The following is a 57671-nucleotide window of genomic DNA, read 5'->3' on the forward strand; positions in this document are numbered from 1 at the left end:
GATACTGGCGCTGGCGGGCCAGCCAGCGTTGGGGCGCGGCGTAGACAGCGGCGACGACTCGCTGCGGGCGCTACCGGCGGCGCAGGCGCTGGCGCAGCAGTGCGGTGCGATCGTGGCGGTAACCGGGGCGGTGGATTACATCACCGATGGCCGCCAGACGTGGGCGGTGGCGGGGGGCGATGCGCTGTTGACGCGAGTGGTGGGCACCGGCTGTGCGCTGTCGGCGCTGGTGGCGGGCTTTACTGCACTGGAGGGGCGGCGGTTGGATCATGTCGCGGCCGCCTGTGCGCTGATGGCGCGCGCCGGGGAGCGGGCGGCCGCGCAGGCCGCCGGGCCGGGTACGCTACTGCCGCACCTGCTGGATGCGCTGTGGCAACAGGTTGGGGAGGCGCGCCCATGACCCGCATTAACGCCCTGACCATCGCAGGCACCGACCCAAGCGGCGGCGCGGGCATCCAGGCTGACCTGAAAGCCTTCTCCGCGCTGGGTGCCTATGGCACCAGCGTCATCACCGCGCTGGTGGCGCAGAATACCCACGGCGTGCAGTCGGTCTACCGTATCGAACCTGGTTTTGTGGCGGCGCAGCTCGACTCGGTGCTCAGCGACGTGCGCATCGACAGCGCGAAAATCGGTATGCTGGCTAACAGTGACATCGTGGAGGCGGTGGCGGAGCGGCTGGCGCACTACCAGGTGCCGCACGTGGTGCTGGATACGGTGATGCTGGCGAAGAGCGGTGATCCCTTGCTGGCGCCGGAGGCGGTGGAGGCGATCCGCCGCTGCCTGTTGCCGCAGGTCTCGTTAATCACGCCGAACCTGCCGGAGGCGGCGGCGCTGCTGGCCTGCGATCAGGCTCGCAATGAGCAGGAGATGCGCCAGCAGGGGCGCGGGTTGCTGGAACTGGGCTGTCAGGCGGTGCTGATGAAGGGCGGCCACTTGAGCGAGCAGGAGAGCCCAGACTGGCTGTTCACCCGCGACGGCGAGTGGCGCTTCAGCGCGCCGCGGGTAGCGACGCGCCATACCCACGGCACCGGCTGCACCCTGTCGGCGGCGCTGGCGGCGTTGCGCCCGCGCCATACCGGCTGGGTGGATACTGTCCCGCTGGCAAAGGCCTACCTGCAACGGGCGCTGGAACAGGCCGACAGCCTGGAGGTGGGCAGCGGCATCGGCCCGGTGCACCACTTCCACCACTGGTGGTAAGCGCGGCCTGACTGCGCATCAGGCCGGTGTTCAGCCGATACCGGCCTGATGCAGGTCATGCAGGTTCAGCGCGCCCACCAGCGTGCCGTTGACGTCCACCACCGGGGCAGCGCTCAGGTGGTTGGCGTGCAGCGCCTCCAGCGCCTCACCGGCGCGCCACTGCGCGGGCAGCAGGAAGCCGGGACGGGTGACCGCGGGCCACAGCGGATCTTGCAGCGCATGGCCAGCCACCAGCCAGCGACGCAAATCGCCATCGGTAAACACCCCCAGCACCCGGTGCGCGGCGTCACACACCGCCACCAGCCCCAGCCCGGTGCGGCTCAGCTCCAGCATCGCGTCCATCACCGTCGCCCCCTCGCTCACCTGCGGAATGCGCTCATCGGTACGCATCAGGTGGTGCACCCGGTTGAGCAGGCGCGCGCCCAGACTGCCGCCGGGGTGGGAGCGGGCGAAATCCTCCGCGCCGAAACCGCGCTGGCGCATCAGGGCCATCGCCAGCGCGTCGCCCATCATCAGGGTATTGACCGCGCTGGAGGTGGGCGCCAGCCCCATTGGGCAGGCCTCACGCTCCACGCTGATGTCCAGCACGCACGCCGCCTGTTGCGCCAGCGGCGAGGCCAACCCGCCGGTAATGGCAATCACCGGGATGCGGCTCTCGGCCAGCAGCGGCAGGATCAGATCCAGCTCCTTGGCGCGGCCGGAGTAGGAGATAAAGATCATCACATCCTCCTCGCCAATCATGCCGAGATCGCCATGCAGCGCCTCCGCCGGGTGGACGAAAAAGGCCGGCGTGCCGGTGCTGGCGAGCGAGGCGGCGATCTTCTTGCCAATGTGGCCGGACTTGCCGATGCCGGAGACCACCGCCTTGCCGCGGCAGGCGAGCAGCAGTTCACAGGCTTGGACGAACTGGCCATCCAGCCGCGCCAGCAGGCGCTGCGCCTCGGCCAGCTCTATCTCCAACGTCTCACGGGCAAAATCCAGCAACGGGTGGGGGGAGGGGTATGACATTGCAACGGTTCCTGTCGGCTAAAAAGGGCCTTATCCTGGGCGATGGCGGCCAGATAAACTGTGATCGGGGTTAGATTTTACGCCCGGCGGCCTGCGCCGGGCAGGGCATCAGCTCGCCTCGAACCAGTCGCTGTTCTGTTCGGCAATCGGCGTGATGGAGTAGATCAACTCCTGGAGGTGCAAACGGATGGCGGCCTCGGCGCGGTCGGCGTCGCGTGCCTTCAGGGCGTCGGCGATCTGCTGGTGCTGGGCCAGCAGGCTCTCCGGCGGCGAGACCTCACTCAGGCTCAGGAAGCGCACCCGGTCCATCGTCGCCTTGATCGACTCGATGGTCTCCCACGCCAGCTCACAGTTGGCGATGCGCGTCAGCAGCTGGTGGAACTGGTCATCCAGCGCCAAAAACTCGCGCGTCTGCTGGCTGGCGGCGGCCAGCTTCTGCCGCTCCAGATTGTGCTCCAACTGCCGGATCTGCTCATCGGTCACCATCGCGGCGGCGCGGCGTACCACGGCGCACTCCAGCGCCTGACGGATGAAGCGCGCGTCCGCCACCTGCTTGGCGGAGATTTTCATCACAAAGGTGCCGCGCTGCGGCAGGATCTGCACCAGCCCGGCCTCGGCCAGCTTGATAAAGGCCTCCCGCACCGGCTGGCGTGACACGCTAAAGCGCAGCGAGATCTCCTTCTCCGACAGCAGGGTGCCGGGGGCAATGGTGCAGTCAACGATCTCCCGGCGCAACAGGCGGTAGATCTGCTGGTTGACCGGGACATTATGTAACAGTTCTGAAGGCATAGGGCAGGGCAGCTCACCAAAAGACGATGGCCGCCAGTGTAGCATGAGTGGGCGGCGCGGTTAACGACGGCGGCCCGGCGGGCCGACGGCGGCTTACCCCAGCAGGGTGCAGTTGGGCGGCAGGCGGCAGCTCAGGGCCGCTGGCAGCAGCTCAATACGGAAGTGGGTATCGCTCAGCGGCTCGCCATCCAGGTTGAAGGTCATCTCATTCGGGGCCTGAATCTCCAGCCACGGCAGCGCCGCGGAGATCACATTCGGGTTCTCCTCGCCGCTGACGATGCTGCGCAGGAACGCTGGCACCAGCTCTTCGGAGGTGAACAGCCGCAGTTGCAGCAGGCCGTCATTGATCAGCGCTTCTGGGCAGAGCGCCTGCCCGCCACCGGCCTGCTTGCCGTTGCCGATGCCAATCACCAGCGCGTCGCCCTCCCACTGGAAGTCCGGGCCAGTGATGGCGCAACGATCCGCTTTCAGCGTATCCATGCGCATCAGGCCGTGTAGCAGATAAGAGACGCCGCCGAGCGCCGATTTCAGCCGCTCCGGCGTCTCGGTGGTGATGCGGGTGCCGAAGCCGCCGGTCGCCATATTGATGAAGTAGCGCTCACGGTTCACCCGCGCCAGATCGATGGGGTAGGCGTGGCCCTTGATCGCCAGTTGCAGCGCCAGCTCCAGATTGTCAGGGATATTGCAGGCAGTGGCGAAGTCATTGGCGGTGCCGAGCGGCACGATGCCGAGCGCTGGCCGCTGGTCGTCGGGGGCCAGACAGAGCGCGGTGGCCACCTCGTTGATGGTGCCGTCGCCGCCGCCAGCAATCACCGTCGCGGCGCGCAGCGCCACCGCCTCCTCGACGTAACGCCCGGCATCGCCGTGCTCCCAGGTGACGCGTACGTGCAGGGTCACGCCATCCTGGCGCAGGGCCGTGACCGCCTGGCGGAGATCCTCATTTCCCGCCCCTTTTCCATTAAGGATCAGTACATGGACTGATGATTCAAACATTGCATACTCCCGGCAATAAGCGTACAGCGGGCAGGGTCGCCCAACATTGAGTATAAGATAAACCAAAACGCCCTGGCGCCGGTACTGGCAATGGGCGGCCGCAGGCAATGCAGATAAATCTTAGCGCAGCGGCAGAAAAAGGAGGGCAGATAAAAAGGGCGGAAAATCAGGCCGCTTATTTTCCCTGCCAGCAAACGTGTGGAAATAATAAACGCCGGTGGGCAATGAAAGGGAATGGTTTTGCCATTATTTACAAAAACTGAAATTTCTCATCCAATTATTTGCGTAATAAATGATTTTTATTTATCTGATTGATAAGAAAGAAAAAGCCGACCCAAGGGAGATTGGGTCGGCTAAGGAGGTGGTTCCTGAAGAACATCAACGCTATTTTTGATTGTTAATTTTCGCCCCAGATAGTACGCACCAAAAAATAATATTGATGTGATCCGATTCTAAAAATGATGAAAAAATCTCACAATTTCCAGGGCTATTTTTTTACGCTTCCTGACTTTCGGGCAAATTACGCAGCAGCAGGGCGAAACGGGTATCCAGCGTCTCCGGCAGCGGCAGATAGACGGTGTGGCCATCGCCCGGCGCCACCTCCACCTCCTCGCCGCGCGCGTTGCGCATCGCCGACAGCGTGAAGTGCACGTTGCCAGCAGGCGTCATCAACTCCACGCTGTCACCGCGCAGGAAACGGTTTTTCACCCGCACCTCCGCCCAGCCGTCGCGCCGTTCGCCGGTCAGCTCGCCGACAAACAGCTGGCGCTCAGACATTGAGTGGCCGTAGTCATAGTTCTGCTTCTCCTCGTGCACATGGCGGCGCAGGAAGCCCTCGGTGTAGCCGCGGTGCGCCAGCCCCTCCAGTGTGGTCAGCAGCGTCGGGTCGAAGGGCTTGCCAGCGGCGGCGTCATCGATCGCCCGGCGGTAGACCTGGGCGGTGCGCGCGCAGTAGTAGAAGGATTTGGTGCGCCCCTCAATCTTCAGCGAGTGCACGCCGATGCGCGTCAGCTGCTCGACATGCTGGATGGCGCGCAGATCCTTGGAGTTCATGATGTAGGTGCCGTGCTCATCCTCAAAGGCGGGCATCGGCTCGTCCGGCCGCTGCGCCTCCGCCAGCATGAACACCCGATCAGTGGTCGCGCCGATGCCCAGCGTCGGCTCCACCTGCGTGACCGGGATTGGCGTGTGCTGGTGGACGATGTTGCCCACCTGATCCTCCTGCCCCTCCTGCACCCGGTACTCCCAGCGGCAGGCGTTGGTGCAGGTGCCTTGGTTCGGGTCGCGCTTGTTGATGTAGCCGGAGAGCAGGCAACGGCCGGAGTAGGCCATGCAGAGCGCGCCGTGGACGAACACCTCCAGCTCCATGCCCGGCACCTGCTGGCGGATCTCGGCGATCTCCTCCAGCGCCAGCTCACGCGACAGGATCACCCGCGACAGCCCCATCTGCTGCCAGAACTTCACCGTCGCCCAGTTCACCGCGTTGGCCTGCACCGACAGGTGGATCGGCATCTGCGGGAACGCCTCGCGTACCAGCATGATCAGCCCGGGATCGGACATGATCAACGCATCCGGCTGCATCTCCACCACCGGTTGCAGATCGCGCAGGAAGGTTTTCAGCTTGGCGTTGTGCGGGGCGATGTTCACCACCACGTAGAATTTTTTGCCCAGCGCGTGGGCCTCGCGGATACCGAGCGCCAGGTTCTCGTGGGTGAACTCATTGTTGCGCACGCGCAGGCTGTAGCGCGGCTGGCCAGCGTAGACGGCATCCGCGCCATAGGCGAAGGCGTAGCGCATGTTTTTCAGGGTGCCGGCGGGGGAGAGCAGCTCCGGGGTAAAGGTGTTGGACATGGTTTGGCTCATTCTGATGACAGGTCAGGGCGGGCGTGGTGCCGCCGCGGGTGTAATACCCGCACGATAATTAAGGTCAGGGATTGTAGGCCGATGCGCCGCCGGGTGCAATGCTGCACGCGGGCAGGCCGCGTGCAGGAGGGGGTCAGTGGGTTAAATCGCGAATGTCGGTGCTGGTGCCATGTCGCGTGACGGCCAAAATACCGTGGCGCGCCGCGCTAACCGAGCTGTAAAGCTCGCTGATGCCGATCACCTGATAGTTGCGGGCTTTCAGCACAAAGTAGGGTTGGTTGGTGCTGCTCTGTTTTATTTCGTACTGGGTCTCTTCCGGGGCGTTGTGCTGCACCGAACTGATGCCATTCTCCGCCGAGGCTTTGGTGGCATACAGCTCACTGGTCAGGATGATCTCCCCGTTGCTGGCCTTCAACTCAAAGTGATAGCGTCCGTTTCTGGCTTTTTTAATCTCAAAATGCCCGATTGCCATGGTCGAAATCTCCTCTGGTTAGGAATGTTCCGAGAGAGTGTACTCAAGACAAAAAGGGGGAGGAAAGGCGAAAAAAGCATCAGCGGCGCGCAATGTGAAGAGTTGTGATCCTGTTCGAATTTTGCCTGCAACCGGCGTGGATAGCCGGTTGCTGCATATAAATAGCCACCCTGTGCATAAGCTACTCCAGGTGGCAGGCGTCCGCCTCCCAGCGGTAACCGACGCCGTAGACGGCGCGGATAAAGGGTTTTTCGCCATCGATCGCCTCCAGCTTGCGCCGAAGGTTCTTGATGTGGCTGTCGATGGTGCGGTCAGTGACCACCCGGTAGTCATCATAGAGGTGGTTGAGCAGCTGCTCGCGTGAGAAGACGTGGCCGGGCTGCATCGCCAGCGTCTTCAGCAGGCGGAACTCCGCTGGCGTCAGATCCAACGTCACGCCAAGGTAGCTGGCCTGAAAGCGCGCCTCGTCAATGCGCAGCGCATAGGCCTCTGGTGGGGCCTCGTGGCGTTGCAGGCAGCGGCGCAGGATGGTCTTCACCCGGGCCACCACCTCGCGCGGACTGTAGGGCTTGCAGATGTAGTCATCCGCGCCAATCTCCAGCCCCAGCAGGCGGTCAATCTCCTCAATCTTGGCGGTCACCATCATAATCGGCACCTCGGAGAAGCGGCGGATCTCGCGGCAGATGGTCAGGCCATCGGTGCCCGGCAGCATCAGGTCGAGCAGGATCATCGCGGGCATCTCCGCCTGTACCGCCGCCACCACCGCGTTGCCGTCGGTCAGCCAGCGGGTGTGGTAGCCCGCCGCCTCCAGATAGTCCACCAGCAGTTGGCCGAGTTTCGGCTCATCTTCAACAATCATGATTTGCAGCGGCATCTCGCTGTGTGTCTCCATGGGAATCCTTACGCGGGGGTGAGTAGTGGCAGGCGCACCAAGAGGCGGATGCCCCCCAGTGGCGAGTGTTCAGCGCCGATGGCGCCGCCGTGCGCCTCGACAATATTCTGGCAGATGGCCAGCCCCAGCCCGGAGCCGCCGCTGGCGCGGTTGCGCGAGCCTTCGGTGCGGTAGAAGCGCTCAAAGATGCGCCCTAGTTGCTCATCGCTCAGGCCCGGCGCGCTGTCCTCAAAGTATAGCAACAGCTGTTTATCCTGTTTCTTGCCATGAATCAACAGCTTGCCACCGGCATCGGTGTAGCGCAGGCTGTTCTCCAGCAAATTGTTGAACAGTTGCGTCAGGCGATCCGGATCGCCGAAAATCAGCGCCTGCGGTGGCAGTTCGCTGCTGATGGTCAGCTGTTTGCCGTGGAAGCGTTCACGGAACACCGCCTCCGCCAACTGCACCAGGTGGATGGCGTCGATGCGCTCCTTGCGGTAGGCCAGCGCGCCAGCATCCGAGAGGGAGAGCTGGTGCAGGTCATCCACCAGCTTGGTGAGGGTCGCCACCTCCGCCTGCAAGGAGAGCAGCGCCTCCGGGCTGAGGCGGCGCACGCCATCCTGCATCGCCTCCATTTCGCCGCGCAGCACCGCCAACGGGGTGCGCAGCTCGTGGGAGATGTCGGCCATAAAGGCGCGGCGCATCTGCTCATTCTTCTCCAGCGTGGTCGCCAGCTGGTTGAAGTCCTGCGCCAGCTTGCCCAGTTCATCCTGGCTGTCCACCTCGACGCGGGTGGCGAAATCCCCGGCCGCCAGCCGATGGGTGGCGCTCACCAGCCGCTTGACCGGTGCCAGCATCCCGCGGGAGAGCAGCCAGGTGGCAGCGGCGGCCAGCAGGGCGGAGAGGGCAACGATCATCCAGCTGGTGCGGCGCTGCTGGCGGTCGAAGCTGATATCAGTGTTGCGCGTCAGGCGCTCCACCGGCGAAGAGACCAGCGTGCCGACCCGCGTGCCATTGACCACAATTGGCCGGTGCGTCCCCTCCGGCGGCACCGGCACGCGCGGCCCCACCAGCGGGCGGTTGTGCTCATCCAGCACCCAGAACTGGGTACGCCAGCCATGCGGCGGCAGGCGCGGGTTGTCATCATTGGTTTCGAAGGTGTGCAGCAGCTGGTAGATGATCTTGTTGTCCTTGCGCAGGAAGGCCCAGCTGCCGTGCTCCTGATACTGATCCTCCAGCGCGTCGCCGATCATCTCGATGCGCTGCTCGTTGCCGTGGCGGATATAGTCGATAAAGCCGTGCTCAAAGCTCATCCTGACGCCCCAGTGCATGGTGATCAACACCAGCATACAGGTGGCGAAAATGGCGAGGAACAGCTTGCCGGTGATGCCAATTCTCATGAGTGCCTCGTGGTGCGTGCGCGCTTCTCACCGTGGCCAGCCGGCTGCGGCGCGGCGGCGTCCGGGACGCGGTTAAAGATCAGCGCCGGCAGGGCGATGATCACCGCCAGGCTGAGGTAGGTGCCGATAAAGGCGGGCTGGGCGGCGCTGGCGGTGGTCGCCGTGCCCTCCTGCATAAACAGGCCGAGCAGGATGCCCGCCGCGCTGACCCCGAGGCTCATCGACAGCTGCATCACCATCGACAGCAGGCTGTTGCCGCTGCTCGCCAGCCGGTTCGGCAGGTCTTTCAGCGTCAGGGTATTCATGCTGGAGAAGCGCAGCGAGTTGACCATCCCCTGGAAGAACAGCACCACCGGGATTGCCCACCGCCAGCCGAGGTAGGCCACCAGCGGCACGCCGAGGCTGACCAGCGCCAGCAGCAGCGTGGAGGCCACCAGCGCCCGGCGGTAGCCGAAGTAGTTGACCACCCGCACCACGATCCGTTTCATCCCCATGCTGCCCAGCACCATCGGGATCATCATCAGCCCGGCGTGGAACGGTGAGAAGCCCAGCCCCACTTGCAGGAACACCGGCGTCAGGAATGGCAGCATCCCACTGCCGATGCGCCCGAGCAGGCTGCCGGTCAGGCCGATGCGGTAGGTAGGGGTGCGGAACAGCCGCATCGGGAACAGCGCCGCCGGGTTGAGGTGCGCATACTGCCAGTAGGCGACCAGCGCTGCCGATCCGGCGAACACCAGCCAGCCGAGGTCAGCGGCGGTCAGCCCCAGCGCGCGCTGGCCGTCGAGTGCCAGCGTCAGGGTCGCCATCGCCACCGCCAGCAGCAGGAAACCGCGCACGTCAAAGCGGCGGGTCTTCAGCGTGTGGTTCGGCATCAGTTTCAGCGTCGCCACCGCGCCAGCGATGCCGACCGGCAGGTTAATCAGGAAGATCCAGTGCCAGCTGGCGTACTCCACCAGAAAGCCGCCCAGCGCTGGCCCCAGCAGCGGGCCAACCTGTCCCGGCAGGGTGACGAAGGTCATCGCCGCCATATACTGCTCGCGCGGCACAATTTTCAGCACCGTCAACCGGCCAACCGGCACCATCATCGCCCCGCCGATGCCCTGCAACACCCGCGCCAGCACCAGCTGGTTGAGGGTGTCGGAGAGCGCGCAGAACAGCGAGCCAAGGGTGAACAGCACGATGGCGGCGAAGAACACCCATTTGACGCCGATGCGATCCGCCAGCCAGCCGCTGGCTGGCAGCATCACCGCCACCGTCATCACATAGGCGACGATCACCGTATGCATGTGCAGCGGGCTTTCACCCAGACTGGCCGCCATTGAGGGCAGGGCGGTGATCACAATCGTGGTGTCCAGCGATTGCATGAAAAAACCAAAGGCAACGATCCAGAGTTGCCAGCGCACGGCAGCGGGAAGGGTGGGCATAGGGGTGAGAGATCTCCTCCGGTAAAGGGCGGGCGCGTGGCCCGCCGGGTTAGGGTTCGAGCGGCAGCGGCGCGCGGCGATGGTCGGCGCGCTGGCGCAGGCGGTCAAAGAACAGGTAGACCACCGGCGTGGTGTAGAGCGTCAACAGCTGGCTCACCAGCAGGCCGCCGACGATGGTGATCCCCAGCGGCTGGCGCAGCTCCGCGCCATCGCCCTGCGTCAGCACCAGCGGCAGCGCGCCAAACAGCGCCGCCAGCGTGGTCATCATGATGGGGCGAAAGCGCAATAGGCAGGCTTGGAAGATCGCCTCGCGCGCCGTCAACTGGCCGCGCCGCTGGGCGTCGAGCGCAAAATCGACCATCATGATGGCGTTCTTCTTCACGATGCCCATCAGCAGCAGCACCCCCACCAGCGCCACCAGACTGAAGGGGGCGTCGAACGCCTCCAGCGCCAGCAGCGCCCCCAGCCCGGCCGAGGGCAGGGTGGAGAGGATGGTCAGCGGGTGCACGTAACTCTCATACAGCACGCCCAATACAATATAGATCGTGGCGATGGCCGCCAGAATCAACAGCACCTGCGAGCGCTGCGTCTCCTGAAACACCTGCGCGGTACCGGCGAACTGGCCGCGCACCGTCGGCGGCACGCCAATCTGCGTCATGGCACGGGCGATGGCGGCGGTGGCGTCAGAGAGGCTGGCGCCGTCCGCCAAATTGAAGGAGATCGTAGCGGCCGCCGCCAGCCCTTGGTGGTTGACCGCCAGTGGCGTGTTGGCCGGTTGCCAACGGGCGAAGTAGGCCAGCGGCACCGGCTGACCGGCGCTGTTGGTGACGAACATTTTCTCCAGCGCGCTGGCGTCCTGACGGTTGGCCGGATCCACCTCCATCACCACCTTATACTGGTTCAGCGGCTGGTAGATGGTGGAGATCTGCCGCTGGCCGAAGGCGTTGTTCAGCAGCGCGTTGGCGTCAGAGACGCTGACGCCCAGCCGCGCCAGCGTGTCGCGGTCATAGATCAGCCCCAGTTCCGCGCCGCTGTCCTCTTGATCCGAGCTGACATCCACCAGCTGCGGCAGCCGGGTGAAGGCCTCCTTGACCTTCGGCGCCCAGAGGCGCAGGGCGCTGAGGTCATCGGCCAGCAGCGAGAACTGGTAACCAGCATTCGACTCGCGCGCGCCGACGCGCACATCCTGCACCGGCACCAAAAACAGGTTGGCGCCCGGCTCCTTCGCCAGCTTAACGCGCAGGCGATCCACCACCTGCCGGGCGCTCTCATGGCGCTCACTGAGCGGCTTGAGGGAGATGTACATCGAGCCGACGTTGACGCGGGTGCCGGTAAAGCCGGTGACGTTCTCCACCGCCGGGTCGGCGCTGACAATCGCGCTGAACGCCGTGAGCTTGCGTTGCATCCCCTGGAACGAGATGCTCTGGTCAGCCTGGATGTAGCCGAGCAGCCGACCGGTGTCCTGCTCCGGGAAGAAGCTTTTCGGGATGGAGAGGTAGAGCCACACCGTCAGGCCGAGGGTGCCGAGCAGCAGCAGCCCCACCAGCCGCGCATGGTTAAGCACCCGGTTCAGCGAGCGGCCATAGAGTTGCTGGAGCGCCAGCAGCGCGCGCTCCAGCCGACCCGGCGTGGCGGGGGCCGCTGGCCAGCCCGGCTGCGCCCGCAGGATGCGCGCGCACATCATCGGCGTCAGGGTCAGCGAGATAAGCAGCGACAGGCCAATCGCCACCGACAGCGTGACGGCAAACTCATGGAACAGCCGCCCCGGCAGCCCCTCCATCAGCAGCAGCGGGATGAATACCGCCACCAGCGACACGCTCATCGACAGCACGGTAAAGCCCACCTCCCGCGTGCCCTGCAAGGCGGCGGCCAGCGGCTTCATGCCCGACTCGATGTGGCGGGTGATGTTCTCCAGCACCACAATGGCGTCATCCACCACAAAGCCGGTGGCGATGGTCAACGCCATCAGTGACAAATTGTTGAGGCTAAAGCCGCACAGATACATGGCGGCGAAGGTGCCGACCAGCGACACCGGCACCGCCACCGCGGGGATCAGCGTGGCGCGGCCGGAGCGCAGGAACAGGAACACCACCAGAATCACCAGCGCCACCGCCAGCGACAGTGAGCGCTCCACCTCATGCAGCGAGGCACGGATGGTGGGCGAGCGATCCTGCGCCACCGCCAGATCGACGGTGGCGGGCAGCGCCTGCCGCAGCGCTGGCAGTGTGGCGCGCACGCGATCGACGGTGGCGATGATGTTGGCGTCCGGCGCGCGGCGCACCAGAATCAGCACCGCTGGCTTGGCCTTCGCCAGCCCGGCGGTGCGCTCGTTCTGCGCGCCGTCGCGCACCTGCGCCACATCCTGCAAACGCACCGCCGCGCCATTGTGGTAGTGCACCACCAGCGGCCGGTAGTCACGCGCCTGCGTCAGGCCATCATTGGCCTCCAACTGCCAGCGCTGCTCGCTGGACTCCAGCGCCCCCTGCGGGCGGCGCACGTTGGCCCCGGCAATCGCCTGACGCACCTCGTCCAGCGACACCCCTTGGTTAAACAGCGCGGTGGGGTTGAGCGTTACCCGCACCGCGGGCAGCGAACTGCCGCCGAGGGTGACGTCGCCGACCCCCTCGAGCTGGGCGATTTTCTGCGCCAGCTGGGTACTGGCGAGGTCATAGAGCTGCACCGGGCTGTAGGTGTCAGAGGTGAGCGCCAGAATCATGATCGGCGCGTCCGAGGGGTTGGCCTTGCGGTAGGTGGGGCGGTTGGGCATCCCGCTTGGCAGCAGGCTCTGGGCGGCGTTCAGCGCCGCCTGCACGTCGCGCGCCGCGCCGTTGATGTCCCGGCCAAGATCAAATTGCAGCACGATGGTAGTGTTGCCGAGGTTGCTGCGCGAGGTCATCTCGTTGACACCCGCGATGCGCCCCAGCGCCCGCTCCAGCGGGGTGGCGACCGAGGCGGCCATCGTCTCCGGCGACGCGCCCGGCAGCGAGGCGCTCACCTGGATCACCGGGTAGTCCACCTCCGGCAGCGGCGCGACCGGCAGGCGCACAAAGCCGAGCAGCCCGGCCAGCACGATGGCGGCGCTCAGCAGCGTGGTGGCGACCGGGCGCTGGATAAACAGGGCGAAGAGGTTCACTTGACGAGCGGCTCCGGCGGCAGTGGGCGCAGGCGGCGCGCCAGACGGTCAAACAGCAGGTAGATGACCGGCGTGGTAAACAGCGTCAGCACCTGACTCACCAGCAGCCCGCCCACCATGCAGATGCCAAGCGGGCGGCGCAGCTCCGCCCCGACGCCGCTGGCCAGCATCAGCGGCAGCGCGCCGAGCAGCGCCGCCAGCGTGGTCATCAGGATCGGCCGGAAGCGCAGCAAACAGGCCTGATAGATGGCCTCATAGGGCGTCATGCCCTGCTCGCGCTCCGCCGCCAGCGCAAAGTCGATCATCATGATGGCGTTCTTCTTGACGATGCCAATCAGCAGGATGATGCCGATGATGGCGATCACGTCCAGCGCGCTACCGGCCAACATCAGCGCCAGCAGCGCGCCGACGCCAGCGGTCGGCAGCGTCGAGAGGATGGTGATGGGGTGGATGAAGCTCTCATAGAGCACGCCGAGCACGATATACATGGCGACCACTGCCGCCAGAATCAGCCACAGCGTACTGCCGAGCGCCGCCTGAAACGCCAGCGTCGCCCCCTGGAAGCGGGTGGTGATATCCGCTGGCAGCGCCAGCGCCTGCTCGGCCGCGGTCACCGCCTGCACCGCATCGCCCAGCGCATAGCCGGGCGTGACGTTGAAGGAGACGGTGGCGGCTGGCAGTTGATCAAGGTGGTTGACCGAGAGCAGGCCGAAGCGCTGCTCAATGCGGGCGATGCTGGTGAGCGGCACGCGGTTGCCGTCACTGCCGTTAAGCCACACCCGGTCAAGGGCCGCCAGCCCCGGCGTGTCGCGGGTGTCCTGCCCCAGCACCACCCGGTACTGGTTGGCTTGGGTGTAGATGGTAGAGACCAGCCGCTGGCCGAAGGCGTTGTAGAGCGCGTTGTCGATGTCCGCCATCGAGATGCCGAGGCGGCTGGCGCTGTCGCGGTCAACGTTGACGTAGGCCACCAGCCCGCGATCCTGCCAGTCGCTGCTCACATCCTGCAACGCCGGTGACTGGCGCAGCCGCTCCAGCAGCGGCGGCAGCCACTCGCCCAACGCCTCTGCTGACATCGCCTGAAGGGTGAACTGGTACTGGGTGCGGGTCAGTTGCGTATCGATGGTCAGATCCTGCACCGGTTGCAGGTAGAGGCGCACCCCCGGCATATCCGCCACCGCCTGTTGCAGGCGCGGGATGATCTCCGCCACCCGGTCACTGCGCTCCGCCAGCGGCTTGAGGGTGATCTGCATCCGCCCGGTGTTGAGGGTGGCGTTCGCGCCATCGACGCCGACAAAGGAGGTCAGCCCGGCCACCGCCGGGTCACGCAGCAGCCGCGCCGCCACCTGTTGCTGGCGCTCGGCCATGTTGCTAAAGGAGACGGCTTGCGGCGCCTCCAGCGTGCCCTGAATCAGGCCATTGTCCTGCACCGGGAAAAAGCCCTTGGGGATCAGTAAATAGAGCAGGGCGGTCAGCAGCAGGGTGCTCACCGCCACCCCGAGCGTCAGCCACGGGTGGCCGAGCACGCGGGTCAGCAGGCGGCCATAGCCCGCGATCACCCGCTCAAACAGGCGCTCGCTGGCGCGCGAGAAGCGGTTCTGTTGGCGCAGCGCGGCGTGGCTCAGCATCCGCGCGCACATCATCGGCGTCAGGGTCAACGACACCACCGCCGAGATCAAAATCGCCACCGCCAGCGTGACGGCGAACTCGCGGAACAGCCGCCCCACGATGTCACCCATAAACAGCAGCGGGATCAGCACCGCAATCAGCGAGAAGGTGAGCGAGATGATGGTGAAGCCAATCTCGCCCGCGCCCTTCAACGCCGCCGTCAGCGGCGGGTCGCCCTGCTCGATGTAGCGCGAGATGTTCTCAATCACCACGATGGCGTCATCGACCACAAAGCCGGTGGCGATGGTCAGCGCCATCAGCGTCAGGTTGTTGACCGAGAAGCCAAGGAAGTAGAGCACCGCGAAGGTGCCGATCAGCGACAGCGGCACCGCGATGCTCGGGATCAGAGTGGCCGCCAGGTTGCGCAGGAACAGGTAGATCACCATCACCACCAGCGCGATGGAGAGCAGCAGCTCGGTCTGCACGTCGCTGACCGAGGCGCGGATGGCGGTGGTGCGGTCATTGACCAGCGTCAGCGTCACCGACGCCGGCAGGCTCTCCTGCAACGCTGGCAGCAGGGCGCGAATGCCGTCGGCGGTGGTCAGCACGTTGGCCCCCGGCTGGCGCTGCACGTTGAGCACAATCGCCGGTTGCCGCCCTGACCATGCGGCCAGCCGGTTGTTCTCTGCTCCCTGTTCCACCCGCGCCACCTCACCGAGCCGCACTGGCGCGCCGTTCTGGTAGGCGACGATCAGCTGACGGTAATCCTCCGGCGAGCGCATCTGGTCATTGGCCGCCAGCGTCACCGAGCGCATCGGGCCATCGAGGCTCCCCTTGGCGGAGTTGACGTTGGCGTTGCTGATGGCGGTGCGAATCACCTCGCTGTCCAGCCCGCGCGCCGCCACCGCCGCCGAATCCATCTCAATGCGTACCGCCGGGCGCTGGCCACCGGCCAGCGTCACCAGCCCGACGCCGCCCACCTGCGACATCTTCTGCGCGACGCGCGTCTCCGCCAGATCCTCCACCGCGGTCATCGGCAGGGCGTCGGAGGTGAGCGCCAGCGTCATGATCGGCGGGTCTGCCGGGTTGACCTTGCTGTAGACCGGCGGCGTCGGCAGGTCATCCGGCAGCAGGCTGGTGGCCGCGTTGATCGCCGCCTGTACCTCCTGCTCAGCGACATCCAGCGGCAGCGTCAGTTGGAACTGGAGCGTCACCACCGACGCGCCGCCAGCGCTCTGCGAGGACATGCTTTTCAGGCCGGACATCTGGCCGAACTGGTGCTCGAGCGGTGCGGTGACCGCCGAGGTCATCACGTCCGGGCCAGCGCCGGGGTAGAGCGTCACCACCTGCATGGTGGGGTAGTCCACCTGTGGCAGCGCCGCCACCGGCAGCGCGCGGTAGCCGATGATGCCAGCCAGCAAAATTGCCACCATCAGCAGCGTGGTGGCAACCGGGCGCAGGATAAACTGGCGTGACGGCCCGCCGCGGTGATCCGGGGTCATCGCCTGCATCAGTGCGCCCCCGCCCGTGCCGCGCGCGGCTGGGCATGGGTGGCGGGCGCGTTGGCTGGCGTGTCGCCGGTCACCACCTCCACCTGTGCCCCCTCTTTCAGGCGATCCAGACCATCGGTCACCACCCGCGTCCCGGCGGTCAGGCCGCTGGCGATCACCACCTGTTGCCCCGCCTCCACGCCGGGGGTCACCAGCCGCTTGCTGACGCGGTTGTCCGCCTCCAGCACCCAGACAAAGTGGTTGTTGTCACCCATCTGCACCGCCGCAGCCGGTACTACCACCGCGTCCTGCTGCGTGTCCACCTTCACCCGCGCGTTGACGAACTGGTTAGGGAACAGCGCGTCATCCAGGTTGCTGAAGCGCGCCTTGATTTTGATGGTGCCGGTGGTGGCGTCAATCTGGTTGTCGAGGCTGAGCAGTGCGCCCTCCGCCAGCTTGACGCGGTTGGTGCGATCCCATGCCTCGACCGGCACCGGCTGGCCGCCGCGCTGCGCCCGCAGTAGGGTGGCGATGTTGTCCTCCGGCAGGGTGAACACCACATCAATCGGGTGGGTCTGGGTCAGCACCACGATGCCGGTGTCACTGCCAGCGGTGATGTAGTTGCCGACGTCCACCTGCCGCAGCCCGACGCGGCCAGCCATCGGCGCGGTGATTTTGCTGTAGGTCAGCTGGAGCTGGGCGCTGGCGACCGCCCCCTGATCGGCCTTCAGGCTCCCCTCGGTCTCGCGCACCAGCGACTGCTGGGCGTCCAGCTCCTGTTGGGAGATCAGGTTACGGTTGCCGAGCTGCTGGTAGCGCGCCAGATTCTGCCGGGCGTTGGCCAGCGTTGCCTGATCCTTCGCCAGTTGCCCCTGCGCCTGCGTCAGCGCCACCTGGAACGGGCGCGGGTCAATCTCCGCCAGCAGGTCACCGGCCTGCACCTGTTGCCCCTCCTGGAAGTGCAGCGCCACCAGTTCGCCCTCCACCCGGCTCTTGAGGGTGACGGTATTGGCGGCGGTGACGGTGCCAAGGCCGGTCAAATAGTGTGGCACGCTGCGGGTGCTGGCCGTCGCGGCCTGCACCGGTGCCGGTGTGGTGGCGTGGCGGCCGCCGCGCCGTGCGTTCCCCTGAGTGGCCTCCCCCTCGGTGGGCGGGGACGCAATGAAAAAGTGCCAGACAGCAAAAGCCGCCAGCAGCAGCGCCAGCCAAACCAGCAGGCGGCGCACCGGCGAAGATCGTTTCAGGGATGCATTCATAGGACGAACATATTCTCCGTTATACCGCGTCCGGGGGAACCAGATGTGTGGAACAATCCAAGGTGATAGCGCGAGCAGAGTACCAGTGTAACGACTCCTCCCGTCAGAAAAAATGAAGTAAATATGAAGTCAGCGCCGCGCCGGGGCAGGTCGCGCAAAGACGCCCACTGGGATAACTCAGAATATATTGAGCGGGCAGCTTTCGTTAGCTGTGCAATAATTTTGTGGGTAACAATAAACCAAGGAGATCAGGATGAAACAACGCGAACTGGGCCGCTCTGGCATTCACGTACCGCCGTTGACCTTTGGCGGCAATGTTTTCGGCTGGACCATCGATCAGGCCACCTCATTCAGCATTCTGGATGCGCTGCTCGACCACCGGCTCAACTTTATCGACACCGCGGATGTCTACTCCCACTGGGCGCCGGGCAACCACGGCGGCGAGTCGGAGACCATCATCGGCCACTGGCTGAAAAAGAGCGGCAAGCGCGACCAGATCGTGCTGGCGACCAAGGTGGGCAAGTCGATGGGCGAGGGCAAGGTGGGGCTGTCGCCACGCTACATCCGCGAGGCAATTGACGCCTCCCTGACGCGCCTGCAAACCGATTATGTCGATCTCTACCAGTCCCATGATGATGACCAAGACACGCCGCTGTCAGAGACGCTGGCGACCTTTGACGCGCTGATTAAAGAGGGGAAGGTGCGGGCCATCGGCGCATCCAACTACAGCGCGGCGCGGCTGGAGGAGGCGCTGAAGGTGAGCGAGGCGCAGGGCATCGCGCGCTATGAGACGCTGCAACCTGAGTACAACCTCTATGACCGTGCGGGCTATGAGCAGGGGCTGGAGCAGGTGGTGGAGGCGCACCAGCTGGGGGTGATTGGTTACTACTCGCTGGCGAGCGGCTTCCTCTCCGGCAAGTACCGCAGCGCGGCGGATGCCGGCAAGAGCGCGCGCGGCGAGGGAGTGGTGAAGCAGTACCTCAACCCGCGCGGCCACCAGATCCTGCAGGCGCTGGACGAACTGGCGGAGAAGCACCGCGTCAGCCCGACGCAGATCGCCCTGGCGTGGCTGATTGCCCGCCCGAGCGTCACCGCGCCGATCGTCAGCGCCACCTCGCTGGCACAGCTGGACGATCTGGCGCAGGCCGCGACGCTGACGCTCGAGGAGCAGGACATCACCCGCCTGAACGAGGCCAGCGCCTACTGACGCGCCACCGGGCGGCAACCGCCGCCCGGCTCTCCGTTAGCGGTAGAGCACCTCGGCCCAGCGCGCCAGCCCGGCGGTGACGGAGCCAAAGTCATTGCCGCCGACCAGCGGGATGCCCGGCAACTGCGCCTGTAACGCGGCACGCAGCAGCGGTGAGCGCGCGCTGCCGCCGGTCAGGTAGATCACGTCCGGCGTCACGGCGCTGCCCTGCAATGCCTCGGTCACCTGCTCCTGAATGCGCGCCAGCGGCTGGCTGATCGCCTCGCCCAGTTGCTGCTGGGTGATGCGCTCCTCCAGTGCGGTCTCGACGAACCCCAGCGCGGTGCGGATCTCCGGCTCGTGGGAGAGGGCGATTTTGCTCTCCTCGGCGGCGCGCACCAGCCGGTAGCTCAGGCGCTGCTGGTAGACCTTCAGCAGGCGCTGCACGCTGGCCGGATCGGCGGCATCGCGGATCAGGTCACGCAGCAGGCGGCCGTTGGCGACGCTGTAGAAGTCGCTCTGCGCTGGCACATCGTTGGTGGCGACCGCGTTCCAGAACGGCAGTGCCGGGATCGCCAGCCCCTTGGTGGTCTGGCTGCCCATGCCGCACAGCGGCATCAGCTGGCGGAAGGCGAGCATGATGTCGAGGTCGTTACCGCCGACGCGGCAACCACTGTGCCCCAGCAGGCTCTGCTGGCGGTCAGCCTGGCCGTGCCACTGTGGCCCCATCAGCAGCACCGAGCAGTCGGTCGTACCGCCGCCGATGTCCACCACCAGCACCGTCTTCTCCTCCTGCAAGGTCGCCTCGAAATCCAGCCCCGCCGCCACCGGCTCGAACTGGAAGGCGATGTCGCGGAAGCCCGCGCGCTCAGCCGCACGCTGCAAAATGCCCTGCGCCTGCTGGTTGGCCTCGTCGCCGCCGGTGCCCTGGAAGTTGACCGGGCGGCCAATCACCGTCTGGGTGATGCTCTGTTGCAGCTCGCCCTCGGCCTGGCGCTTGATGTGGAACATCATGGCGCACACCAGATCCTCAAACAGCGCGATCTGCTGCGGCTTCAGGCCGTTGGCGCCGAGGAAGGATTTCGGCGACTTGACGAAGTAGACCTCTTCCGGGTCTTCGGCATAGTGCGCCAGCGCCGACAGGCCAAACAGCACGCTGTCGCCGTTGACCGAAATGTCCTCTTCCCGGTTGAAGCTGACGGCGCGGCGCAGCAACTGCTGGTTCTCGTCACTGCCGGTGGGCACCTGCCAGTGGCGATGTAAGCATTCACTTACTGCCTCGCGCGTCGGCGCGGCCAGCATGGAGGGCAGGTAGGGCGAGGTGCCCTCCAGCGTCAGCAACTCCGCGTTGCCGCCGCGCATCACGGCCACCGAACAGTTGGCGGTGCCATAGTCAAAACCGATAAACATTTCTTCTCCCCATGCCAATAAAGGGGCGCGACTTTACCGGAGAGCGGCGCAACGGGCAAGCCAAACCCGCCGCCCGCCCACCGCGCCGGGAAAATAGCCCCGCCCGGATGCCCATCACCTCCTATACTGCTGATACCTTCCCCCTTTCTGCTGGGAAAGCCACGCCAACGATGTGGCCAGGGGGCGGGCAACGCACCGGAGTTCTGCCCGCGCGGCCATGCAGGAAAACGTCAGAGGTTTGAAGGCGTTAACCCCCGGTTTACCCTGCGCAGCCGATAATGCCTCCGGCCTTTCCCCCTTTTTTGGCGCGATGACCTGTCATGAAAAAAACACCGTACACACTACGCTCCGCCTGCTCGCTGGTGATCCCGGCGCTGCTGCCTTGGGCGGCGCAAGCCGCCGAGGGCGATGCCCCTGAACAGACGATGGTGGTCACCGCCACCCCGGCCCCGGCGGGCCTGTCGGAGCTGGACACCCCGGCAGCGGTCAGCGTGGTGGACGGCGCGTCGTTCCGTCAGGCGCGGCCGGAGATCAACTTGTCCGAGGGGCTGGGCGGCGTGCCGGGCTTGCAGGTGCAGAACCGCCAGAACTACGCGCAGGATCTGCAATTGTCGGTGCGCGGCTTTGGCGCGCGGTCGATGTATGGCGTGCGCGGCGTGCGCATCAACGTGGACGGCATCCCGGCCACCATGCCGGACGGGCAGGGCTACACCTCCAACATCGACCTGAACTCGGTCGAGCGGGTGGAGGTGCTGCGCGGCCCCTTCTCGGCGCTCTACGGCAACGCCTCTGGCGGGGTGGTGAACATCACCAGCCTCACCGGCCAGCAGCCCGACACGCTGGAGGCGGGCCTCTACTATGGCAGCTACGGCAGCTGGCGCTACGGCGTGAAGGCCAGCGGCGCGACCGGGGATGGCAGCCAGGCCGGCGACGTCAACTATCTGGTCTCCGCCACCCGTTTCACCACCCACGGTTACCGCGATCACAGCGCCGCGCAGAAGAACCTCGGCAACGCCAAGCTCGGCGTGCGCATCAATGACGTCAGCACCCTGACCCTCATTTTCAACAGCGTGGACATTGATGCCGACGATCCCGGCGGCCTGACGCGCGCGCAGTGGCAGGAGAACCCACGGCAGGCAACGCGCGCCGAGCAGTTCAACACCCGCAAAACCACCAAACAGACGCAGGGCGGGCTGCGCTACCAGCGCGAGATGAGCGAACGCGACGATCTCAGCATCATGGCCTACGCGGGCGAGCGCGAGACGGTGCAGTACCAGTCGATCCCGGTGGCGACGCAGGCCAACCCGCTGCACGCCGGTGGGGTGATTGACCTGACGCGCCACTATCAGGGCATCGACACCCGCTGGACGCACCGCGACGAGTGGCTGGTGCCGGTGACGCTGACCGGCGGGCTGGACTATGAGACGGTGACCGAGCAGCGCAAGGGGTATGAGAACTACACCGTGCAGGATGGCGTGACCGAGCTGGGCACGCGCGGCAACCTGCGGCGCGACGAGCGCAACCTGATGTGGAACCTCGATCCCTACCTGCAAACCTCCTGGCAACTGACGCCGAAGTGGACGCTGGATGCCGGGGTGCGCTACACCACGGTGCGGTTTGACTCGAATGACCACTACGTCACGGCGCAGAACGGCGATGACAGCGGCGACGCCCGTTACCACAAGTGGCTGCCGGCCGGTTCGATCAAGTACGCGGTGAACGAGGGCTGGAATCTCTACGCCTCCGCCGGGCGCGGCATGGAGACGCCGACCATCAATGAGCTTTCTTACCGCAGCAGCACCGCCAGCGGCGAGAGCCAGGCCGGGCTGAACGTCGGCCTGCAACCCGCCACCAGCAACAGCGTGGAGCTGGGCAGCAAGGCGCGCATCGGCTATGGGCTGTTCACCGCCGCGCTGTTTGAGACCCACACCCAGAATGAGATTGTGGTGGATGAGAGCAGCAACGGCCGCACCAGCTACACCAACGCTGGCAAGACCCGCCGCCGCGGCGCGGAGCTGGCGCTCGACCAGCAGTTTGGCGAGGCGTGGAAGCTGAACCTGGCCTGGACGCTGCTGGACGCCACCTACCGCGACGACGCCTGTAACGACAGCGGCTGTACCGCCACCGCCGGCCACCGCCTGCCGGGCATCGCCCGCAACATGGGCTACGCCTCCCTCGCCTGGGCGCCGGAGGAGGGGTGGTACGCCGGGGCGGAGATCCGCTACATGGGCGACATTGAGGTCAATGACGAGAACAGCGAGCAGGCCCCCTCCTATGCGGTCACCGCGCTCAATACCGGCTACAAGTTCCGCCACGGCAACTGGCTACTGGACGTCTTCGGCCGCGTCGATAACCTGTTTGACCGCGACTACGTTGGCTCGGTGATCGTCAACGAGGGCAACGGCCGCTACTACGAGCCTGCCCCCGGCCGCAACTGGGGCGGCGGCCTGACGCTGGCCTACAGCTTCGAATAACCCAAGCGCCGCAAGGCGCTTTTTTTTGGCGGTGATCAAAGAAACCACGCACCGGACACCGCACCGATTGAGTGTTTCGTTTATTTCGAATAATCTGAGGGGAACAGAGAGAGGAAACCATGATGAGTACACCCCCCTTGTCGGCCCTCAGCCTGCCGGAAGTGCATGAGAGCCAGTTGGCAGAGAAAGGTTACCGCGAGCTTTCGGCCATTTTGGCGACCCGGCTGGAGTCGCGGCAATTTACGTTGGTCAACGCCGAGAACCCGGCCCATAGCGTGGAGCTGCCGGTCTCCGCGCTAAAGATGCTGGTGGAAATTTTAGGCGAGCTGGCGAACGGCAACGCGGTGCAGGTGGTGCCGGTGCACGCGGAGCTGACCACCCAGGAGGCCGCCAATTTGCTGAAGGTCTCCCGGCCGCATCTGGTCAAACTCCTTGAGCAGGGGCGCATCCCCTTCCATAAAACCGGCCGCCACCGCCGCATCCGTTTTGCTGACCTGATGGCCTTCAAACAGCAGCGGGATACCGAAAGCGCCAGCGCGATGGATGAGCTGGCCAGACTTTCCCAGGATTTGGATATCTATTGATGATGCACTCGCCCTATCCGGTCATGCTTGATGCCTGTGTGTTGTATCCCGCCAGATTGCGCGATCTGCTGATGCACCTCGGATTGCGCGGCCTCTACCAGCCCAAGTGGACGGCCACCATCCAGCAGGAGTGGAAGCGTGGGCTGCTCAGGGAGCGGAAGGATATTGAACCCAGCAAACTGGATCGGATAGAGCAGTTGATGAATCAGGCCCTGCCGGACGCCGAGATTACGGGCTATGAGGCGCTGATTGCCGGGCTGGATCTGCCTGACCCGGACGATCGCCATGTGCTGGCGGCGGCCATCAAGGCCAATGCCGAACTGATCGTTACCTTTAACCTTCAGGATTTTCCTGCTGGTTACCTCAGCCAGTTTGGCATTGAGGCGATCCATCCCGATGAGTTTGTCTCGGACATCATTGACCTGAGCTGTGCACGGGCCTTGCAGGCGGTCAGCGCGCAACGCGCTTCGCTAAAACATCCGCCGTTTACCGCCGAGGCGTTTCTCTCCGCACTGCTTCAACTGGGGCTGGCGAAAACCGTCAGGATGCTGGAGGGGTATAAGACCCTGATTTGAAAACCCTCACATTGACGCCCCTGCGGGCAGCGTCTTAACTGAAGGTTTTGCGACACAGGAGGCGCGCACGTGACGGTTGAGCTGCAATGGCACCCGGAGATTATCCCTTTACCCTATATCCCGCCGTTTGACTGGGCGCTGGTGCAGGGCTTTTTGCGTACCCGTGCCATTGTCGGCGTGGAGGCCAGCGACGCCATGCACTACCAGCGCACCCTCCGTATCGAGGGCGTGCCGGGCTGCTATCAGGTGTCGCCGCTGCCGGGGGAGGCGGCGCTGGCGCTGCGGGTGTCGGCGTCGCTCTGGCCGTGGCGCGATGAGGTGGTGCGGCGCGTGCGGCGGCAGTGGGATCTGGATGCCGACCCGCAGGCGATTGGCGCGGTGCTGGGGCCGCTGGCGGCGGCGCGGCCGGGGCTGCGGCTGGCGGGATCGGTGCATGGCTATGAGCAGACGGTGCGCGGCATCCTCGGCCAGCTGGTGAGCGTCAAGATGGCGGCCACCCTCACCGAGCGGTTGGCGGCGCGCTGGGGGGAGCCGCTGGCACAGCCCCTCGGCCAGCTTGATCGCCTCTTCCCGACGCCTGAGCGCATCGCGGCGCTGACGGTGGATGATCTGCGCGCCATCGGCGTGCAGGCGCGGCGCTCGGCCTGTTTGATTGCGCTCTCACGTGCGGTGGCGGAGGGGGTGCTGGAGGTGGATGCGGTGCCGGAGGTGGAGGTGGGAATGCGCGACCTGCTGGCGCAACCGGGCATCGGCCCGTGGACGGCCAACTATATCGCCATGCGCGCCTGGGCCGCCCGTGACCTGTTCCTTACCACCGACTACCTGATCAAGCAGCGCTTCCCCGGCATGACGCCGGGGCAAATCGTGCGTTACGCCGCCCGCTGGCGGCCGTTCCGCTCCTACGCCACGCTGCACCTGTGGCACGCCGCCGACTGGGTGCCGGAGGGCAGCGCCTAGCGCATGGCAAAGTAGCCGCTGGCGAGCAGGCTCTCCAGCGTCTGCGGCGGCGCGACCACCTCGCCCTCAATCAGGTCAATGCCCATCTCTACCAGCTTCTGCTGCGCGGCGGCCAGATCGACCGGCCCGGCCAGCGTCTGCGCCTGCAACCGATGGGCGGTGCCATGCAGGATGTTCACCAGAATCTCATCCATCTGATTGCTGTGGATCTGGCTGATGAAGCGCGCGTCCGGCTTCAGGTAGTCCACCAGCCCGGCCGGTAGCTCGCCCAGCGCGTTGAGCTGGTGGCCCGCCTGCGTGAGGATGACGCCGCACCCCTGCTGCTTCAGGCGGTGGAGCAGCGCCTCGGCCTGTGCCCGATGGTGCAGCAGCACCTGCTCCTCCAGCGTGAACAGCAGTCGCGAGTTGGGCAGGGCGCTCTGCGCCAGCGCGTCAAACAGCGCCTCATGCAGCGCCGGGCTGAGCACGCCACCGGCGCTCAGCGGCAGCGCCACGGTCAGCCCCTTGCGCGCCAACGCCGGGCCGGAGGCCAGCAGCACTTGCCGCACCAGCCAGCGATCCACCTCCGCCTCCAGCCCCAGCAGCGCCACCGTGGTGTGAAACGCCTCGTGGGTCGCGCCACTCTCCTCGTCGGCGGCCATCGTCACCGAGAGGGTGTAGAAGCAGGTGGAGAGCGGCGTCTTGGGCGGGGCGGCGGCGCGCGCCATCAGGGTCAGCTGGTTGCTCGCCAGAATCTGCGTCACCTGCGCGGCGGAGAGCAGCACGCTGTTGTTCTCCAGCAGCCACTGCTGGCGCGCCTGATAGATCACCACCTGCCCGCGGCCACCGTGCTTGGCGGCGTAACAGGCGACGTCCGCCTGCGACATCAGTTCGCTGGCCGAGACCTGCGGATCGTCAATCAGCGTCACCCCGGCGCTGGCGCCGATGCGGTAGAGTTTCTCCTCCCAGTAGAAGCGGAAGTCGTTGATGCGCTGCACTACCCGGCCCACCACCTCGCGCGCCTGCGCCAGATCGCAATCCGGCAGCAAGATGCCGAACTCGTCGCCGCCCAGCCGCCCGAGCAGGTCAGTGGGGCGCAGGTTGGCGGACATCAACTGGCTTAGCTGCTTCAGCAACTCGTCGCCCGCCGCGTGGCCAGCGGTATCATTCACCGCCTTGAAGCGGTCGAGATCAAGGAACACCAGCCCGTGCCGCTGCCCCTCGTTGGCGGTCAGCATCAGCGCATGGTGCAGCTCGCGCTCAAAGTGCGATCGGTTGGGCAGGCCGGTCAGCATGTCGTGGGAGGCGTTGTAGCTCAGCTTGCGCATCAACTCGCGGGAGCGGCTGACATCCTGCAACACCAGCACCATGCCAATCGGCTCCTGATTGAGGGTTTTGAGCGGCGAGAGCGCGCGCTGGATCTCATACGCCTCGCCGTTGGGGCCGTTGAGCACCAGCGACTGCTCAATCGAGGAGTGCAGGCTCTCGTTGCTGTCGAACGGCAGCAGGTTGGCGACTGGCGGGCCATCGAAGCCGCGCGTCAGGCTCACCACCTGATCGATGTGCCGCCCCTGCGCCTCGCGCATCCGGCAGCCGGTCATCTTCTCCGCCACCGGGTTCATGAAGATCACCGCTTGGTTGCGGTCGGTGCAGATCACCGCTTCGTTGATGGCGTCGAGCGTGATGCGCAGCCGCTCCTTCTCCTCGTGCAGCGCCTCGGTCAGCCGGTTATTGGCCGCCTCGGTCTGCTTCAGGCTGCTGATGTCCTCAATCTGGGCGATAAAGTAGAGCGGCCGCCGCCTCTCGTTATCGCGTACCACCGAGGCCACCAGCCGCACCCACACCATCTCACCGTCGCGGCGGCGGTAGCGCTTCTCCAGCGTAAAGCTGGGGATGCGCCCCTCCAGCAGCGCCTGCGTCATCTCCAGATCCGCCGCCAGATCATCCGGGTGGGTCAGCTCCTGGAAATTCATCTGCGTCAGCATCTCGGCGGGGTAACCCAGCAGCGAGCAGAGCGCCTGATTGACCTGGAGCCAGTGCCCCTGCGGCGACACCAGCGCCATGCCGATGGCGGAGAACTCCATCGCGTTGCGAAAGCGGTTCTCGCTCTCCTCGATGTGCGCCCGCTCCACCTTCAGCCGGTGCATCATGATGGTCATGGCATTGGCGGGCAGCAGGATCAGCAGCAGCGGCACATAGTTGAGCAGCGGCGTGTAGTCGAGGTAGCGGATATGCACAATCTGCCCGCTGGCGATCAGCAGGGTGACCATCACCGTCAGCGCGAGGAAGATCAGCTGCGCCTCCAGCCGTTGCAGGCGGATCGAGGCGGTCAGCAGGGCGATGGAGATAAAGGCGAAGGGGTAGGGCAGCCAGAACAGCACCAGATAGCTGGCGCCGAGCGTGACAACCAGCATGAACAGCACCTCCGGCAGGCGCGGCGAGCGCAGTAGCTGCCGCCACGGCGTGGGGCGGAACAGCAGGCCAATCGGGGTGACGGTCAGGATGCCGAGCGCCTCGGAGAGGAACCAGATGCGAAAGCGCTCCGGCATCAGTTCGGCGCTTGCGGTGCCGAGGTGCGGCAGCACCATCACCAGCGCGCTGACGCAGGGGGTGAACACCACCGCCGCCAGCACAAAGGTGATCCAGTTGCCAACGCTGCCGAGCGGATCGGGGCCGGGCAGCAACCGGCGCAGCAGCGTGGCCGCCAGCAGCGACTCCGCCACGTTGATCAGCGTCAGCGGCAGGAAGAAGGCCAGCGGCACGCCGCACAGGCTGTTGGCCGCCGCCATCGCCGCGGCGGAGCCGAGCAGCAGCGCCAGCCAGTCGCGCTGCGGGAAGCGGGTGAGCAGGGCGATCATCAGCGCGGTCGGCAGCCAGAGCGAGACGATCAGCCCCTGCACCACCGTGAACCGCAGGCAGAACAGGGCGAGGGCAAATACCAGCGCCGTCAGGGCCGCCAGGGTACGCCAGCGCATTCTCGGCGGGCTGGCTGGCAGGGTATTCAGGTTGGTTTCCACATCGAAGCCTTATGCGCGCGCGGGTCACAAGCCCGGCCCCGGCAGGGGGCGGTAAACTGTAGAAATATTTATCAATTAAATAATATTATCGCAGGAAATAAGAGTTAAAAATCTTTCCGGCAGATAAATGTGCCGCCCGGCGGCTGCCGGGCTGGCATTTACAGCAGGAACAGCGTGGCCAGCCCCAAAAAGATGAAGAAGCCGCCGGTGTCGGTGATGGCGGTGATCATCACACTGGAACCGACCGCCGGGTCGCGGCCAAACCGCACCATCAGCATCGGGATTATTACCCCCATCAGCGCCGCCACCAGCAGGTTCAGCACCATCGCCAGCGTCATCACCGCGCCGATGCCAGCGTCGTGGTAGAGCAGCCAGGTGATGATGCCCATCAGCCCGCCCCACACCAGCCCGTTGATCAGCGCCACCCCCAGCTCGCGCATCAGCAGGAAGGAGTAGCTGCCGCCCTGCAACTGGTGCAGCGCCAGCGCCCGCACAATCATGGTGATGGTCTGGTTGCCGGTGTTGCCGCCGATGCCAGCGACAATCGGCATCAGCGCCGCCAGCGCCACCAGCTCGGAGATAGTGTGCTCAAACAGCCCAATCACCCGCGAGGCGATAAAGGCGGTGCAGAGGTTGATCGCCAGCCACGCCCAGCGGTTGCGCACCGCTTTGCCCACCGGCGCGAAGACATCCTCCTCCTGGCTCAGGCCGCCCATGCGCCGCATGTTGTTCTCGCTCTCCTCGTTGACGATGTCGAGGATCTCCTCCACCGTCAGCCGCCCCATCAGCTTGCCCTTGGCATCGACCACCGGCGCGGTGATCAGGTTGTAGCGCTCGAAGGCGCTGGCGGCGTCCTCCGCCTGCTCATCGGGAGTGAAGGTAGTGGGATCGGCATCCATCAGCGCCGCCACCTCGGTCTCCGCCGGATGCAGCAGGATGGCGGTGAGCGGCAGCTCGCCCAGCAGCTTATTGTGGCGGTCGGTGACGAACAGCTTGTCGGTGGCGTCTGGCATCCGCCCCAGCTTGCGCAGGTAGCGGTGCACCGTGCCGAGCGTCACGTCCGGCCGCACCGTCACCAGCTCAAAATCCATCACCCGGCCAACGGTGTCGCGGTCAAACTTCATCACCTCGCGCACCTGCGCGCGCTTATCCGGTGCCAGTGAGGTGAGCACCCGGCCCGTGAGGTTACGCGGCAGGTACTCTGCCAGATAGACCTGCTCATCAATGTCCAGCGTCGCCATCGCCCGCAGCAGGTCGCGGTCGCTCATCTCGGCGATCAGGCTGTCCCAGACCGTCTCGCTGGCCTCCACCAGCACCCGGCCACGCATGGCGTGATCCTCCACCAGCCCCCACAGCGCCAGTCGCTCATCCAGCGGTAGCGCCTCCAGCAGGTCGGCAAGGTCGGCGGCGTGCAGGCCGCGCAGCAGCGTCTGGATCTCGGCGGTGTGGTCAAGCTGGGCCGGGTCGGGCGGCGGCGCGTCGTCGGGCCGGATGCCGAGCAGATCCTCCACCAGATCCCGGTTCCCTAATAGCAGCCCCATGATGCGGCTGCGAGTTTCCGCAAGTTTTTTAGTGTTGTGGTTGGCGGCAGACATGTTTTTCCCTTTTCATATGGCGCGCGCGGCGCAATCTCCCTTCACCGGGATAGAGTAAGGTTAGAACATGCAGGCGGGCTGCGCTGCCTCAAGGCAGGCGGGCGCGGGGTCAGGGCGGGTTGGAGCGTGAAGCCGTCTCGCTGGTGAGCACGGACACCGCAGACTGCTGCTTGTCCTGATGGTGGGAGATGGCGCCGATTCCGGCGTAGATCATGCGTCCGAACAGGATGATGAAACTGATAGCCAGCACAATTTTGGTCATTCGGACGTTGGTTCGTCGTCGCATAGGGTCTCCGGGGGCCAGGGAGGCGTCGCGGGCGGCTCCTCCGGTAAATCGGGAGGCTATAGCTTAAAAAATAACCATGCGTGGGGCAAGAAAAAAAGGGCGCGGCCCGCTGGCCCCGCCCTTTTTTTGGCCGGTCAGGCTCAATCGCCCGCCGGCAGCTCCTCGGCCACGTGCAGTTTCCAGCCGGTGACGTCATCCCAGTAGGCCTGCTCGCGCTCCACGTCGAGCTGCACCAGCATGTTTTGTGACAGGTAACCGGCCGGGAAGTAGAGCGTCCAGTGGTTATCGTCACACTCCAGCCGCAGCGACTCGGGGGTGGTGGTGGACTGGCGCTGGTTGTTCAGCAGCGCGCCGAGGCGCAGCAGCTGGATCAGCGGCACATAATCCTTTTTGCGGAACAGGTTGAGGCGCGGCAGCTCCTCCAGCTTGATCGCCTTGCGGTGCAGCCGCACCAGCGCCGCCAACAGCGTCTGCTGCTCCTGATTGAAGCCGGGCAGGTTGGTGTTCTGCAAGATGTAGGCGGAGTGGCGGTGCATACCGCTGTGGTTGATGCTCAGCCCCACCTCATGCAGCATCGCTGACCACTTCAGGATCGCCTCCAGCTGCGGGTGCGCCAGCTTCGGATGCTGCGCCTGCCACTGCGCATAGAGCTGCACCGTGGTGTCCAGCACCCGGCGCGCCTGCTCGCGGTCGATGTTGTAGTGGTCGGCCAGACTGCGGGCGGTACGGCTGCGGATGTCCTGATGGCGGAAGCGACCCTCCATCTCATACAGCACCCCCTCGCGCAGCGCGCCGTCTGACAGGCGCATCGATTTCAGCGCCAGCGCGTCAAACACGCCACACAGGATCGCCAGCCCCGGCACAAACACGGTCTTGCGATCCTCTGACAGCCCCGGCAGGCTCAGCGACTTGAAGTTCTTGAACTTCAGCACCTGCGCCACCAGCATCTCCAGCCGCTCTGGCGTGATCAGGCCATCCTTCTCGCCCAACTCCACCAGCACCTCTACGGTGGCCTTGATGGTGCCGGAAGCGCCAAGGGCGTACTGCCAGCCCTGGATACGGTACTGCCAGGCCAGCGCCTCCAGCTTCTGCGCCGCCGCCAGCCGCGCGCGGCTGAAGTGGTGGGCGCTCAACTCCCCCTGCGGGAAGAAGAGCTGGCCGAAACTGACGCAGCCCATGCGGCGGCTCTCCGCCAGCAGCGGCTCGAAGTCCTCGCCAATCACCAGTTCGGTGGAGCCACCGCCGATGTCCACCACCAGCTTGCGCCCCTTCTCCGGCTGGGTGTGCTCGACGCCCATGAAGATCAGGCGCGCCTCCTCCTGCCCGGAGATGATCTCAATCGGGTAGGGGATCACCTCGGCGGCGCGGCGCAAGAACTCCTCGGCGTTGACCGCCTCGCGCAGGGTATGGGTGCCGACGATGGTGACGTTGTCCGGCGAGAAGCCCTGCAGGCGCTCGGCAAACAGCGCCAGACAGGTCAGGCCGCGCTGCATGGCCTCTTCGCTCAGCACATGGTTGCTGTCCAGACCGTCGGCCAGGTGCACGCGCTGCTTGAGGCGCCCCAGCACCTGCAACGCCCCGTTGACGATACGGGCAATCACCATGTGGAAACTGTTGGAGCCGAGGTCAACGGCGGCAATTTCCTGTGGCTTGGTCGAGGGAATTTGATGTAAAGGCATAGTCTCAGGCCTGATTCTCTGGCTGTTCCAGGTTCTTTAAGTAATGGTAAATGGCGGTCTGCGCCCGTACCTTGCGGCGGTTGCCGCGCGGAACATACCGGTTACTCAGCTCTTTATCAACAATACGCGCTTTGACGGTGTCACTGAACAGCAGCTCAAGGATGTCCAGCACCCGCTGTTTCAGGCGTGGATCGAGCAGCCCCACCGCCACCTCAATCCGGTAGTCGATGTTGCGCGTCATCCAGTCCGCCGAGGAGAGGTAGACCTTGTGATCGCCATTGTTCTCAAACACATACACCCGATCATGCTCGAGGAAGCGGTCAACGATGCTGATCACCTGGATATTCTCGCTGACGCCCGGCAGGCCGGGGATCAGGGAGCACATGCCGCGCACCAGCAGGCGGATCTTCACGCCAGCGTTGGCGGCGGCGTAGAGGCGATCCACCAGCCCCTTGTCCACCAGGTTGTTGATTTTCAGAGTAATGCCACCGCGCCCACCGGACTGGGCGTTGGTGATCTCTTGGTCAATCAGCGCGTAGAGCATCCGGCGCGAGTTCTGCGGCGACACCATCAGGTGGTCAAAGGTCACTGGCCGGTAGGGGTTCTCAATGAAGTTGAACACCCGGCGCACCTCGTTGGTCATGCGCGGGTCGGCGGTCAGCAACGAATAGTCAGTATAGATGCGCGCGGTTTTTTCATTGAAGTTACCGGTGCCGATGTGCGCGTAGCGCACGATCTCGTCGTTCTCGAGCCGCGAAATCAAAAACAGCTTGGCGTGGATCTTCAGCCCCGGCGCGGAGAAGATAACGTGCACCCCCGCCTCGGTCAGCCGTTTCGCCCAGTGGATGTTCGCCTCCTCATCGAAGCGCGCCTGCAACTCCACCACCACCGTCACCTTCTTGCCGTTGTGGGCGGCGTGGATCATCGACTCGATGATGCGCGAATCCTTCGCCACCCGGTAGATGTTGATCTTGATCGCCAGCACGTTCGGGTCGAACGACGCCTGCCGCAGCAGCTCCAAGACGTGCTCGAAGGTGTGGTAGGGGTAGTAGAGCAGCACGTCGCGCTCGCGGATGGCGTCAAAGCCATTGCGGAAGCGGTCAAAGAAGACGTGGCGCAGGCGCGGTAGCGGGCGGTTGACCAGATTGGCCTTGCCAACGTTCGGGAAGCCAATGAAATCTTTGAAGTTGTGGTAACGGCCGCCCGGCACCACCGAGTCATAGTTGGAGATGCCGAGCTTCTCGCACAGCAGATCCACCATCTCATCCGGCATGTCGCGCTGGTAGACAAAGCGCACCGGCTCCGCCGTCAGGCGCTGCTTGAGGCTGGAGGACATCAGTTCCAGCAGGCTGGACTCCATCTCCGTCACCAGATCGTACTCGGCGTCACGCGTCATCTTCATCGAGTAGGCGTTCAGCGCGTCATAGTCGAAGAAGCCCTTGAAGATCTCATCCAGACAGTTGCGCAGGATGTTGTCCAGCAGGATCATCGGCTTGCGGCGGCGCGGGGCCTCCGGCGGCAGATCCACGAAGCGCGGCACCTTGTCCGACGGGATCTCCAGCAGCGCATAGTTCACCTGCTCACCCCGGATAATCTCCACCGCCAGATAGGTGTAGTCATCCTTCAGGAACTGCACCAGATTGGTGTCGTGGTTGATGAGGATCGGGGTGATGTAGGGGCGTAACTGGTGCTTGAAGTAGTGGCGTAGCCAATTTTGCTGGTTTTCAGAGAGTTGGCGCTCGTTGATCAGGAAGATCTGGTTGCGCGCCAGCTCCAGCAGCAGGTCGTTGTAGAGGTTGTCGAACTCCAGCTCGGTCTTCAGCACCTTGGACTGGATCTTCTTCAGCAGGTGGCGGGAAGCGCCGACCGACCCCTGCTCCTCGCTGATCAAAATGCGCCGCTTCAGATCGGCGAAGCGCACCTTGTAAAACTCATCCAGGTTATTGGAATAAATGCCGAGAAACCGCATCCTTTCGATCAGGGGGTTTGACTTGTCTGCCGCTTCCTGCAATACCCTCTCATTGAAGGATAACCAGCTCAGCTCTTTGTCGATGTATAGTTTTTCTTGTCCCATTGTCACTCCATTCATTTAGCCTGACATTTCCCTGGGGGCCGGAACGGGGATGCCTGAACGGCATACGATATTTTAGGGGGAATCAGGTTGAATCACGGTCTCCAGGCCAGGGCGGCCGGTCGCTTAGCACCGTGTCTCCAGGCCCATTATGGCGAGAGAAATGCGCTAAAGTCCAATAATTATCGAGAGTTAACATTGTCATGCAATGTTCATAAAACTGTCTTAAGATGCGCGGTCAATCGCGGCTTTTGCATGATGGAATGGGGGCCGCAACCCACAGGGATTTTTACTTTTTATGCAGGACGGGCAGTGCATATACGTGACCTACCTCTCTCTTCAGACCGCCGCCGCGCCCGCACCGATCGACTGGTGCGCTATGCCGTGACCGGATGCGGCATGCTGGTGTTGTTGGCCCTGATGCTGATCTTCATCTACCTGCTCTACAGCGTCTGGCCGCTGTTCCGCACGGTGTGTGTCAACCAGCCGGTGACGCTACGCGTTGACACCTCCACGCCGTCGCTGGCCATCGGCACGCTGCCGGACCGGCGCTGGGGCTACCGCCTCGACAGCGCCGGGCAGGGCACCTTTATCCGGCTGACGCCCTCCGAGGAGGCGCCGCTCACCACGCCGCTCGCCGCTGCGCCGCTGGCCTCGCTGGCGCGCAACGCCGGTGCGCAGCCGATGTATGCCCTTGGCGGCCAGGATGGCCGCGTGACGCTGGTGACACCGCTGATGCCGCTGCCGCACCACGGCCCGAGCTGGTCATTCCCGCTTGGCCGCACGCCGCAGGTGGTTGACCCGGCGGGCCAGCCGCTGGTGAAACTGGCGCTGGCGGCGGGCGAGGGGCAGGCCACCCGGCTGGCGGCGGTGACCGCCGATCGCCGCCTGTGGGTGCGCGACCTGCCCAGCGGGCGCGAAGAGACGCTGCCGCTGGCGGCGCTGCCTGACACCCTTGCCCTGACCCCCGATGGCCGCCTGCTGTTTGTGCAGAGCGGCCCGCTGATGCAGATCTACGCCCTGAACCACGCCACCCTGCGCCTGCGCCAGACGGTGGTGCTGGCCGAGCGCGGCCCGGTGAGCGTGACGCTGCTCAGCGGCGGCAACTCGCTGCTGGTCAACGCGGGCGGCCAGCTCTCCCAGTGGTTTGACGTCGCTGGCCCGAACGGCCCGGTGTTGCAGAAGATCCGTGACTTCCAGCCGCAGGGCGTGGCGCGCGTGGCGGCCGAAACCTCGCGCCGGGTGTTCGTGGCGCTGGATGCCCACGGGCAGATGACGCTCAATTCGACGGTACAGACGCGGCCGCAGCTGCACCATGCGCTACCGGCAGCGACCGAGCGACTGGCCTTCGCGCCACTCGGCGACGGGCTGCTAGTGGAGCAGCCGGGCGGCTGGATCTCGCTGCATGTCACTAATCCCTATCCTGACGTCGGCCTGCGCACCCTGTGGCAGAAGGTGTGGTATGAGGGCTACCCGGAGCCAGCCTACGTCTGGCAGACCACCTCGGCGGCGGAGGGCTACCAGCCCAAGTTCAGTTTGGTGCCGGTGATTGTCGGCACCCTGAAGGCGGCGCTCTGCGCCATGCTGTTCGCCGCGCCATTGGCGCTGGGCGGCGCGGCCTACACCGCGTGGTTCATGACCCCGCGCCTGCGGCGGTTGGTGAAACCGGCGCTGGAGGTGATGGGCGCGCTGCCGACGGTGGTGATCGGCCTGATAGCTGGCGTCTGGCTGGCCCCGCTGCTGCAACATGTGCTGCTCGGCATTCTGCTGCTGCCGTGGCTGCTGGCGGCGGTGGCGCTGCTGGGCAGTGTGCTGGCGGTGCGCCAGCGTTGGCGTAGCGCCGGGCAGGAGGTGTTCTGCCTGCTGCCGCTGCTGGCACTGGTGACCTGGCTGGTGTGCCACGCCAGCCCGTGGTTCGAGCAAATGCTGTTTGGTATGCCGTTCGCCCAGTGGCTGGGGGAAGAGTACCAGCCGCGCAACACGCTGGTGGCGGGCATCGCGATGGGCTTTGCGCTGGTGCCCGTGATCTTCACGCTGGCGGAGGATGCGCTGTTCAGCGTGCCGCCGCTGCTTGGGCAAGGCTCGCTGGCGCTGGGGGCGACCCCGTGGCAGACGCTGCGCCGGGTGATTGTGCCCGCCGCCGCCGCCGGTATCTTCTCCGCGCTGATGATCGGCTTTGGCCGGGCGGTGGGGGAGACGATGATTGTGCTGATGGCGACCGGCAACACGCCGGTGATGGATGGCAGCCTGTTGCAGGGGCTGCGCGCGCTCTCTGCCAACATCGCGATTGAACTGCCGGAGGCGGTAGCCAACAGCGGCCACTACCGGGTGCTGATGCTGACCGCGCTGGTGCTGTTCCTGTTTACCTTTGTGCTGAACACCGTGGCGGAGCTGATCCGCCAGCGGCTGCGGGCGCGCTATAGCCAGAACCAGGAGGGCGCATGAGACGTTGGTGGCGCTCAGGCTCGCCCTGGATCTGGCTCACCGCGGCGGCGGTGGCGGCCAGCGTGCTGGCACTGGCTGGCATCATCCTGCTGCTGGCAGGGCAGGGGGCGCGCAGCTTCTGGCCAGCCGACGTCTGGCAGTTCACCCTGCGCGCGCCGCTGGCGGGCCAGAACCAGTTGCTCGGCGAGCTGTATGCCCGGCCGTCGGTGCCGCGCCAGCAGCTGATTGACGCCGGTGTCACGCTACCAGCGGATGCCCCGCCCACGCTGCGGCGGTTGTTGGTCAAGACCGGCAACCGCGACCTGTCGGCGGCCTCGCCAGCGGCGCGCGAGTTTGTGCTGCTGGATGAGGCGGATGTCACGGCGCGCCGTGCGCCGCCAGAGGTGCTGGTGCTCGACCGCGAGGAGAGCGGGCTGGCCTACGGCACGCTGGCGGGCATGTTGGAAAATGGCCAGCCGCTGGTGGCGCGCAACCTGGCGGAGGAGCTGCTGCGCCGGGTGCCGGAGAACCGTGCGCTGGCCGCCCGCGCCTACCGCCTGCAACACCACGATCTGGCGCGGGTCAACCACCGCTTTGAGGCGCTGCGGCTGGAGGAGCGGCGGTTGGCGCTGCATGACCAGCTGGATGCGCGGGCGGTGTCGCGTTTGCGCGCAGAGCGCATTGAGCTGGAGTACAGCTTCAGCCGCCTGACCGCGCAACTCGACAGCATCAATCAGGAGCGGCGGCGCGACGCGCTGCTATTGCGTGACGCTGCTGGCCAGTTGCATACCCTGCCGCTGAACGAGGTACACAACGCCTGGTATCCGAACGCCATGAGCCTGCCGCAGAAGCTGCTGCACACCGCGCGCGCCATCTGGGCCTTCTTGAGTGAGGATCCGCGCGCCTCCAACACCGCGGGCGGCGTCTTCCCGGCGCTGTTTGGCACGGTGCTGATGGTGGTGCTGATGTCGATCATCGTGATGCCGCTCGGCGTGGTGGCCGCCATCTACCTGCATGAGTACGCGGGCCGCCACTGGCTCACCCGGCTGCTGCGGGTGGCGGTGGTCAATTTGGCCGGTGTGCCGTCGATTGTTTATGGGGTGTTTGGCCTCGGCTTTCTGGTCTATGGCGTCGGCGGCTCCCTCGACCGGCTGTTCTTCCCGCAGGCGCTGCCCGACCCAACCTTCGGCACGCCGGGGGTGCTGTGGGCGGCGCTGACGCTGGCGCTGCTCACCCTGCCGGTGGTGATTGTCGCCACCGAGGAGGGGCTGTCACGCATCCCGGTGGCGCTGCGGCAAGGCTCGCTGGCGCTGGGGGCCAGTCAGGCGCAGACGCTCTGGCGCATCGTGCTGCCGATGGCGGTGCCCGCGATGCTGACCGGCATGATCCTGGCGATCGCCCGCGCCGCTGGCGAGACCGCGCCGCTGATGCTGGTGGGGGTGGTGAAGTCGGTGCCAGCGCTGCCGGTGGATGGTATCTTCCCCTACCTGCATCTGGACCGTAAATTTATGCACCTTGGCTTCCAGATCTATGACATGGCGCTGCAAAGCCCGAACGTGGAGGCGGCGCAGCCGCTGGTCTACGCCACCGCGCTGCTGCTGGTGCTGATTGTGGTGGGGCTGAATTTGGTGGCGATGGGGCTACGCCACTCACTGCGAGAGAAATTCCGCACGCTGGGCCTGTAGGCCCGGCGGCGAGAGGAGAGAGAGATGAGATCGTTGTTGCCGGACACGCCGTTGCCGGATATTTCCCAGCTCAGTGACGCCGACACCGCGCTGGAGGTGCAGAAGCTGAACCTGTGGTACGGCGAGAAGCAGGCGCTGTATAACATTTCGCTGCGCATCCCGCGTAACCGGGTGACGGCGCTGATTGGCCCCTCCGGCTGCGGCAAATCCACGCTGCTGCGCTGCTTCAACCGGATGAATGACCTGCTCGATCCCTGCCGCATTGAGGGGGCGATTCGCCTAAATGGCGCGTTGGTCAACGATGGCGAGCTTGACGTCAGCGCGCTGCGGCGGCGGGTGGGGATGGTGTTCCAGCGGCCCAATCCCTTCCCCAAATCGATCTATGAGAACGTGGTCTACGGGCTGCGGGTGCAGGGCGTGCGCGACCGGCGGCTGCTCGATCAGGCGGCGGAGGCGGCATTGCGCTCGGCGGCGCTGTGGCACGAGGTGAAAGACCGGATGAAGGAGAACGCCCTGCGGCTCTCCAGCGGCCAGCAGCAGCGGCTGGTGATCGCCCGCGCCATCGCCATTGAGCCGGAGGTACTGCTGCTGGATGAGCCGACCTCGGCGCTCGATCCCATCTCTACCCTGACAATTGAGGAGCTGATTGGCGCGCTGAAGCAGCGCTTTACCGTGGTGCTGGTGACGCACAACATGCAGCAGGCAGCGCGCGTCTCGGACTACACCGCCTTCATCCACCAAGGGGTGCTGGTGGAGTATGGCGACACCGACACGCTGTTTACTTCCCCACGCCAGCGGCGCACCGAAGATTACATCACTGGCCGCTTTGGCTGACCACGCAAAATCATCCGCGCCAGTTATGCAAAAAATTCATGCATCACTGGCGCAGATTACTTCCTTTCCCCACAAAATCATCGGCTTAACGCCGCCATCACGACCCCTGTCACACTCCCCGCCAAATCACCTTGTCAGCAAAGCACGTGCTCATTAAGTTGCTAACTCGAGTTAGCAAAGAGCGGTGGGTGTCAGGTTGCCCCTGTCAGGTTGTCGAGGCACCGGTGTGGTCGCCCTTACCGGATCCATTATCAGGTGAGGAGAACAGTATGCCAGCGGAGCGCGCAGGTCTTTTACACACGCTAAGCCAAATCAGGGACGCCCGCAGCGGGCGGCTCTCCAGTTGGGATCAGAGTGGCCGGAATCAGGATTACTGGATGATCCCGGCCGGTGAAACGGTGCGGCTGGCCGACATCCACGGCAGCGGCTGCATCACGCATCTCTGGATGACGCAGTTTTGCCGCCGCGTGCTGGGGCCGGGGCTGATTGACCCGACCGCCGGCCAGTACGTCGCGCCCATCAACGAAATCAACAACGCGCTGGGCGTGAGTTGGGAGGAGCATGACGCGGCCTACTACCGCAAGGTGCTGCTGAAGATCTACTGGGACAACCAGACGCAGCCCTCGGTGCTGGTGCCGCTGGGCGACTTCTTCTGCGTCGGGCATAGCATCCCGGCCAGCTTCAACTCGCTGCCCTTCACCGTCTCGGTGCGGCCGGAGGAGAACTGCCGCCCCGGCGCGACGGCGGCGCTGAACTGCTACCTGCCGATGCCCTTCAATGAGCGCGCGATCATCGAAGTCGAGAACCAGAACGACATCCCCTACGGCCAATACTTCCACATCGACTATGAGCGCTACCCGGAGCGTCACTCCGCCGACACCGCCTACTTCCACGCGTGGTGGCGGCGCGAGAATCCCTGTCGCGGCTGGGCGCCGGAGTTGCAGGTCAACAGCCCGGAGGTGAACATCCCCAACGAGGATGGCGCTGGCAACTATATGCTGCTCGACATCGAAGGGGAGGGGCACTACATCGGCTGCAACCTGTCGGTGCGCCACCGCCAGAACACCTGGTGGGGCGAGGGCGATGACATGATCTACATCGATGATGACCCGGCCTGGCCGCCGACCCTGCACGGCACCGGCACCGAGGACTACTTCAACCACGCGTGGGGGATGCAGGATGCCTGCTCGCCCTTCAACGGCACCGCGCTGCATGACTCCCACGTCCCCGGCTTCCAGACCAGCTACCGCTTCCATCTGGCCGACCCGATCCACTTCAAGAGGCGCATCCGCGTCACCATGGAGCATGGCCACGCCAACCACCTGTCGGATGACTGGGCCTCTACCGTCTACTGGTACCAGAAACTGCCGTCGCCGCCGCTGACGATGCAGCCGGTCAACGAGCGCATCCCGGCGCGCCCCGGCGAGCCTTTTGCCCCGCTGGTGGAACCGGCGCTCACCGAGGCGATGCGCGCGCAGAAACAGCAGGCCGCGGCGCGGCACGCTGACTGGCTGGCACTCCGGCAGCGGGAGATTGACCGCAAGATCGCCGCCACCCGCGAGAAGTCACGCGCCAACAAGGCGGGCGACCCCGCCTGCTAAGGGGTGGGCAGCCGGTGCGCCACCTTGCCCGCCGGCTGCCCGCAACGGTTGATGACAGGGAGTGAATGATGACTACACGCTTGTCTGTTTTGGAAAAAACCGCCTACGGCGCCGGGGATATGGCGCTGACCATCTCGATCATCTCCGCGTCGATTTTGATCTACGCCTTTCTGGTTCAGGTGGTGGGTTTGACGCCGGTGGACGCTGGCTGGATATTGATGATTGTCCGCACCATCGATGCGATCTCCGATCCCTTGATGGGGCTGTTGACCAGCCGGGTGCGCAGCCGGCTGGGGCGCTACCGGCACTGGCTGATCATCGGCGCGCTGCCGTTCGGGCTGTCTCTGTGGCTGCTGTTTACCTCGTTTGGCGAGACCTACGCGCAGAAGATGGCGTGGTCTACCGGGGCCTACATCTTCAACAGCCTGGCGTTCACGGTGCTGGCGATCCCCTATATTTCGCTGATTGGCGTCATTACCCCCGACCCGCAGGAGCGGCTGCGTGCCAACGCCTTCCGCTTCCCGATGGCGAAGGTCGCCACCCTGATTGTCTCTACGCTGGTGCCGTGGTGGGTGACGCAGGGCACTGACCCGCACCGCAGCTACGCGCTCGCCTTTATGGTGGTGGGGGCGGTGAGCGTGGCGATCATGCTGTTCTGCGCCTTCAACGTGAAGGAGCGCATCGTGCAGGAGGCCGCGCCGCCGCCGCTGGCGCAGCAGATCCGTGGCCTGCGTGACAACCGCCAGTGGCAGGTGATCAGCCTGGCAATGGTGGTGCTGTTCGTCGGTTTTCTGGTCAATGGCAGCGTCGCCATCATCTACGGCAGCGCCTTCGCTGGCGCGAGCGATGGCGTGGGCATCGCGCTGTTCATGAGCATGGGATCGGTGGGCGGCATCCTTGGGCCGCTGCTCTCCACCTGGCTGACGCGCCGCTACTGCAAGGTGAAGGTGTTCCGCTACTCGATGTATGGCTCTGCGCTGGTGTCGGTGCTGGCGTGGGCGCTGGTGGGGGCAGGGGAGTTCTGGGGCGCGACGCTGTTCTATCTGCTCTGCTCGGTGGTATCGCAGATCAACACGCCGATCCTCTGGTCATCCATCACCGAGGCGTCGGACTATGGCCGCTACCAGAGCGGGATTGACGCCTCCGGGCTGGCGATTGGCATGATCTCCTTCTGCCAGAAGCTGGGGATGGGCATCGCAGGCCCCATCACCGGCTACCTGCTGGCTGGCATCGGCTACACGGCGCAGGGCACCCCCAGCGCCGAGACCGTCGCCGGGCTGGCCTGGATCATGCTGCTGGTGCCCGCGCTGTTCTACCTGCTGACCGGCTGGGTGATGCGCTACTACGTCATCAACAATGACTACTACGCGCGGATGGTCGCCGCTGGTCGACTGCCGGAGGGCAGCGCCTGACTCAACGCCGCCGGATAACCGGCTTCATCTCCACCCGTACCCTCTCTCTGGCCGGGGAACCGGCCAGAGCGCGCTGCATCAATCCAAACGCCTTCTCCGCCCAGGCATCCTCATCCTGCTGCATCGACCAGACGGGGTTGGCGAGGAAACTGAGCATCGGGTGCTCGTCAAAGGTGCCGATATGGATGGCGGGCGGCACCCCGCCCGCCTCCTCACGCAGCGCGCTGATTGCTCCCTCCAGCACCGGCAGTGACGAGGCGATAAACGCCTGTGGCATCCCGTGTTGGACGATCAGCTGGCGCATCAGCGCATGGCCGCCCTGCGGCGTGTTCTCCTCGCCAGCCAGCAGCCACTCCGCGTCGAGGGCGCGCGCCGCCAGCGCCTGCCGGTAGCCGGTAATGCGGTCAGCGATGCTGGGCAGCGCGGCGTCACCGGCCAAAAACCACAGCGGCGCGTCGTGGGCGGTGAGCATCGCCTGCGCCAGATGCAGCCCGCCAGCGGCGTTGTCACTCTCCACCAGCGCGTTGTCGCTGTAGCCAAAGTCACGATCCAGCAACACCAGCGGCTTTTTCATCTGCCGCAGGTGGTGCTGTTGGTTCTCAAGGGTGGAGGGCACCACGAACAGGCCATCGATGTTACGGGCAATCGACGCCTTAACCAGCCGGTTCTCGTAGTCCACATCATGGTAGGTGCAGCTGATCACCAGCTGGTAGCCGGAGCGGCGACAGCGCAGCTCCAGCTTCTCCGCCAGCGTGGCAAAAAACACGTTGGAGATGTTGGGCACAATCAGCCCCAGCGTGTCGGTTTTGTTCAGCTTCAGGCTGCGCGCCGAGTGGTTGAGCGTGTAGCCGTAGCGCTCCACATGCTCCTGAATGCGCGCCTGTGTTTTCGCGCTGATGCGGTAACGCTCCGCCTTGCCCCCCAGCACCAGCCGCACGGTGGTGACGGAGAGTTTCAGCTCCTGCGCAATCTGTTCCACGGTTTTCGCCATCTCAAGCGCCCCAATCCTTTTCGCTAATCAAAACCAGCAGATTAAAGCAAATGGCGCGTGAACTCATGCTTCTTGCTGCATCAGTGCCTCCAGCGCCTGCTGTTGCTCCCACATCGCCAGATAGACGCGGTATTTGCGCTGGTGGAAGGGCAGGGTGGCGGGGCGGTGGCGGATCACCGTGCCGGGCCGCACCAGCGCGCGCGCTGCCGTGGCGATATCCGGCCAGACGTTGGCCGCCACCGCGCCGCAGATGGCCGCGCCCAGCGCCACCGCCTCCTCCTCGGCAATCAGGTGCAGGTCGCGCTGGGTGGCGTCGGCGTACTCACGCAGCCACAGCGGGTTATGCCGCGCGCCGCCGCACAACGCGATGCGCTGCGGCCGGTGCCCCTGCGCCTCCAGCGCCTCAATGATGTGGCGGGTGCCGTAGGCGATGGCCTGAAGGGTGGCGAGGTAGAGCCGCGCCAGCGCCTGCTCGCCACGCTCCAGCGTCAGGCCGCAGACGCTGCCGCGTGCATCCGGCCGTGACCGGGGCGAGCGGTTGCCGTGGTGGTCTGCCAGTACATGCAGGTGCGCGGTGGGGCAGGGCTGCGCCTGCTCGAGTTGGGCGACCCACTGATTGGCAATCTCCACTGGGTGGCAACCCTGCTGTTTGGCCTGTGCGAACAGCCCGGCGGAGGCGTGGTGCTCGCCGAGCGTCCACTCCACCAGCGCACCGGCCGCGCTCTGGCCGCCCTCCGCCAGCCAGTACTCCGGCAGCATCGCGCCCCAGTATGGCCCCCAGACGCCGGGCGTGTGGATCTCGTGGCGGCTGGCGAGCATCAAACAGTTGGAGGTGCCGCTGATCAGCGCCAGCGTCCCCTCTGGCTCGGCCCCGGCCAGCGCCACGCCGCCCGCGTGGGCGTCAATCATGCCGGTGGCGACCGTGGTGCGGGTGGTCAGCCCCAGCGCCTCGGCCGCCTGCGCGCTAAGGGTGCCAGCCGCCGTCGCCACTTCAGCAACGCGCGCCGGCAGCTTGTCACGCAGGTCTGCCAGATCCGCCGCCGCCAGCAGCGAGTCGCTGAAACGCCCCTCATGCGCGAGGTAGTTCCACTTGCAGGTCAGGGTGCAGAGGCTCGCCACCTCCACGCCGGTGGCCTGCCACACCAGAAAGTCCGCCAGATCCCAAAAGCGGTGCGTGCGCTGCCAGGCCGTGGGGTGCTGCTGCTTCAGCCACAACAGCTTCGGCAGCGCCATCTCCACGCTCACCTCGCCGCCGACGTAGCGCAGCGCCGGATCCTGGCTGGCATTGATCTGCTGGGCCTGCTTCAGGGCGCGGTGATCCATCCACATGATGATGTCATGGCTTGGCTCGCCCCCCGGTGAGACCGCCACCCCGTGCCCGTGGGCATCCAGCGCCACCAGCGAGCAGGTGGCGTCAAAGCCGATGGCGCGGATCGCCTCCACCGGCACGCCAGATGCTCCCACCGCCTCGCGCACCGCCGCGCACAGTGCCTGCCAGATCTCCGTGGAGGATTGCTCCACCCGTTCACCGCTGGCGTGGAACTGGGAGATGGGCCGGCTGGCGCAGCCCAGCCTCTCGCCAGTGGCATTGAACAGCGCGGCGCGCACGCTGGCAGACCCGACGTCCACCCCCAGAAAATAGTTGTCACTCATCACGGCTCCTTGTTTTATCGCCGAGCACACCCGCCTTTAGCGCGCAACGCGGCCTGATAGCGGCTAACTCGAGTTAGCTAATAGCGTTGACGCTATTTTACCCACCGCATTTCGCCAAGCGCTTTGGTGTCAGAGTGTGATCGTCTGCACAATTTCGACTTAATGCAATGATAATTAAGCCTTTTGCCTATTGTGGCCTCAAGGGCGGGCAGGATTGGGCGTGAAAAGGCTCACAGAATGCGTGGAAAAGCATTGAACAACTGGCGAAGCGATCCTTATGCTAACTCGAGTTAGCAAAGGTTTTAGCCGGCTTCCGATCCGGGGGGCGGCGCTCGCCAAGGAGAAACTATGAACAGAACAGCCCTGCCGCGGGTCGGCATCCGTCCGGTGATCGATGGACGCCGCCGCGGGGTACGTGAGTCAATGGAGGCGCAGACCATGGCGATGGCACAGGCCGCCGCCGCGCTGATTAGTTCAACGTTGCGCCACGCCTGCGGTGCGCCGGTGGAGTGCGTGATCGCCGAAAGCTGCATCGCTGGCATGGCGGAGGCTGCGGCCTGTGAGGCGCAGTTCAGCACCCAGCAGGTGGGGCTGACGCTGACCGTCACGCCCTGCTGGTGCTATGGCAGTGAAACCATCGACATGGATCCGCTGCGGCCCAAGGCAATCTGGGGCTTCAACGGCACCGAGCGCCCCGGCGCGGTCTATCTGGCCGCCGCGCTGGCGGCGCATAACCAGAAGGGGATCCCGGCCTTCTCCATTTATGGCCGTGACGTGCAGGAGGCGGGCGACACCACCATCCCAACGGACGTGGCGGAGAAGCTGCTGCGCTTCGTGCGCGCCGGGCTGGCCGTCGCGACCCTGCGCGGCCGCAGCTACCTCTCGCTCGGTGGCGTGTCGATGGGCATTGCCGGATCGATTGTCGATCACGGCTTCTTTGAGTCCTGGCTCGGCATGAAGGTGCAGGCAGTGGACATGACGGAGCTGCGCCGCCGCATGGATGAGGCGATCTATGATGAGCAGGAGCTGGAGCGGGCGCAGGCGTGGGCGCAGGCGCACTTCCGCTTCGCTGGCAACGCCGAGGAGGCGCAGCGGCCAGCGGTGCTGCGAGAGTGTTTGCTGATGGCGATCTGTATCCGCGACATGATGCAGGGCAATCCGGCGCTGGCGGCGCGCGGCTGGGAGGAGGAGGCGCTGGGCTACCACGCCATCGCCGCCGGTTTTCAGGGGCAGCGGCACTGGACCGATCGCTACCCGAATGGCGACACCGCCGAGGCGCTGCTCAACAGCTCCTTTGACTGGAATGGCCGACGCCAGCCGCTGGTGGTGGCGACGGAGAATGACAGCCTGAATGGCGTGGCGATGCTGTTTGGCCACCTGTTGACCGGCAGCGCCCAGATTTTCGCTGACGTGCGCACCTACTGGTCACCGGAGGCGATTGCGCGCGTCACCGGCCAGCGGCTGGAGGGTCGGGCGCAGCACGGCGTGATCCACTTGATCAACTCCGGCTCGGCGGCGCTGGATGGCAGCGCGCAGCAGCGTGACGCGCAGGGCAACCCGACGCTGAAACCGCACTGGGAGATTAGCGAGCAGGAGGCGGAGGCGTGTCTGGCGGCGACCCGCTGGTGGCCGGCGCGGCGTGACTACTTCCCCGGCGGCGGGTTCTCGTCGCAGTTCGTTACCCGTGGCGGCGTGCCCTTCACCCTGACGCGCATCAACCTGATCCACGGGGTGGGGCCGGTGATGCAGATTGCCGAGGGGTGGAGCGTGGATCTGCCGCCAGCGGTGCATGACACGCTCGACCAGCGCACCGACCCGACCTGGCCGACCACCTGGTTTGTCGCGCGTTTGACCGGCACGAGGCCGTTCCGGGATCTTCAGTCAGTGATGGAGAACTGGGGGGCAAACCACGGCGTCTTGACGGCCGGGCATGTGGGGGCGGATTTCATTACGTTGGCGTCGATGCTGCGCATTCCGGTCTGTATGCACAATGTGCCGGACGGGCAGATCTACCGCCCGTCCGTGTGGTCAGCCCTCGGCATGGATCGCGAGGGGCAGGATTACCGTGCCTGCCGCACGTTCGGCCCGCTCTACCGGCGCTGAGCGGTTACTCCGCCGCATGGCCGACGGCGGGCAGGCGCTCGCCATCCAGCCAGGCGGCGTCATCGCGCATCACCAGCCGCCCGCTGACGAACCACTCGGCCACCAGCGGGTAGATCTGGTGCTCCTGCACCTGCACGCGCGCCTGAAGATCCTCCTCGCTGTCGCCGTCAAACACCGGCACCTTGGCCTGGAGGATCACCGGGCCGCCATCCAGCTCTTCGGTGACGAAGTGCACCGACGCGCCGTGATCGGCATCGCCGTTCGCCAGCGCCTGACGGTGGGTGTGCAGGCCGGGGTATTTCGGCAGCAGGGAGGGGTGGATGTTCAGCATCCGCCCGGCGTAGTGGCGGACAAAGCCCGCGCTCAGGATGCGCATGTAGCCCGCCAGCACCACCAGATCGGGCGCGTAGGCGTCAATGCTGTCGGCCAGCGCGGCGTCGAACGCCTCGCGGCCAGCAAAATCGCGCGCATCCAGCGCATGGGCCGGAATGCCCGCGTCACGCGCGCGCGCCAGCCCATAGGCGTCGGCACGGTTGCTGAACACGGCGGCGACGGTGGCGTGGAGACGTCCCTGTTTGCAGGCCTCCATCATGGCCTGCAAATTGCTGCCATTGCCGGAAACCAGCACCACAATCCGCTTCATCAGCCGATCACCACCTGCTCAGCCGCGTCAGAGGCCTGAATGCGGCCAATCTTCCACGCCTGCTCGCCGGAGGCGTTCAGCAGTTCCACCGCCTGATCCGCCAGCTCGGCGGGCAGGGCGATCACCATGCCGACGCCGCAGTTGAAGGTGCGGTACATCTCGTGGCGGCTCACGTTGCCCGCCTGTTGCAGCCAGCTGAACACCGCCGGCCACTGCCAGCTCGCCTCGTCAATCACCGCCTGGGTATTGGCTGGCAGCACGCGCGGGATGTTCTCCCAGAAGCCGCCGCCGGTCAGGTGGGCGATGGCGTGCACCTCCAGCTGCTCAATCAGGCTCAGCACCGATTTGACATAGATCTTGGTCGGGGCCAGCAGGTGATCGGCCAGCGATTTGCCGTCCAGCTGCTCGGTGGCGGCGTCGGTGTTGCTCACTTCGAGGATCTTGCGTACCAGCGAGTAGCCGTTGGAGTGCGGGCCGCTGGCGGCCAGTGCGATCAGCGCGTCGCCATCCTGCACCTTGCTGCCGTCGATGATCTCGGACTTCTCCACCACGCCGACGCAGAACCCGGCCACGTCATAATCTTCGCCGTGGTACATGCCCGGCATCTCGGCGGTCTCGCCGCCCACCAGCGCGCAGCCGGCCTGTTTGCACCCTTCGGCGATGCCGGTGATCACGCTGGCCGCGGTATCCACGTCCAGTTTGCCGGTCGCATAGTAGTCGAGGAAGAACAGCGGTTCCGCCCCTTGCACCACCAGGTCATTGACGCACATGGCCACCAAATCGATGCCGATGGTGTCATGGCGTTTCAGATCCATTGCCAGACGCAGCTTGGTGCCGACGCCGTCGGTCCCGGATACCAGTACCGGTTCACGATATTTTTGCGGCAGCGCGCACAGGGCACCGAAACCGCCCAACCCACCCATCACTTCCGGGCGGCGGGTCTGTTTCACTACACCTTTAATGCGGTCTACCAATGCGTTACCTGCATCGATATCCACACCTGCGTCTTTATAGCTGAGAGAGGTTTTGTCGGTCACTGCTGAATCCCCACGGCGGTTTGCAATTGGTGGTTAAAATGGAGCGGCGCAATTCTAACAGCCCAGGCAAACGTTTGCGAGTAGCTTATGAAGGGGAAATCGCTTTTGCCTTCTATACTACTTATCAAAATCTGTTGATCTCGATCAGGAGATTAGCGCTGGCGCGACCAAAAAAAGGCGTTATAATCTCGCGATTTTTTTGGCCGCCAACCATCGTAGGGGAGAATAATTATGAAGATCGTTGAGGTAAAACACCCGCTGGTCAAACATAAGCTGGGCTTAATGCGCGAGAACGACATCAGCACCAAGCGTTTTCGTGAGCTGGCTTCTGAAGTGGGGAGTTTACTGACCTATGAAGCGACCGCCGATCTGGAGACCGAGAAGGTCACCATCAATGGCTGGTGCGGGCCGGTTGAAGTTGACCAGATTAAAGGCAAGAAGATTACTGTTGTCCCGATCCTGCGTGCCGGTTTGGGCATGATGGAGGGCGTGCTGGAGCACGTGCCGAGCGCGCGCATCAGCGTGGTTGGCGTCTACCGCGACGAAGAGACCCTGGAGCCGGTGCCGTACTTCCAGAAGCTGGTTTCCAACATCGAAGAGCGCATGGCGCTGGTGGTAGACCCGATGCTGGCGACCGGTGGCTCGATGATTGCCACCATCGACCTGCTGAAGAAAGCCGGCTGCACCAGCATCAAGGTGCTGGTACTGGTGGCCGCGCCGGAAGGGATTGCCGCGCTGGAGAAAGCGCACCCGGATGTGGAACTGTTCACCGCCTCCATCGACCAGCGTCTGAATGAGAAAGGCTACATTGTCCCAGGCCTGGGCGATGCGGGCGACAAAATATTTGGTACCAAGTAACGCTGTTAAGCCGACTGAGAAGTCGGCTTTTTTTTGATTTTTTTACCACACTGTCAATAAGTCCTTCCTGGAGAGAGAAACCATGACCCGTCGCGCCATCGGGGTGAGTGAGCGTCCACCACTACTGCAAACGATTCCGTTGAGTTTCCAGCACCTGTTTGCCATGTTTGGCGCCACAGTGCTGGTGCCGATCCTGTTCAAGATCAACCCGGCCACCGTGCTGCTGTTCAACGGCATCGGCACGCTGCTCTATCTGTTTGTCTGCAAGGGCAAGATCCCGGCCTACCTCGGCTCCAGCTTCGCCTTCATCTCGCCAGTGCTGCTGCTGTTGCCGCTCGGCTATGAGACGGCGCTCGGCGGCTTCATCCTCTGCGGCGCGCTGTTCTGCGTGGTGGCGCTGATTGTGAAGAAGGCTGGCATCGGCTGGATCAACGTGATGTTCCCGCCAGCGGCGATGGGCGCGATTGTCGCGGTCATCGGCCTGGAGCTGGCGGGTGTGGCGGCCGGCATGGCCGGGCTGCTGCCGGCAGATGGCGCGGCGGTGGACGGCAAAACCGTCACCATCTCGCTGGTGACGCTGGCGGTGACGGTGCTGGGTTCGGTGCTGTTCCGCGGCTTCCTCGCCATCATCCCGATCCTGATCGGTGTGCTGGTGGGCTATGCGCTCGCCTTCTTTATGGGCGTGGTGGATGTCACCCCGATCGGGCAGGCGCACTGGTTCGCGCTGCCGACCTTCTACACCCCGCGCTTTGAGTGGGTGGCGATGCTGACCATCCTGCCCGCCGCGCTAGTGGTGATCGCCGAGCACGTCGGCCACCTGGTGGTGACCGCCAATATCGTGCAGAAAGACCTGCTGCGCGAGCCGGGGCTGCACCGCTCCATGTTCGCCAACGGCCTCTCCACCATGATCTCCGGTTTCTTCGGCTCGACGCCCAACACCACCTACGGCGAGAACATCGGCGTAATGGCGATCACTAAGGTCTACAGCACTTGGGTAATTGGCGGCGCGGCGATTCTGGCAATCCTGCTCTCCTGCGTCGGCAAGCTGGCGGCGGCGATTCAGGCGGTGCCGGTGCCGGTAATGGGCGGGGTGTCGCTGCTGCTCTACGGCGTGATTGGTGCCTCCGGCATCCGCGTGCTGATTGAGTCCAAGGTGGACTACAACCGCGCGCAGAACCTGATTCTGACCTCGGTGATCCTGATCATCGGTGTCAGCGGCGCGAAAGTGCACATCGGCGCGGCCGAACTGAAGGGCATGGCGCTGGCGACCATCGTCGGCATCTTCCTCAGCTTGCTGTTCCGCGTGATTGAGCTGTTCCGTGGCGAGGAGCAGGTGCTGGCGCCGCAAGACGCCGACAAACCGGCGGAGCCGCGCCACTAGGCCCGCCGCCGCCCCGGCCACATTGTGCGGCCGCCGGTTCTACTGGCGGCCGTTTGTGTGGTAGACTCGCCGGGTTTTACTGCCAGTTTTTGGTTGAGGTGCTTCTGAACACACCGGCACAGCTTTCATTGCCACTCTATCTTCCGGATGATGAGACATTCGCCAGTTTTTATCCGGGGGAGAACCCCTCCCTGCTCGCTGCCATCCACAATGCACTGAATCAGGAACATGGGACCTACATCTACTTCTGGTCCCGCGTCGGCGGCGGCCGCAGCCACCTGCTGCACGCGGCCTGTGCCGAGCTATCCCAGCGTGGTGAAGCCGTCGGCTATGTGCCGCTCGACAAGCGCGCCTATTTCGTCCCGGAAGTGCTGGATGGCATGGAGCAGCTGGCGCTGGTCTGCATCGACAATATCGAGTGCATCGCCGGTGATGAGGCGTGGGAGATGGCGATTTTTAACCTCTACAACCGCATTCTGGAGAGTGGCCGCACCCGGTTGTTCATCAGCGGTGACCGCCCGCCGCGCCAGCTCAGCCTGCAACTGCCCGATCTGGCCTCGCGCCTCGATTGGGGGCAGATCTACAAGCTGTTGCCGCTGTCGGATGAGGAGAAGTTGCAGGCATTGCAGTTGCGCGCCAAGTTGCGTGCCTTTGAACTGCCGGAAGACGTGGGCCGCTTCCTGCTGAAGCGGCTCGATCGCGAGATGCGCACCCTGTTCATGACGCTCGACCAGCTCGACCGCGCCTCCATCACCGCCCAGCGCAAGCTCACCATTCCCTTCGTCAAAGAGATCCTTAATCTGTAGCCGGGCGCGGCGTCACAGGATCTCCAGTACCCGCTCCGGCGGCCGACCAATGCGCGCCTTGCCGTTTGCCACCACAATCGGACGCTCAATCAGCCGCGGGTGATCGGCCATCGCCTGAATCAACGCCTCCTCGCTGCTCTCCTCCGCCAGCTTCAGCTTCTGATAGATCTCCTCGCCCTGACGCATCATGTCGCGTGCCGAGGAGAGGCCCAGTTGGTGCACCAGCGTTTGCAGCGTGTCAAAGGAGGGCGGGGTCTCCAGATAGAAGATGATGTCAGGCTTGACGCCCTGCTGCTCCAACAGGGCCAGTGCCTCGCGGCTCTTGCTGCAATTCGGGTTATGGTAGATCGAGACGGTTTGCATAATAGGCTTCCTGAAAAGTGGGTAAACCGGCACGCCGGGCGTGCCGTAAGGTTAGCTACGTTGGTATTGGCTAAAGCGTTTTTGCATCTGCCGGAACTGGTCAATGCGCGCGTCGTAGCGCGCCTGATCCAGGCTGCCGAGCCGGGACTGGGCGCTGGCATTGCTCAGCAGCTCAATCGCCTGATCGATCTTGCCATTCAACGCCAATCCTTCCGCGCGGGCGGATAGCTCCTGCGCGCGCAGGTTCTGCTTCGCGGCGGCCTGCGCCATCAGCTCCCAGCCATTCGGATCGTCCGGGTAACTGTAAGTATAGCGGTTGAGAATGCGCAGCGCGTCGGACGGCCGACCGGCCTCCAGCTCCGCGTTGGCCAGGTTGAGTTGCAGCACCGGGTTCTTGTTGGCGGCGTTGGCCTTCTCCAGCCGGGCGATGGCCTGCGGCGCGCGGCTCTGGCCGAGATCGACGTCAGTAAAGAGATCGAGATACCAGACGTTACCGGGGTCTTGCGCCAGCAGTGACTCCAGCAGGCGCGCGGCGTCGGCATATTTTTTCGCCTGATAGAACAGGATGGCGCGGCCATAGCGCGCCGCCGTCTGCTCGCGCACGTTGCCGCGCTCCAGCGGCCCCAGCACATCCTCACTCAGCCGCCCCTCCTCACTGCCATACATGCCCAGCACACGCATCTTCGCCAGCAGGAAGTCCAGCGAGGAGCGCACCACCACGCGTGGCATCTGGTTGGCGCGGTTGCGGGTGTCCGCCAGTCGGCTATCCGGCAGCGGGTGGGTCAGCAGCATCTCCGGCGGGGCGGAGGAGGTGCGCGACTGGTCTGCCAGCTTCTGCAAGAAGGTCGGCATCGCTTCCGGGTCAAAGCCCGCGCGCTGCAACACCTGAATGCCGATGCGATCCGCCTCCTGCTCATTGGCCTGCGTAAAGCTGATCATCCCCTGCTGCGCGCCAGCCAGCGTGCCGGTCAGCGCCGCCATGCCCGCCTGCGGGCTGGCCATCGCCAGCAGGATGGAGCCGAGCGCGCCGACCCAGGTCAGCGGGGCGTTGCGCTGCTGATCCTCCATCGCCCGCGCCAGGTGGCGCTGGGTGACGTGGGAGATTTCGTGCGCCAGCACCGAGGCCAGTTCGCTCTCATTGTCGGTGTAGTTGAACAGCCCGGAGTGCAGCACCACGTTGCCGCCAAAGAAGGCGAAGGCGTTGATCTCCTGGTTGTTGACCAGAAAAAAGTGGAACGGCGTCTTGACCGAATAGGCCTGCGCCACCAGCCGGTTGCCCAGCTGGTTGATATACTGAACCAGAACCGGATCGTTGATCAGCGGGGTGCTGGCGCGCAGTTGGCGCACGTAGAAATCCCCCATCTGCATCTCCTGGCCGATGCTGAGGGTGCCGCCAGCGGTGGTGCCGATGTCCGGCAGTTGGTCAGTGGTGAAATCCGCCGCGGCGGGCAGGGCGGCCGAGAGTGACAGGGTGCCGACCAGCAATGCGATAACAGAGTGTCGAAATGATAAAGCCATGACGCTATCCCTTGTAATATCCTGATGTTAGCGGAGAGGGCGCGTGTGGCGTCTCTCTGGCAGTCGATGACGCAAAATGGCAAAGCGTGCCGGTGCTCCTTGGGGTGTCACCCGGCCCTCCATAGACTCCTGACGGGGTAACAGGTTCCTGTGCGGCGTCATTTTTCCTATCTTAGCCAGCCTGCGGGGGTAATGGAACGCCCACCGGCGGGCAGGGGTTGTTTTCTCTGGAGTCATGCATGTTTGAGTTGTTATTGCAGTGGTATCGCCGCCGTTTCACCGATCCGCAGGCCATCGCCTTGCTGGTGATTTTGCTGGTGGGCTTCTGCATCCTCTATTTTTTCAACGACATCCTGGCGCCGCTGCTGGTGGCGATTGTGCTCGCCTACCTGCTGGAGTGGCCCACCGCCCGGCTGCAGCGCCTCGGCTGCTCGCGCGGCTGGGCGGCGGGCATCGTGCTGACGCTGTTCGCTGGCGTGGTGCTGCTCGGGCTGCTGGTGGTCGCGCCGCTCACCTGGCAGCAGGGCGTCAAACTGGTGACCGACCTGCCAGCGATGGTCAACCACTTCTACAGCTACGCCCAGAGCCTGCCACGGCGCTACCCGGCGCTGGTGGACGCTGGCATCCTCGATATGATGGCGCAGGATGTGCGCACCCGGCTGACGGTGCTCGGCGGGTCGGTGGTCAGCTTCTCGCTGGCGTCGCTGGTCGGGCTGCTAACGCTCTCCATCTATTTGGTGCTGGTGCCGCTGATGCTCTTCTTCCTGCTGAAGGATAAGGAGCAGATGCTGGGGGCGGTGCGGCGGGTGCTGCCGCGCAACCGTGGGCTGGCCGGGCAGGTGTGGCAGGAGATGAACCAGCAGATCACCAACTATATCCGTGGCAAGGTGCTGGAGATGGTGGTGGTCGGCGTCGCCACCTATCTGGTGTTTCTGGTGCTCGGGCTGCAATACTCGCTGTTATTGGCGGTACTGGTGGGCTTTTCGGTGCTGATCCCTTATATCGGCGCGGTGATCGCCACCCTGCCGGTGGTGGGCGTGGCGCTGTTCCAGTGGGGATTGGGGGCGGACTTCTGGACGCTGATGATTGCCTATCTGGTGGTGCAGGGGCTGGATGGCAACCTGCTGGTGCCGCTGCTCTTCTCCGGCGCGGTGAACCTGCACCCGCTGGTGATCATCCTGTCAGTGATTGTGTTTGGCGGGCTGTGGGGCTTTTGGGGGGTATTTTTTGCCATCCCGCTGGCGACGCTGGTAAAGGCAGTGGCGCATGCCTGGCCAGAGACGCCGCCGGCCCCGGAAGCGTAGTGCCGCCAATAAAAAAAGCGCCGGGCGCGCTTTTTTTATGGCAGTGGCAATCAGACGCTGGAGTTCAGGTAATCCATCACGATGTCGTGGTGGTTACTGGTCTTGAACTCGTCGAACACCTTCTCCACCTTACCTGCGGCGTCAATCAGGAAGCTGATGCGGTGGATGCCATCATAGGTCTTGCCCATGAAGCTCTTCTCGCCCCAGACGCCAAATTGCTGCGCCACCTGGTGGTCTTCGTCAGAGAGCAGCGTGAAGTTCAGCAGCTCCTTCTCGGCAAAGCGCGACAGCTTCTCTGGCTTGTCGGTGCTGATGCCAAGCACGTCCACACCGGCTTTTTTCAGGTCGTCCATGTTGTCACGCAGGCCGCAGGCCTGCACGGTGCAACCGGGCGTCATTGCTTTCGGATAGAAATAGACCAGGACTTTGTGTCCCTGGAAGTCGGACAGATTGACCAATTCGCCGTCCTGATCGGGCAAGCTAAATTGCGGCGCTGTATCACCGGCTTTCAGTGGGCTCATCACTACTCTCCATCTTTCTCATCATGAGGGGGATAGTTCACGACGCTAATAGTGCCTTGCGCATTCAATTCTGTACATAGCTGGTAAAAAGCCTGTTCAATAATTAATGAATCGGTATCGGCAGGGCTGTGCGCGGTGATCTGGATCGACAGCTGGGGTGGCCGCTCGCCCTCGGCGGGCTGGGTTTTGGAGGCCAGTTCAGCGATGTTCATCTGATGTGAGTCAAAGAGATCGGTAAAGCGTTCAATAATGTGCGGTGAATCCTTCACTTCCACCTTCACCCAGACCGTCGAGGGCATTGCCGGGCGGCCGTGGGAGTGGGTGCGTTTCATCACGATCAAAAGCTCCAGCTCCGCGCCCTTCAGCGGCAGCGTTGACTCAATCAGGGCGATGGCGTTCCAGCTACCGGAGAGCAGCATGATAAAGGTAAACTCCTCACCCAGCATGGCAAGCCGGCTGTCTTCAATATTACAGCCACAGCTGCTGACGTGGCGGGTAATGGTGTTGACGATACCGGGGCGATCGGCGCCCAGCGCGGTTATCACCAGATAGTGTTGATGTGACTGCGGCAAAATCACTCTTCCTGTCCTGCTTCGTGGGGTTAACATGGTAAACATAAAAAAAACCGCCTGCCAAGCGCTTACAACCAGGTTGTTTGCTTGCTTTTGGTCAAGGGTCAAACGTACCATGAGTCACCTGTTTGTGGAGGGGATGGCCAATGTTTACCGGAAGTATTGTTGCACTGGTTACGCCGATGGACGACAAAGGTGCTGTCGATCGCGCGAGCCTTAAAAAACTGATTGATTATCATGTCGCCAGCGGTACTTCGGCGATTGTGTCCGTGGGCACCACGGGCGAATCCGCCACCCTGAGTCACGATGAGCACGGTGATGTGGTGATGCAGACCCTGGAGCTGGCCGATGGCCGCATCCCGGTGATCGCCGGTACCGGCGCCAACGCCACGGCTGAAGCCATCTCGCTGACCCGGCGCTTCGAGCAGAGCGGCGTGGTGGGCTGTTTGACCGTCACCCCCTATTACAATAAGCCGACGCAGGAGGGGCTGTTCCAGCACTTCCGCGCGATCGCGGAAAACACCGCGCTGCCGCAGATCCTGTACAACGTCCCCTCCCGCACCGGCTGCGATATGCTGCCTGCGACCGTGGCGCGGCTGGCCAAATTGAAGAATATTGTCGCAATCAAAGAGGCGACAGGGAACTTAAGCCGCGTTAGCCAGATCCAAGAGCTGGTAAATGATGATGCCTTTGTGTTGCTGAGCGGCGATGACGCCAGCGGCCTGGACTTCATGCAACTGGGTGGCAAGGGCGTGATTTCGGTCACGGCCAACGTGGCGGCCCGCGAGATGGCGCAACTCTGCGCATTCGCGCTGGAGGGCGACTTCGTGCAAGCCCGCCGTCTTAATCAGCGCTTGATGCCGTTGCATCAGGATTTATTTGTTGAAGCTAACCCCATTCCGGTGAAGTGGGCCTGTAAGGCGTTGGGGCTGATGGCAAACGACACCCTGCGCCTGCCGATGACGCCGTTGAGCGACGCGGCCCGCCCGGTGGTGGAGCAGGCGCTAAAACGCGCCGGTTTGCTGTAATTCTTAGGGAGATTTAATGGTTCATTCATTGCATAAGTCGCGTGTCGCGAAAGTTGTGGGCGTGTCCCTCGTTTTGCTGCTTGCGGCCTGTTCCAGCGACCAGCGTTACAAGCGCCAGGTCAGCGGCAACGAGGCTTATCTTGATGCCCCGGCGCTGAAAGAGCTGCAAGCGCCCGCGGGTATGATCCTGCCGTTGCAGGATGGTACCTATGACGTGCCAGCCGTGACCCTCAAGGGCGGCGTCGGCAAGCAGCTGGATGTGCGCCCGCCGGTGCAGCCGCTGCCGTTGCTGAACGGCTCGCGCTCCCAGGTGAGCGGTGACAGTGGCACCATCCTGCTGGAGAACAGCCCGCAGAACCAGAACCTGTGGTCGGATGTGGTGCGCGTGGTGCAGCAGAACAATTACGGCATCGCCAGCCGCGACGACGGCAGCAAGACGCTGACCACCGACTGGGTGCAGTGGAACCGCGCGGATGAGGACTACCAGTACAAGGGCCGCTACCAGATCACCGTCGCGCCGCAGGGCTACCAGCTGGCGCTGAGCGTGCGGACGCTGGAGCTGCAACAGCAGGACAAGGCCATCACCTCCCCGTCTGACATCCAGCGCTATAACGGCGAGATGCTCAACGTGCTGGTGGCTGGCATCGACAAGATCAACGCTGATCTGGCGAGCAGCCGCGCTGGCCGCGACACCAGCAGCTTCAACGTCACCAGTGGCAGTGATGACACCGGCCTGCCGGTGCTGATTATCCGTGCACCGTACGCCCAGGTGTGGGATCGCCTGCCGCGCACGCTGGCGCGTGTCGGCATGAATGTCACCGACAGCAGCCGCCCGCAGGGTACGCTCTCGGTCACCTACAAAGCCAGCGACAGCGACTGGGATGCACTGGGTGCCAAGGAGCCGGTCGAGGTGAAGAACGGCGACTACAAAGTGCAGCTGGGTGATCTCGACAACCGCAGCAGCCTGCAGTTCATTGATTCGAAAGGGCACCCGCTGACGCAGTCGCAAAACGACGCGCTGGTGGCGGTGTTCCAGGCAGCCTTTAACCAGGTGCCGGCGAAATAACCAAAGGGGCTTCGGCCCCTTTTTTATTGGTGCCGCGGTGGGTCGGCACCCGCAGATTTTTGTTGCCGCAACGGCGACGCAAACGTTACCCTCTCTCTTGAAGAGTCAAATCACTGGAGTAAGTTAAGATGCAAAAGTTAGCTGAGCTGTATCGCGGAAAGGCGAAAACTGTCTACACCACTGAAAACCCTGACCTGCTGGTGCTGGAATTCCGCAATGATACGTCAGCGCTCGATGGTGAACGTATTGAACAGTTCGACCGCAAGGGCATGGTGAACAACAAGTTCAACCACTTCATCATGACCAAGCTGGAAGAGGCGGGCATCCCGACCCAGATGGAGCGCCTGCTCTCGGACAACGAGGCGCTGGTGAAGAAGCTGGAGATGGTGCCGGTCGAGTGCGTGATCCGCAACCGCGCGGCCGGTTCGCTGGTGAAGCGTCTGGGCGTGGAAGAGGGTCTGGTGCTGAACCCGCCGCTGTTTGACCTGTTCCTGAAGAACGATGCGATGCACGACCCGATGGTCAACGAGTCCTACTGCAAAACCTTCGGCTGGGTG

General features: G+C 64.5%; 45 protein-coding genes (2 of these 45 only partly in view). 20 read left to right on the forward strand and 25 right to left on the reverse strand.

Features of this window, described 5'->3' with window-relative positions; genetic code table 11:
- Nucleotides 1–400, forward strand: partial view of a hydroxyethylthiazole kinase gene (gene thiM / locus C1N62_RS04045; protein WP_137762419.1) — the 3' end only. It extends 407 nt beyond the left edge of the window; 400 of the gene's 807 nt are visible here — the last part of the coding sequence; its start codon lies beyond the left edge, outside the window; its stop codon occupies nucleotides 398–400.
- The gene (thiD, locus tag C1N62_RS04050) at nucleotides 397–1197 is read left to right on the forward strand and encodes a bifunctional hydroxymethylpyrimidine kinase/phosphomethylpyrimidine kinase (RefSeq protein WP_137762420.1); all 801 of its coding nucleotides are present in this window, start codon (nucleotides 397–399) and stop codon (nucleotides 1195–1197) included. The genes thiM and thiD overlap by 4 nt, the downstream gene beginning before the upstream one ends.
- Nucleotides 1198–1227: 30 nt before the next feature.
- On the opposite strand, the gene gutQ is transcribed toward thiD, so the two are convergent.
- The 11 genes from gutQ to C1N62_RS04105 form a co-directional block, all read right to left on the reverse strand.
- A complete protein-coding gene (gutQ, locus tag C1N62_RS04055; RefSeq protein ID WP_137762421.1) occupies nucleotides 1228–2205 on the reverse strand; it encodes an arabinose-5-phosphate isomerase GutQ in 978 nt (325 codons plus the stop codon).
- A gap of 108 nt (nucleotides 2206–2313) precedes the next feature.
- The gene (locus tag C1N62_RS04060; protein ID WP_137762422.1) at nucleotides 2314–2994 is read right to left on the reverse strand and encodes a GntR family transcriptional regulator; all 681 of its coding nucleotides are present in this window, start codon (nucleotides 2992–2994) and stop codon (nucleotides 2314–2316) included.
- Between the two features lie 93 nt (nucleotides 2995–3087).
- Nucleotides 3088–3987 carry a lipid kinase YegS gene (gene yegS / locus C1N62_RS04065; RefSeq protein ID WP_137762423.1) on the reverse strand — a complete coding sequence of 300 codons (900 nt, stop codon included), beginning with the start codon at nucleotides 3985–3987 and terminating at the stop codon, nucleotides 3088–3090.
- A 495-nt stretch (nucleotides 3988–4482) separates the two neighbouring features.
- A complete protein-coding gene (gene yegQ / locus C1N62_RS04070) occupies nucleotides 4483–5838 on the reverse strand; it encodes a tRNA 5-hydroxyuridine modification protein YegQ (RefSeq protein ID WP_137762424.1) in 1356 nt (451 codons plus the stop codon).
- A 145-nt stretch (nucleotides 5839–5983) separates the two neighbouring features.
- On the reverse strand, nucleotides 5984–6322 hold the full coding sequence (locus C1N62_RS04075; RefSeq protein ID WP_137762425.1) for a YegP family protein: 339 nt from the start codon (nucleotides 6320–6322) through the stop codon (nucleotides 5984–5986).
- A 181-nt stretch (nucleotides 6323–6503) separates the two neighbouring features.
- Complete coding sequence (gene baeR / locus C1N62_RS04080) at nucleotides 6504–7214, reverse strand: two-component system response regulator BaeR (protein WP_137762426.1); 711 nt, start codon at nucleotides 7212–7214, stop codon at nucleotides 6504–6506.
- A gap of 8 nt (nucleotides 7215–7222) precedes the next feature.
- Complete coding sequence (gene baeS / locus C1N62_RS04085; protein ID WP_137762427.1) at nucleotides 7223–8593, reverse strand: two-component system sensor histidine kinase BaeS; 1371 nt, start codon at nucleotides 8591–8593, stop codon at nucleotides 7223–7225.
- Nucleotides 8590–10017 (reverse strand): multidrug transporter subunit MdtD, encoded by a 1428-nt coding sequence (gene mdtD / locus C1N62_RS04090; RefSeq protein ID WP_137762428.1) that lies wholly within the window; start codon nucleotides 10015–10017, stop codon nucleotides 8590–8592. The genes baeS and mdtD overlap by 4 nt, the downstream gene beginning before the upstream one ends.
- A gap of 49 nt (nucleotides 10018–10066) precedes the next feature.
- On the reverse strand, nucleotides 10067–13150 hold the full coding sequence (mdtC, locus tag C1N62_RS04095; protein ID WP_137762429.1) for a multidrug efflux RND transporter permease subunit MdtC: 3084 nt from the start codon (nucleotides 13148–13150) through the stop codon (nucleotides 10067–10069).
- Nucleotides 13147–16266, reverse strand: coding sequence for an MdtB/MuxB family multidrug efflux RND transporter permease subunit (locus tag C1N62_RS04100; RefSeq protein WP_137762430.1), 3120 nt, complete (start codon nucleotides 16264–16266; stop codon nucleotides 13147–13149). Before C1N62_RS04100 ends, mdtC begins: the two co-directional genes overlap by 4 nt.
- Nucleotides 16266–17501, reverse strand: coding sequence for an MdtA/MuxA family multidrug efflux RND transporter periplasmic adaptor subunit (locus C1N62_RS04105; RefSeq protein WP_137762431.1), 1236 nt, complete (start codon nucleotides 17499–17501; stop codon nucleotides 16266–16268). The genes C1N62_RS04100 and C1N62_RS04105 overlap by 1 nt, the downstream gene beginning before the upstream one ends.
- A gap of 253 nt (nucleotides 17502–17754) precedes the next feature.
- Here C1N62_RS04105 and C1N62_RS04110 point away from each other — a divergent pair, with 253 nt between their 5' ends.
- Nucleotides 17755–18708, forward strand: coding sequence for an aldo/keto reductase (locus C1N62_RS04110; protein ID WP_137762432.1), 954 nt, complete (start codon nucleotides 17755–17757; stop codon nucleotides 18706–18708).
- 36 nt (nucleotides 18709–18744) lie between these two features.
- Here C1N62_RS04110 and yegD read toward each other — a convergent pair whose 3' ends face one another.
- Entirely contained in the window at nucleotides 18745–20097 is a 1353-nt protein-coding gene (gene yegD / locus C1N62_RS04115) for a molecular chaperone (RefSeq protein WP_137762433.1), read from the reverse strand.
- Nucleotides 20098–20417: 320 nt separating this feature from the next.
- On the opposite strand from yegD, the gene pqqU reads away from it, so the two are divergent.
- From pqqU to alkA, 4 genes are all read left to right on the forward strand, one after another.
- A complete protein-coding gene (gene pqqU, locus C1N62_RS04120; protein ID WP_137762434.1) occupies nucleotides 20418–22571 on the forward strand; it encodes a TonB-dependent receptor PqqU in 2154 nt (717 codons plus the stop codon).
- Nucleotides 22572–22693: 122 nt separating this feature from the next.
- Nucleotides 22694–23155 (forward strand): helix-turn-helix domain-containing protein, encoded by a 462-nt coding sequence (locus tag C1N62_RS04125; protein WP_137764894.1) that lies wholly within the window; start codon nucleotides 22694–22696, stop codon nucleotides 23153–23155.
- Complete coding sequence (locus C1N62_RS04130; protein WP_137762435.1) at nucleotides 23155–23730, forward strand: PIN domain-containing protein; 576 nt, start codon at nucleotides 23155–23157, stop codon at nucleotides 23728–23730. Before C1N62_RS04125 ends, C1N62_RS04130 begins: the two co-directional genes overlap by 1 nt.
- A gap of 69 nt (nucleotides 23731–23799) precedes the next feature.
- On the forward strand, nucleotides 23800–24687 hold the full coding sequence (gene alkA / locus C1N62_RS04135; RefSeq protein ID WP_240775722.1) for a DNA-3-methyladenine glycosylase 2: 888 nt from the start codon (nucleotides 23800–23802) through the stop codon (nucleotides 24685–24687).
- Here the strand turns inward: alkA and C1N62_RS04140 are convergent.
- From C1N62_RS04140 to ppk1, 5 genes are all read right to left on the reverse strand, one after another.
- Nucleotides 24684–27683: a diguanylate cyclase domain-containing protein gene (locus C1N62_RS04140; protein ID WP_137762436.1), complete on the reverse strand. Its 3000-nt coding sequence runs from the start codon at nucleotides 27681–27683 to the stop codon at nucleotides 24684–24686. The two genes, alkA and C1N62_RS04140, sit on opposite strands and share 4 nt — an antisense overlap.
- 158 nt (nucleotides 27684–27841) lie before the next feature.
- Nucleotides 27842–29278, reverse strand: coding sequence for a magnesium transporter (mgtE, locus tag C1N62_RS04145; RefSeq protein WP_137762437.1), 1437 nt, complete (start codon nucleotides 29276–29278; stop codon nucleotides 27842–27844).
- Nucleotides 29279–29387: 109 nt separating this feature from the next.
- Nucleotides 29388–29564, reverse strand: a complete 177-nt coding sequence (locus C1N62_RS04150; RefSeq protein ID WP_137762438.1) for a YfgG family protein — start codon at nucleotides 29562–29564, stop codon at nucleotides 29388–29390.
- A gap of 140 nt (nucleotides 29565–29704) precedes the next feature.
- On the reverse strand, nucleotides 29705–31243 hold the full coding sequence (gene ppx / locus C1N62_RS04155) for an exopolyphosphatase (RefSeq protein WP_137762439.1): 1539 nt from the start codon (nucleotides 31241–31243) through the stop codon (nucleotides 29705–29707).
- 4 nt (nucleotides 31244–31247) lie between these two features.
- Nucleotides 31248–33317 (reverse strand): polyphosphate kinase 1, encoded by a 2070-nt coding sequence (gene ppk1, locus C1N62_RS04160; protein ID WP_137762440.1) that lies wholly within the window; start codon nucleotides 33315–33317, stop codon nucleotides 31248–31250.
- Between the two features lie 309 nt (nucleotides 33318–33626).
- Here ppk1 and C1N62_RS04165 point away from each other — a divergent pair, with 309 nt between their 5' ends.
- From C1N62_RS04165 to C1N62_RS04185, 5 genes are all read left to right on the forward strand, one after another.
- Nucleotides 33627–35759: an ABC transporter permease subunit gene (locus C1N62_RS04165; protein WP_240775723.1), complete on the forward strand. Its 2133-nt coding sequence runs from the start codon at nucleotides 33627–33629 to the stop codon at nucleotides 35757–35759.
- Complete coding sequence (pstA, locus tag C1N62_RS04170) at nucleotides 35756–37423, forward strand: phosphate ABC transporter permease PstA (RefSeq protein ID WP_137762441.1); 1668 nt, start codon at nucleotides 35756–35758, stop codon at nucleotides 37421–37423. Before C1N62_RS04165 ends, pstA begins: the two co-directional genes overlap by 4 nt.
- A 24-nt stretch (nucleotides 37424–37447) precedes the next feature.
- Nucleotides 37448–38257 (forward strand): phosphate ABC transporter ATP-binding protein PstB, encoded by an 810-nt coding sequence (pstB, locus tag C1N62_RS04175; RefSeq protein ID WP_137762442.1) that lies wholly within the window; start codon nucleotides 37448–37450, stop codon nucleotides 38255–38257.
- Nucleotides 38258–38526: 269 nt separating this feature from the next.
- On the forward strand, nucleotides 38527–39858 hold the full coding sequence (locus C1N62_RS04180) for a glycoside hydrolase family 172 protein (RefSeq protein ID WP_137762443.1): 1332 nt from the start codon (nucleotides 38527–38529) through the stop codon (nucleotides 39856–39858).
- 65 nt (nucleotides 39859–39923) lie between these two features.
- Nucleotides 39924–41270 carry an MFS transporter gene (locus tag C1N62_RS04185; RefSeq protein ID WP_137762444.1) on the forward strand — a complete coding sequence of 449 codons (1347 nt, stop codon included), beginning with the start codon at nucleotides 39924–39926 and terminating at the stop codon, nucleotides 41268–41270.
- Nucleotide 41271: 1 nt separating this feature from the next.
- On the opposite strand, the gene C1N62_RS04190 is transcribed toward C1N62_RS04185, so the two are convergent.
- Both C1N62_RS04190 and C1N62_RS04195 read right to left on the reverse strand, forming a co-directional pair.
- Nucleotides 41272–42261, reverse strand: a complete 990-nt coding sequence (locus C1N62_RS04190; protein ID WP_137762445.1) for a LacI family DNA-binding transcriptional regulator — start codon at nucleotides 42259–42261, stop codon at nucleotides 41272–41274.
- Between the two features lie 63 nt (nucleotides 42262–42324).
- Entirely contained in the window at nucleotides 42325–43914 is a 1590-nt protein-coding gene (locus C1N62_RS04195) for an FGGY-family carbohydrate kinase (protein WP_137762446.1), read from the reverse strand.
- A 348-nt stretch (nucleotides 43915–44262) separates the two neighbouring features.
- Here C1N62_RS04195 and C1N62_RS04200 point away from each other — a divergent pair, with 348 nt between their 5' ends.
- Nucleotides 44263–46017, forward strand: coding sequence for an L-fucose isomerase (locus C1N62_RS04200; protein ID WP_137762447.1), 1755 nt, complete (start codon nucleotides 44263–44265; stop codon nucleotides 46015–46017).
- A 4-nt stretch (nucleotides 46018–46021) separates the two neighbouring features.
- Here C1N62_RS04200 and purN read toward each other — a convergent pair whose 3' ends face one another.
- On the reverse strand, nucleotides 46022–46660 hold the full coding sequence (purN, locus tag C1N62_RS04205; RefSeq protein WP_137762448.1) for a phosphoribosylglycinamide formyltransferase: 639 nt from the start codon (nucleotides 46658–46660) through the stop codon (nucleotides 46022–46024).
- Complete coding sequence (gene purM, locus C1N62_RS04210; RefSeq protein ID WP_137762449.1) at nucleotides 46660–47697, reverse strand: phosphoribosylformylglycinamidine cyclo-ligase; 1038 nt, start codon at nucleotides 47695–47697, stop codon at nucleotides 46660–46662. Before purM ends, purN begins: the two co-directional genes overlap by 1 nt.
- A gap of 231 nt (nucleotides 47698–47928) precedes the next feature.
- Here purM and upp point away from each other — a divergent pair, with 231 nt between their 5' ends.
- The 3 genes from upp (at nucleotide 47929) to hda (ending at nucleotide 50742) form a co-directional block, all read left to right on the forward strand.
- A complete protein-coding gene (gene upp / locus C1N62_RS04215; protein WP_137762450.1) occupies nucleotides 47929–48555 on the forward strand; it encodes a uracil phosphoribosyltransferase in 627 nt (208 codons plus the stop codon).
- Nucleotides 48556–48637: 82 nt separating this feature from the next.
- Nucleotides 48638–49936: a uracil permease gene (gene uraA, locus C1N62_RS04220; RefSeq protein WP_137762451.1), complete on the forward strand. Its 1299-nt coding sequence runs from the start codon at nucleotides 48638–48640 to the stop codon at nucleotides 49934–49936.
- Between the two features lie 98 nt (nucleotides 49937–50034).
- Nucleotides 50035–50742, forward strand: coding sequence for a DnaA inactivator Hda (gene hda / locus C1N62_RS04225; RefSeq protein ID WP_137762452.1), 708 nt, complete (start codon nucleotides 50035–50037; stop codon nucleotides 50740–50742).
- 12 nt (nucleotides 50743–50754) lie between these two features.
- On the opposite strand, the gene arsC is transcribed toward hda, so the two are convergent.
- Both arsC and C1N62_RS04235 read right to left on the reverse strand, forming a co-directional pair.
- Nucleotides 50755–51105 (reverse strand): arsenate reductase (glutaredoxin), encoded by a 351-nt coding sequence (gene arsC, locus C1N62_RS04230; RefSeq protein ID WP_137762453.1) that lies wholly within the window; start codon nucleotides 51103–51105, stop codon nucleotides 50755–50757.
- A 51-nt stretch (nucleotides 51106–51156) separates the two neighbouring features.
- Nucleotides 51157–52623, reverse strand: a complete 1467-nt coding sequence (locus tag C1N62_RS04235) for a M48 family metallopeptidase (protein ID WP_137762454.1) — start codon at nucleotides 52621–52623, stop codon at nucleotides 51157–51159.
- 239 nt (nucleotides 52624–52862) lie between these two features.
- Between C1N62_RS04235 and C1N62_RS04240 the strand changes: the two genes are divergently transcribed.
- Nucleotides 52863–53927, forward strand: a complete 1065-nt coding sequence (locus C1N62_RS04240) for an AI-2E family transporter (protein WP_137762455.1) — start codon at nucleotides 52863–52865, stop codon at nucleotides 53925–53927.
- A 50-nt stretch (nucleotides 53928–53977) separates the two neighbouring features.
- Here the strand turns inward: C1N62_RS04240 and bcp are convergent, their stop codons facing one another.
- Together bcp and C1N62_RS04250 are read right to left on the reverse strand one after the other, a co-directional pair.
- Nucleotides 53978–54448: a thioredoxin-dependent thiol peroxidase gene (gene bcp / locus C1N62_RS04245; RefSeq protein WP_137762456.1), complete on the reverse strand. Its 471-nt coding sequence runs from the start codon at nucleotides 54446–54448 to the stop codon at nucleotides 53978–53980.
- A gap of 2 nt (nucleotides 54449–54450) precedes the next feature.
- Nucleotides 54451–55020: a glycine cleavage system transcriptional repressor gene (locus C1N62_RS04250; protein ID WP_137762457.1), complete on the reverse strand. Its 570-nt coding sequence runs from the start codon at nucleotides 55018–55020 to the stop codon at nucleotides 54451–54453.
- 146 nt (nucleotides 55021–55166) lie between these two features.
- Between C1N62_RS04250 and dapA the strand changes: the two genes are divergently transcribed.
- The 3 genes from dapA to purC form a co-directional block, all read left to right on the forward strand.
- Nucleotides 55167–56048: a 4-hydroxy-tetrahydrodipicolinate synthase gene (gene dapA, locus C1N62_RS04255; protein ID WP_137762458.1), complete on the forward strand. Its 882-nt coding sequence runs from the start codon at nucleotides 55167–55169 to the stop codon at nucleotides 56046–56048.
- 16 nt (nucleotides 56049–56064) lie between these two features.
- Nucleotides 56065–57114, forward strand: coding sequence for an outer membrane protein assembly factor BamC (bamC, locus tag C1N62_RS04260; protein ID WP_137762459.1), 1050 nt, complete (start codon nucleotides 56065–56067; stop codon nucleotides 57112–57114).
- A 128-nt stretch (nucleotides 57115–57242) separates the two neighbouring features.
- Nucleotides 57243–57671, forward strand: the 5' portion of a protein-coding gene (gene purC, locus C1N62_RS04265) for a phosphoribosylaminoimidazolesuccinocarboxamide synthase (RefSeq protein ID WP_137762460.1). 285 nt of this gene lie beyond the right edge of the window; the window shows 429 of its 714 coding nt (coding positions 1–429); it begins with the start codon at nucleotides 57243–57245; its stop codon lies off the right edge, out of view.

It is taken from the genome of Nissabacter sp. SGAir0207, from assembly GCF_005491205.1.
Taxonomy (GTDB): Bacteria; Pseudomonadota; Gammaproteobacteria; order Enterobacterales; family Enterobacteriaceae; genus Chimaeribacter.

Excerpts from the sequence above, each read along its gene's own strand:
- thiD (WP_137762420.1), top strand. The coding sequence starts at position 397 with ATGACCCGCATTAACGCCCTGACCATCGCAGGCACCGACCCAAGCGGC.
- gutQ (WP_137762421.1), bottom strand. The coding sequence starts at position 2,205 with ATGTCATACCCCTCCCCCCACCCGTTGCTGGATTTTGCCCGTGAGACG.
- C1N62_RS04060 (WP_137762422.1), bottom strand. The coding sequence starts at position 2,994 with ATGCCTTCAGAACTGTTACATAATGTCCCGGTCAACCAGCAGATCTAC.
- yegS (WP_137762423.1), bottom strand. The coding sequence starts at position 3,987 with ATGTTTGAATCATCAGTCCATGTACTGATCCTTAATGGAAAAGGGGCG.
- yegQ (WP_137762424.1), bottom strand. The coding sequence starts at position 5,838 with ATGTCCAACACCTTTACCCCGGAGCTGCTCTCCCCCGCCGGCACCCTG.
- C1N62_RS04075 (WP_137762425.1), bottom strand. The coding sequence starts at position 6,322 with ATGGCAATCGGGCATTTTGAGATTAAAAAAGCCAGAAACGGACGCTAT.
- baeR (WP_137762426.1), bottom strand. The coding sequence starts at position 7,214 with ATGGAGACACACAGCGAGATGCCGCTGCAAATCATGATTGTTGAAGAT.
- baeS (WP_137762427.1), bottom strand. The coding sequence starts at position 8,593 with ATGAGAATTGGCATCACCGGCAAGCTGTTCCTCGCCATTTTCGCCACC.
- mdtD (WP_137762428.1), bottom strand. The coding sequence starts at position 10,017 with ATGCCCACCCTTCCCGCTGCCGTGCGCTGGCAACTCTGGATCGTTGCC.
- C1N62_RS04100 (WP_137762430.1), bottom strand. The coding sequence starts at position 16,266 with ATGCAGGCGATGACCCCGGATCACCGCGGCGGGCCGTCACGCCAGTTT.
- C1N62_RS04105 (WP_137762431.1), bottom strand. The coding sequence starts at position 17,501 with ATGAATGCATCCCTGAAACGATCTTCGCCGGTGCGCCGCCTGCTGGTT.
- C1N62_RS04110 (WP_137762432.1), top strand. The coding sequence starts at position 17,755 with ATGAAACAACGCGAACTGGGCCGCTCTGGCATTCACGTACCGCCGTTG.
- yegD (WP_137762433.1), bottom strand. The coding sequence starts at position 20,097 with ATGTTTATCGGTTTTGACTATGGCACCGCCAACTGTTCGGTGGCCGTG.
- pqqU (WP_137762434.1), top strand. The coding sequence starts at position 20,418 with ATGAAAAAAACACCGTACACACTACGCTCCGCCTGCTCGCTGGTGATC.
- C1N62_RS04125 (WP_137764894.1), top strand. The coding sequence starts at position 22,694 with ATGAGTACACCCCCCTTGTCGGCCCTCAGCCTGCCGGAAGTGCATGAG.
- C1N62_RS04130 (WP_137762435.1), top strand. The coding sequence starts at position 23,155 with ATGATGCACTCGCCCTATCCGGTCATGCTTGATGCCTGTGTGTTGTAT.
- mgtE (WP_137762437.1), bottom strand. The coding sequence starts at position 29,278 with ATGTCTGCCGCCAACCACAACACTAAAAAACTTGCGGAAACTCGCAGC.
- C1N62_RS04150 (WP_137762438.1), bottom strand. The coding sequence starts at position 29,564 with ATGCGACGACGAACCAACGTCCGAATGACCAAAATTGTGCTGGCTATC.
- ppx (WP_137762439.1), bottom strand. The coding sequence starts at position 31,243 with ATGCCTTTACATCAAATTCCCTCGACCAAGCCACAGGAAATTGCCGCC.
- ppk1 (WP_137762440.1), bottom strand. The coding sequence starts at position 33,317 with ATGGGACAAGAAAAACTATACATCGACAAAGAGCTGAGCTGGTTATCC.
- pstA (WP_137762441.1), top strand. The coding sequence starts at position 35,756 with ATGAGACGTTGGTGGCGCTCAGGCTCGCCCTGGATCTGGCTCACCGCG.
- pstB (WP_137762442.1), top strand. The coding sequence starts at position 37,448 with ATGAGATCGTTGTTGCCGGACACGCCGTTGCCGGATATTTCCCAGCTC.
- C1N62_RS04180 (WP_137762443.1), top strand. The coding sequence starts at position 38,527 with ATGCCAGCGGAGCGCGCAGGTCTTTTACACACGCTAAGCCAAATCAGG.
- C1N62_RS04185 (WP_137762444.1), top strand. The coding sequence starts at position 39,924 with ATGATGACTACACGCTTGTCTGTTTTGGAAAAAACCGCCTACGGCGCC.
- C1N62_RS04190 (WP_137762445.1), bottom strand. The coding sequence starts at position 42,261 with ATGGCGAAAACCGTGGAACAGATTGCGCAGGAGCTGAAACTCTCCGTC.
- C1N62_RS04195 (WP_137762446.1), bottom strand. The coding sequence starts at position 43,914 with ATGAGTGACAACTATTTTCTGGGGGTGGACGTCGGGTCTGCCAGCGTG.
- C1N62_RS04200 (WP_137762447.1), top strand. The coding sequence starts at position 44,263 with ATGAACAGAACAGCCCTGCCGCGGGTCGGCATCCGTCCGGTGATCGAT.
- purN (WP_137762448.1), bottom strand. The coding sequence starts at position 46,660 with ATGAAGCGGATTGTGGTGCTGGTTTCCGGCAATGGCAGCAATTTGCAG.
- upp (WP_137762450.1), top strand. The coding sequence starts at position 47,929 with ATGAAGATCGTTGAGGTAAAACACCCGCTGGTCAAACATAAGCTGGGC.
- uraA (WP_137762451.1), top strand. The coding sequence starts at position 48,638 with ATGACCCGTCGCGCCATCGGGGTGAGTGAGCGTCCACCACTACTGCAA.
- arsC (WP_137762453.1), bottom strand. The coding sequence starts at position 51,105 with ATGCAAACCGTCTCGATCTACCATAACCCGAATTGCAGCAAGAGCCGC.
- C1N62_RS04235 (WP_137762454.1), bottom strand. The coding sequence starts at position 52,623 with ATGGCTTTATCATTTCGACACTCTGTTATCGCATTGCTGGTCGGCACC.
- C1N62_RS04240 (WP_137762455.1), top strand. The coding sequence starts at position 52,863 with ATGTTTGAGTTGTTATTGCAGTGGTATCGCCGCCGTTTCACCGATCCG.
- bcp (WP_137762456.1), bottom strand. The coding sequence starts at position 54,448 with ATGAGCCCACTGAAAGCCGGTGATACAGCGCCGCAATTTAGCTTGCCC.
- dapA (WP_137762458.1), top strand. The coding sequence starts at position 55,167 with ATGTTTACCGGAAGTATTGTTGCACTGGTTACGCCGATGGACGACAAA.
- bamC (WP_137762459.1), top strand. The coding sequence starts at position 56,065 with ATGGTTCATTCATTGCATAAGTCGCGTGTCGCGAAAGTTGTGGGCGTG.